We start from the raw sequence: 57,671 nt of genomic DNA, 5'->3' as shown, positions 1-57,671 counted from the left end.
GCCCTGCACCAACAACCGCTGACAGTCCGCTGGGCCTGCCTGCTCCATGACCTGGGCAAAGGCCTGACCCCCCAACACGAATGGCCGCGACACATCGCCCATGAGCACACAGGGTTGAAGCTGATCAAAGCGGTCAACGAGCGCTTCAAGGCGCCCCGCGACTGCCAGGAGCTCGCGTTGCTGGTCGGCCAATACCACACCCATGGCCATCGGGCGCTGGAGCTCAAGGCGTCGACCTTGCTTGAGCTGCTGCAGAGTTTCGATGTGTACCGTCGACCTCAGCGCTTCGAGGAATTCATCGCAGCCTGCGAGATGGATGCCCGGGGGCGCAAAGGGCTTGAAGAGCGAAGTTATCCACAGGCTGATTATCTGCGAGGCGCAGCGGCAGCGGCCCGTGCAGTGGCTGTGCAGCCTTTGCTGGAGAAGGGTTTCAAGGGGCCGGAGCTGGGAGAGGCGATCAAGCGCGAGCGCCTCAGGGTGTTGAAGGCCTACAAGGAAGCGGCGAGCTGACGGGAGTTGTGTCAGTTTGCATTTTTGCTGGATGTTCCGCCGTCATCGCGAGCAAGCTCGCTCCCACAGTAGATCTCGGTTGAACACAAAATATATGCCCGCTGAGATTCTAATGTGGGAGCGAGCCTGCTCGCGATGGCGGCAGACGCTTCACAGCAGATTCGACGGCGTAAGCTGCTGGCCTCGCCACTCGAAAGCCACCGGCGCCAGCACCTGGTCGATTTGCGCTTCTTCCCACAGCGTGGCGAAGCTCTTGCCCACACCCGGATGAATTCGATCCGGCGCGATCAACGACAAAGGCCACAGGACGAAGGCGTTCTTGAGGATTTCCGCGCGCGGCAGGATCAACCCATCGAAGTTGCCGACCTGTTCGCCATACAACAACACGTCGATATCCAGCGGCAGTCCCTTGCGGTCCGGCGCATAGCGACCGTTGTCCGCCTCGATGAACTTGAGGCGACGATCCAGCTCCATCAGCGGCAGATCCGTGAAGGCCGAGACCACGAAATTGAAGAATGGCCCGCTCTTGATACCCACCGGCTGGCTCTCGAACACCGCCGAACAGCGCATGTCCACCAGGAAACCGGCCAAGGCCTCCAGACCGGCGCACAGATGGGTTTCGCGCTCGATATTGCTGCCGAGCCCGAGAAAAACCTGAGTCAGCGACATCCGCGCTCGATCTCCACGCCAACACCACTGGCCGCCGGCACGGCGCCAGGCTTGGTCACTTTCAGACGCAGCCAGGTGATCTTGAACTCATCCATGAGCGCCTGGGCCAGCCGCTCGGCAAAGGTCTCGACCAATTGGAACTGCGCCTGCTCGGCAAACGCCTGGATGCGCGACGACACGCTGGCGTAGTCGAGCGCCAGCGTCAGGTCGTCGCCCGCGGCGGCCGGGCGGTTGTCCCAGGCAAAGCTCAGGTCAAGCCGCAGGCACTGTCGGATGCCTCGCTCCCAGTCGTAGGCACCGATTACCGTGTCGACTTCCAGGCCCTCGATAAACACTCTGTCCAAGCACTCTTCTCCGCAGCACGACAAGGGCGCAATGCGCCGTTAGAATCAGGGCGTCCTCGCCCGGAATAGTTAGCATGTTTTGGTTACTGGCGATTCTCGCCTACCTGCTCGGCTCGCTGTCCTTCGCCATTCTGCTCAGCCGCCTGACCGGTCGCCCGGATCCGCGAATGAGTGGCTCGGGCAATGCCGGCGCCACCAACATGCTGCGCCTGGCCGGACGCAAACTCGCGATCCTGACCCTGCTGGGCGACCTCTGCAAAGGCCTTGTCCCGGTATTGATCGCCAGCCTTGCAGGGCTCTCGTTGCAGCAACAGGCCTGGATCGGCGTCTGCGCCGTTATCGGCCATCTATTCCCGCTGTACTTTCGCTTTCGTGGCGGCAAGGGTGTCGCCACCGCCGCCGGCATGCTGCTGGGGCTGTACCCTCCCGCCGCCCTGCTGGCTGTCTGTGCCTGGCTGCTGACGTTCTACCTGACCCGCACCAGCTCACTGGCCGCGCTGATCGCCACGCCGCTGACCCTGCCGTTGCTGGCCTGGCAGGAACCGGAGGCCTTGCTACCCATGACCGCCCTGGTTGCACTGATCGTCTGGCGTCACCGGGGCAATCTACGCGACCTGTTCGCCGGGCGCGAACGGCATTTTTAAATGACGCTTCACAGGGGCGCCAACTGCTCCATCGGCCAGCGCGCCTGCACGCTGATCGCCAGGCTTTCGTGCTGGCCGGCCTGCAAACGCTGGCAGCCGGCAAAGGCAATCATCGCGCCGTTATCTGTGCAGAACTCCGGCCGGGCGTAGTAAACGTCGCCCTTCATGTCGCCGAGCATTTTCTCCAGCGATGTCCGCAAGGCCTTGTTCGCGCTCACGCCGCCAGCAATGACCAGGCGCTTGAGCCCGGCCTGTTTGAGGGCACGCTTGCACTTGATGGTCAAAGTCTCCACCACGGCCTGCTGGAACGCCAGCGAGATGTCGCAACGGGCTTGTTCACTGTCGTCCCCGGCGCTGACACACTGCTGCCAGGTGTTCAGGGCAAAGGTCTTCAGCCCGCTGAAACTGAAATCCAGGCCGGGACGGTCACACATCGGCCGCGGGAACACGAAACGACCCTCGACCCCTTGTGTCGCAAGCCGAGAGATTTCCGGCCCACCGGGATAATTGAGACCCATCATTTTTGCAGTCTTGTCGAACGCTTCGCCGGCGGCATCGTCGAGGGTTTCGCCGAGCAGCTCGTATTGGCCGATCCCATCGACCCGAATGAGCTGCGTATGGCCGCCCGAGACCAACAAAGCGACGAACGGAAATTGCGGCGGTTGCGACTCCAGCATCGGCGCCAGCAGGTGGCCCTCCATGTGATGCACGCCCAGGGCCGGAATCCCCCAGGCAAAGGCCAGCGCCTGGGCACAAGAAGCGCCCACCAGCAACGCGCCCACCAGGCCCGGGCCGGCGGTGTAGGCGATGCCGTCGATCTCGGTCGGCACGCAGCCGGCTTCAGCCAGGACCTGACGGATCAAGGGCAGCATGCGCTTGACGTGATCGCGGGAGGCAAGCTCGGGCACCACCCCGCCGTAGGCGCGATGCAGGTCGATCTGACTGAACAGCGCGTCGGCCAGCAAGCCGCGCTCACTGTCGTAAAGTGCGACACCGGTTTCGTCGCAGGAGGTTTCTAATCCCAGTACTAGCATGGGTTTGCGCCTTGTAGAGGCTGAATTCGAAGGCGCGCATAATAGTCGCCGCGTTGTGCCCCGACCAGCGGTTTTCGATCAGAGGCTTTGCATTCCGAGCGATGAGGGGTTAACATCCGCAACCCTTAAAAACCGACGTCTTCAAGTGCTCTTTTGCCGCGAGGATGTTGACCCCGGTAATGAATGAAGGTAGCTCTGGATGCCAGCCGTCAAAGTAAAAGAGAACGAACCCTTCGACGTAGCTCTGCGTCGTTTCAAGCGCTCCTGCGAAAAAGCCGGTGTTCTGGCTGAAGTTCGTAGCCGCGAATTCTACGAGAAGCCGACTTCTGAGCGTAAGCGCAAGGCAGCAGCCGCTGTTAAGCGTCACGCCAAGAAAGTTCAGCGCGAACAGCGCCGCGCCGTACGTCTGTACTAATACACAGACGTCCGTAGCAAGCTTCTGCCAAGCCCGGCCTTCAAGCCGGGCTTATGGCATTTGCGGAATAACGCTTGATGCTTCACCGTCAAAGCCGCAGACGCGACCAAGACAACCTGCTTCACCGCGTCAGACCTGGCTCTTTTGCCAGCGGTGCACGTCTTTCCTGACGAGCCTTCCAAGGCTACCGACGAGCACACCCTGATTCCTCTAACGACGATCAGCCCAAGGCACCTGCCTGCGTGCCCGCTTCATGAGCTATCCGAGGCCTGAACGGCCGTTACCGGACTCAGCGCAACACATTCAAACAGTCGAATACTGATAGTTATTAACGTCAGTGGATTATCGGCAGATACACTTCCCGACAGCGATGATGCAGACGACCCGGTCGAGCCACCGATTTAGCGTGCCTCAAACCCAGACCCGGTTACGCCTGCCGATTTCGGGTCCATATTTCGCGCAGTGATGATGAGAACGCCATGGCCGGGCTGATTCCCCAGAGCTTTATTGACGACCTCCTGAACCGCACCGACATCGTCGATGTGGTCAGCTCTCGCCTGCAAATGAAGAAAGCCGGCAAGAACTACACGGCCTGCTGCCCGTTTCACAAAGAGAAAACGCCCTCTTTCAGCGTCAGCCCCGACAAGCAGTTCTACTATTGCTTCGGCTGCGGCGCTGGCGGCAACGCCCTCGGCTTCATCATGGACCACGACAACCTGGACTTTCCCCAGGCCGTCGAAGAACTGGCCAAAGCCGCCGGCATGGAAATACCCCGCGAGGAAAGCGGTCGCCAGCACAAGCCACGCCAACCGACCGATTCTCCGCTTTACCCACTGTTGACGGCGGCGGCGGATTTTTATCGCCAGGCCCTCAAAAGCCATCCGGCACGCAAGGCCGCGGTGGATTATCTCAAGGGCCGCGGCCTGACCGGCGAAATCGCCCGGGACTTCGGCCTCGGCTTCGCCCCGCCCGGCTGGGACAACCTGTACAAACACCTGAGCAGCGATACGCTGCAACAGCGCGCCATGATCGACGCAGGGCTACTGATTGAAAATGCCGAAACCGGCAAGCGCTACGACCGATTCCGCGACCGGGTCATGTTTCCGATCCGCGACACACGCGGGCGGATCATCGCCTTTGGTGGCCGGGTGCTGGGCGACGACAAGCCGAAATACCTGAACTCCCCGGAAACCCCGGTGTTCCATAAGGGCCAGGAACTCTACGGCCTGTACGAAGCGCGCAAGAACAACCGCAACCTCGACGAAATCATCGTCGTCGAAGGCTACATGGACGTGATCGCCCTGGCCCAGCAAGGCCTGCGCAACGCCGTGGCGACCCTGGGCACAGCCACCAGCGAAGAGCACATGAAGCGCCTGTTTCGCGTCGTGCCCAACGTGCTGTTCTGCTTCGACGGCGACCAGGCTGGCCGCAATGCCGCCTGGCGCGCACTGGAGGCCACCTTGCCGTGCCTGCAGGACGGACGCCGGGCACGCTTTCTGTTCCTGCCCGAGGGCGAGGACCCGGACACCCTGGTGCGCTCCGAGGGCACTGACGCGTTCCGCGCGCGGATCAATCAGCACGCACAACCGTTGGCCGATTATTTTTTCCAGCAGTTGACCGAAGAAGCCGACCCACGCTCCCTCGAAGGCAAGGCCCACATGGCCACCCTCGCGGCACCGCTGATCGACAAGGTGCCCGGCGCCAACCTGCGCACACTCATGCGCCAGCGCCTGACCGAGATCACCGGCCTGAACAGCGAAGCGGTCAATCAACTGGTGCACAGCGCCCCCCAGGAGGCGCCGCCGGCTTATGATCCGGGCATCGATTACGACGCGATGCCGGATTTCGCCGACTATCATCAACCCCAGCAGGATTACGCCCCCCAGCAGGAATGGACACCGAAAAAACCCGGCAGTGGCGGCAAGAAATGGGACAAGAAACCCTGGGACAAGAACGGCAAGCGTGGCGATCGCGACCAGCCACGTGCCCCGCGCGTGCCGGCCGCCGTCGAACCACCAACACTGGCCGCCTTGCGCACCTTGCTGCATCACCCGCAACTGGCGGAAAAAGTCGAGGACGCCGGGCACTTCGCCGCCGAGGACCACAGCAATACGCAATTGCTGGTTGCACTCCTTGAAGCCGTGCAGAAGAACCCCAAGTTAAACTCTTTCCAGTTGATCGCACGGTGGCACGGGACCGAGCAGGGGCGCCTGTTGAAGGCCCTGGCCGAGAAGGAATGGCTGATTGAAGGAGACAACCTTGAACAACAGTTTTTCGACACCATTACTAGCTTGTCCGCCCGCCAACGCGAGCGAAACCTGGAACAACTTCTGCGAAAAGCTCGCCAGAGCGAGTTGACCAGCGAAGAGAAAAACCAATTGCGCGACTTACTCAGCCGCAATGTTTGCGCATCAAACCCGACCTCAACTGGCGCGTGAGGTCACAGCTCAGGTATAATCCTCGGCTTGTTTTTTGCCCGCCAAGACCTTCAGTGGATAGGGTGTTATGTCCGGAAAAGCGCAACAGCAGTCTCGTATCAAAGAGTTGATCCTATTGGGTCGTGAGCAGGGCTACCTGACTTACGCGGAGGTCAACGACCACCTGCCGGAGGATATTTCAGATCCGGAACAGGTGGAAGACATCATCCGCATGATCAACGACATGGGGATCAACGTATTCGAGGTTGCTCCAGATAAGGATGCCCTTATGCTGGCCGACGCCGATACCGACGAGGCGGCCGCTGAAGAAGCGGCCGCAGCGTTGGCAGCGGTCGAGACCGACATTGGTCGCACCACCGACCCCGTGCGCATGTACATGCGTGAAATGGGTACGGTAGAGCTCCTCACACGTGAAGGCGAAATCGAAATCGCCAAGCGTATTGAAGAAGGCATCCGTGAAGTGATGGGCGCAATCGCGCACTTCCCTGGCACGGTTGACCATATTCTCTCCGAGTACACCCGCGTCACCACCGAAGGTGGTCGCCTGTCCGACGTCTTGAGCGGCTATATCGATCCGGACGACGGCATCGCGCCGCCTGCCGCCGAAGTGCCGCCGCCGATCGATCCGAAAGCCGTCAAGGCCGACGACGACACCGATGACGACGACGCCGAAGCGAGCGACGACGAGGAAGAAGCCGAAAGCGGTCCGGATCCGGTCATCGCAGCACAGCGTTTCGGCGCTGTGGCCGACCAGATGGAAATCACCCGCAAGGCGCTGAAAAAGCACGGCCGCAACAACAAGCAGGCGATTGCCGAGCTGTTGGCACTGGCCGAGCTGTTCATGCCGATCAAACTGGTGCCGAAGCAATTCGAAGGCCTGGTCGAGCGTGTTCGCAGTGCCCTGGATCGCCTGCGCCAGCAAGAGCGCGCGATCATGCAGCTTTGCGTACGTGATGCCCGCATGCCGCGCGCCGACTTCCTGCGCCAGTTCCCGGGCAACGAAGTCGACGAAAGCTGGACCGATGCTCTGGCCAAGGGCAAGAGCAAATACGCCGAAGCCATTGGTCGCCTGCAACCGGACATCATTCGTTGCCAGCAGAAGCTGACCGCGCTGGAAACCGAAACCGGTTTGACGATCGCCGAAATCAAGGACATCAACCGTCGCATGTCGATCGGCGAGGCCAAGGCCCGTCGCGCGAAGAAAGAGATGGTCGAAGCGAACTTGCGTCTGGTGATCTCCATCGCCAAGAAGTACACCAACCGCGGCCTGCAATTCCTCGATCTGATCCAGGAAGGCAACATCGGCCTGATGAAGGCGGTGGACAAGTTCGAATACCGTCGCGGCTATAAGTTCTCGACTTATGCCACCTGGTGGATCCGTCAGGCGATCACTCGCTCGATCGCCGACCAGGCCCGCACCATTCGTATCCCGGTGCACATGATCGAGACGATCAACAAGCTCAACCGTATTTCCCGGCAGATGCTGCAGGAAATGGGTCGCGAACCGACGCCGGAAGAGCTGGGCGAACGCATGGAAATGCCTGAGGACAAGATCCGCAAGGTATTGAAGATCGCCAAAGAGCCGATCTCCATGGAAACCCCGATCGGCGATGACGAAGACTCCCATCTGGGTGACTTCATCGAAGACTCCACCATGCAGTCTCCGATTGATGTCGCCACTGTCGAGAGTCTCAAGGAAGCGACTCGCGAAGTACTCTCCGGCCTCACTGCCCGTGAAGCCAAGGTACTGCGCATGCGCTTCGGCATCGACATGAATACCGACCACACCCTTGAGGAAGTCGGTAAGCAGTTCGATGTAACCCGTGAGCGGATTCGTCAGATCGAAGCCAAGGCATTGCGCAAACTGCGCCACCCGACGCGAAGCGAGCATCTACGCTCCTTCCTCGACGAGTGATCCTTCAAAACCCCCGGCCCTGCCGGGGGTTTTGTTATGCACAGATAAAATCCCCCTCGTTACACTCCACCACCCTGTTGCCCGTCTACACTCGAATCATCCTCCCCAAGCCATGACGAGACAGTGATGCCCAGACTGACGGCCGCGCTTTTGCTGTCATTGATGACCTGGACCGCAACAGCTGGCGCGTTGACGCTCACCGACGAGGAGCTCCGCTGGCTCAAGGACCACCCCGACCTGCGCCTGGGTGTCGACGCCTCATGGCCGCCGTTTGAGTTTCGCGATGACCAGGGCCGCTATCAGGGCCTGGCCGCCGACTACGTCGACATCATTCGTGAACGGCTGGCCATCAAGCTCACGCCCATCGAGCCGGTCAGCTGGACCGCCGTGCTCGAGCAGGTCGCACAGGGCAAAATCGACCTTTTGCCGGGCATCATGTCCACACCGGAGCGGCAGAATTACCTGGCGTTTACCCGGCCTTACCTGGATTTCCCCATTGTCATCCTGGCCCATCGCGGTGGCGCCCAGCCTCACAGCCTCAATGAGCTGTACGGACTGAAAATCGCCGTGGTGGAGAACTATGCCCCCCATGAATTGCTGCGCAACCACCATCCCGACCTGAACCTGGTGGCGCTGCCCAACGTCAGTTCAGCCCTGCAAGCACTGGCAACCGATGAAGTGGACGCGGTGGTGGGCGATCTGGCTTCCAGCGTCTGGAGCCTGCGCCAACTCAAGCTCGAAGGCCTTTATGTCAGCGGGGAAACGCCTTATCGCTATCAGTTGGCAATGGCCGTCCCTCGAGACAACAAGATATTGGTGGGCATCCTCGACAAAGTCCTGGCAGACATGAGCCCAGCCGAGGTCGCCGAAATCCAGCAGAAGTGGGTCGGCAATGTGCACGACTATCGCCAGCTCTGGTCAGATTTACTGTTTTACGGCCTGCCTGCGCTGCTGCTGATGGTCGGCATACTGGCGGTGGTGATTCGCATCAACCGCCGACTCAGCTCGGAAATCGCCCGACGGGTCGAGCTTGAGCAGGAGCTGCGCAGCAGCGAGTACCATTACCGTGGGCTGGTGGAGAGCCTGTCGGCCATTGCCTGGGAGGCAAGGGTCAGCGATTTCACCTACAGCTACGTGTCGCCCCACGCCGAAGACCTGTTGGGCTATCCCCTCTCCCATTGGCTGGTCCCAGGTTTCTGGCGCAACATCATTCATCCGGCCGACCTGATCCGCGCCCAGACCTACTGCGATCATGAAGTGCTGGCAGGTCGCGACCACTGCGTCGATTATCGCGTGATCACCGCCGATGGCCGCTGCCTGTGGGTGCGCGATATTGTCAGCCTGATCGAGCACGGGCACGAACCGGTGATGCGCGGGCTGATGATCGATATCAGTGAAGCCAAGCGCACCGAGGAAGCACTGCGCCTTTCGGAGCAGAAATTTGCCTCGGTATTCCGCCAGTGCCCGGACATCCTGGTGATTGCACGGTTATTGGACGGTTGCCTGCTGGAGGTCAACAAGGCCTTCGAAGAACAGATCGGTTTGAGTGCCGCCGAGGTGGTGGGACACAGCGCAACCGAACTGAATATCTGGGGCATCCAGGGCGTGGGGCCGGGCCTGTTGCAGCGCTTGCAGGCCGGCAGCATCCGCAACCTGGAAATGCCCTTTCGCCGTAGCAATGGCCAGCTGTTCACCGGGCTGATCTCCGCCGAGCCCTTCGATCTCGACACGACGCCAGCCCTGGTCGTGGTGGTGCGGGACATCAGCCAGCTCAAAGAAACCCAGCAGCAATTGCAGACCTCCGAAGAAAAGTTCGCCAAGGCGTTCCACGCCTCGCCCGATGGCCTGCTGCTGTCCCGGCAAAGCGACGGCTTGCTGATCGAAGTCAACGAAGGCTTCAGCCGCATTACCGGCTTCAACAGCGCCCTGTCGGTGGACCGCTCCACCTTGGACCTGGGCATCTGGGTCAACCTCAACGAGCGAAAGCAGATGCTCAACCTGCTGAAGCGGGACGGCTTCGTCAGGGATTTCAGCTGCCATATCCGTCGCAACGACGGGCAGATCCGGCTGTGCGAAGTCTCCAGCCGCCCGCTGCCCATCGGCAACGAAGACTGCATGCTGACCATCGCCCGGGACATCACCGAACGCCACCTCATGCAGGAGAAACTGCAACAGGCCGCCACCGTGTTCGAAAGCACTGCCGAAGGCGTGCTGATCACCGATACGCAACAGCACATCAGCGCAGTGAACCGAGCTTTCACCGAAATCACTGGCTACAGCGAAACCGAAGCCTTGGGCCATACGCCTCGGCTGTTGGCTTCCGGCCTGCATGACAGCGCGTTTTACGCCGCGATGTGGCACCAGTTGACGGCGGAGGGCCACTGGCAGGGAGAGATCTCCAATCGGCGCAAGAACGGCGAGCTATACCCCAGCTGGCTGACCATCAGCGCGGTGCGCAATCGGGATCAACAGATCACCCATTTCGTCGCGGTCTTCGCCGATATCTCCAGCCTCAAACACGCCCAGGCCCGGCTCGATTACCAAGCTCACCACGACCCACTGACCGGCCTGCCGAATCGCACACTGTTCGAAAACCGCTTGCTGACAGCCCTCAACAGCCAGCAGGAAAACGGCGGCCAGGGGGCTGTGCTGTTCCTGGACCTGGACCGCTTCAAGCACATCAATGACAGCCTCGGGCACCCGGTCGGCGACCTGCTGCTCAAAGGCATTGCCGTGCGCCTGCGCGAGCAGTTGCGCGACATCGACACCGTGGCACGCCTGGGCGGCGACGAGTTCATTATCCTGCTGCCTGGCTTGCAGCAGCCCAGCGATGCCGAGCACATCGCCCAGAAACTGCTGAACTGCTTTGCCGCGCCGTTCCAGGCCGGCGAGCACGAGTTCTTCATCAGCGCCAGCATCGGCACCAGCCTCTACCCACAGGATGGCTGCGACGTCGCCACGCTGGTCAAGAATGCCGACGCGGCGATGTACCGCTCCAAGGCCAAGGGCCGCAACCGGGTGGAGAAATACACCTGTGACCTCACCGCCCAGGCCAGCGAGCGCGTGGCCTTGGAACACGAGCTGCGACGAGCGATCGAGCGCAACGAACTGTCACTGTCCTTCCAACCGAAAATCAGCCTCGCCGATAACCGCCTGGTGGGCGCCGAGGCGCTGATTCGCTGGTATCACCCGACATTTGGTGACGTCCCGCCCGAACACTTCATCCCGTTGGCGGAAGAAAACGGCATGATCCTGCAAATAGGCGACTGGGTACTGGAACGCGCCTGCCGGCAACTGTGCGAATGGAACAGCACCTACGAAAGCCTCGGCCCCCTCTCGGTCAACCTGGCCGGTGCCCAACTGCGCCAACCCAACCTGCTGGGGCGTATCGAGCAACTGCTGCGCGAACACCAGCTCCAGCCCGACTTATTGCAACTGGAAATTACCGAAAACTTCATCATGAGCCAGGCCGAAGAGGCCCTGACGGTGCTGCACCAGTTGAAAAACCTCGGTGTGCAACTGGCCATCGACGACTTCGGCACGGGCTATTCCTCCCTGAGTTACCTCAAGCGCCTGCCGCTGGATATCCTCAAGATCGACCAATCCTTCGTCCGCGGCCTCCCCGACGACCCCCACGACGTGGCCATCGTGCGGGCAATCATCGCGCTGGGCCGCAGCATGCAATTCACCATCATCGCCGAGGGCGTCGAAACCCTGGCCCAGCAGCAATTCCTGACCGAAGAAGGTTGCGAACAGATCCAGGGCTACATCGTCAGCCTGCCCCTGGGCGCCGACGAATTTGCCGCAACGTTTCTTCGTGTGACCGTATCGGATTTTTCGGATAGCACAGCCGAGAAACCGTCGCTATAATCCGCGGCCTACTGAGGGCCTATAGCTCAGTTGGTTAGAGCAGAGGACTCATAATCCTTTGGTCCACGGTTCGAGTCCGTGTGGGCCCACCATACAAAAAGCCGCGCATTGCGCGGCTTTCGCGTTTTTGAGACTGTGGACTTTGCGCTAGGCGAAGGTTTTCATGAACGGCTCTGCAAACAGGTAGTCCCCAACGAGCCTTCCACTGTCGCCTTCAGGCGTTGCAACCCGCAGCACAAACACTGCGCACCCCAAGTCCCTTGAAGGCAGCGACCCGATTGAACATCGACACACGCATCAAATTCCGTCATCTGGTGTGTTTTCTCGAAGTGGCGCGCCAGGGAAGCCTGGCCCGTGCGGCAGACAAACTGGCAATCAGCCAACCAGCGCTTTCCAAGACGTTGAAGGAGTTGGAAACGTTGCTGGCCGCCGTGTTGTTCGAACGAAGCAAGAGGGGGGCGACGCTGACGGAAGCCGGCGCAGCTTTTCTGCGATATGCGGGGCCGAGCGTGCAAGCGCTGCGCGAGGGGGTCAACAGCCTGCGCGCAGGTATCCACGAGCCCGTTGCCATTAGCGTTGGCGTGCTGTCCACGGTTGAAAGCCTGTTGGTCCCTGAGGTTGTCTGTCGATTGCATGCTCGACATCCGGCGCTGGTAATCAGCGTGGTGACCGGCCCCAGTGCGCATTTGCTATCGCAACTGCGCGTCGGTGAACTGGACCTGGTGGTTGGCCGAATGACCGATAGCCCATTGATTCATGGGCTGGCGTTCGAACACCTCTACAGCGAGTCCATGACCCTGGTGGTGTGTAACGACCATCCTGTGCTCGCGAATCCACAGGGGCATAGGAATCTCGAGGACTATCCCTGGGTGCTTCCATTGGCGGGGACGACCATCCGTAAATTCGCCGACGCCCTGTTTGTTCAGCACGGCATTACCCCATCACGCCAACGCCTGGAAACCCTATCGGTCGCGTTGAGTCGGCGCTACGTACAATGCAGCCACGCCATCTGGGTTGCACCTTTCGACGCGGTCCGGCAGGACTTGAAACAAGGCGTTTTGGTGGAGCTGGAACTAGGGGCACGCGAACCAGGCGGCTCAGTGGGGCTGTGCACCAATCCCGCGTTGCCGGTGACACCCCAGGCGCAGTGGTGCATGGAGGCACTTCGCGAAGTCGGACAGGAATACCTTGAAGGAAAATATCCATAACCATTTGGACATGGATCAAGACGGTTTTTTCAATTTTGGGTTGGGGCTCGCGAGAGGAAACTGGGCTAGCCGTCGCTGCTAATGCAGCGCTTGCCTCTGCCGAACCATAACAATAGGAAAAATCGACATGTCTGATGCGCATGACAGCCGCTTCGTCATTCGTGACCGTAATTGGCACCCCAAAGCCCTGACACCTGACTACAAGACTTCGATCCTGCGATCACCGCGCCAGGCCCTGGTGAGTATTCCCCAGTCGCTGTCGGAAACCAGCGGGCCGGATTTTTCCCATCTGAAAATGGGCCAGCACGATAACGATCTGCTGCTCAATTTCAATTACGGCGGCTTGCCCATCGGCGAACGCATCATCGTCGCGGGCCGGGTCTGCGACCAATTCGGCAAACCGATTCCCCATACGTTGGTGGAAATGTGGCAAGCCAATGCGGGTGGGCGTTACCGGCATAAGAAAGACAGTTATCTGGCGCCGCTTGATCCCAATTTCGGTGGGGTCGGCCGCGCGCTGACTGACCGTGACGGCAACTACAGTTTCCGCACGGTCAAACCGGGTCCCTACCCATGGCGCAACGGCCCCAATGACTGGCGGCCGGCACACATCCATGTCTCCATCAGTGGTCCGTCCATTTCCACGCGCTTGATAACTCAACTGTATTTCGAAGGTGATCCGCTCATTCCCATGTGTCCGATCGTCAAGACGATCGCGAATCAGGAGGCGGTGCAAAGCTTGATCGCCAAGCTTGATATGAGCATGGCCAATCCTATGGATTGCCTGGCTTACCGCTTTGATATTGTTCTGCGCGGACAGCGCAAGACCCACTTCGAAAACCGCTGAGGAGGCATGCGCATGTCCATTCAACTTCTACCTGAAACCCCTTCGCAAACTGCCGGCCCTTATGTGCATATCGGCTTGGCGCTGGAGGCGGCTGGTAATCCGCCGCGAGAACAGGAAATCTGGAATGAAATGGCCAAGCCTGGCGCGCCAGGTGAGCACATCGTACTGATGGGCCACGTTCATGACGGCAACGGCCATTTGATTCGTGACGCGTTTCTGGAGTTCTGGCAGGCGAATCCGCAAGGCGTCTACGACAGCGCATACGATCTGGAAAAGCCCTTCAACTGTTTTGGCCGTACTGCCACCGCCGAAGACGGAACGTGGATCATCAAGACCGTAAAACCCGGCACCGTGAAAAACGCCGCAGGTTTTCCCATGGCCCCTCATATCAACGTTTCCCTGTTTGCTCGCGGGATCAACATTCACTTGCAGACCCGCCTGTATTTCGACGATAAATCCGAGGCGAACGCCGTGGACCCCATCCTGGGTCTGATCGAGCAGTCGCCACGTCGCGAATCCCTGATTGCCAAGCGCTCCACGCTCGATGGCAAGTTGGTTTATCGGTTCGACATTCATGTGCAAGGTGAATCAGAAACGGTGTTCTTCGATTTTTAATCGCCACTTGCACAGTGCCGGGGCGTGAGCACTCGGGTTGTTTAGATGCCGCCCGCCCCTAAAACCAGACCCATCAGGGTCTGGTTTTTTGTCGAATCCAGCTTTGAAGGCTGACGGTTTTTTGATCGCCATAACAACTCTGGCAGCCAACCGCTCCCCGCCCTTGCCCCTGTACTCACCTGTAGTAATACTCTGTGACGTTCACCCTCCCCACGCCTAAGCCCTTGCAGCTTCCTCACTGAGACGCCCATCATCGCCAGCCCCAGCCTCTCTCGACTGTTTCTTGAACTGTTCTGGCAACTCGGCATCCTGCTGGCGCCAGCCTTTTTCGTCACCTTGCTGCCGCCCCCATTGGCTTTGCTGGCGGTGGTATGCCTCGGACTGCTGATGGGGCTTGCCGCCCGCCTGGGCTTTTTGGCGATGGGCCGAGGCATCGCCCGGCTGACGGTCGGCGCTGTGTTTGGCCTGGGTTTCAGCCTGGGCCGGGCGTTGCCTGAGTGGTGGGGTATCTTGGTAGCGCTCGTCGGCATCATGGTCGGGCTCGCCTGCGTCAGTAGCTGGGAGAGGCGCCTTGGGTTGACACCCATTTCCAGCAAAGGGCCGAGTGCCTGGGGCGGAAACGAACCGCTGCTGACCCCTGAAGGCGAGCCGATCCGAGCGTTCAACCACGGCGAAATCGCCATGGGCGGCCCGACTTATTGCGACTATCTGTTCCCCGACGGCGTGCTCCTGCAAGGCCTGGGCTCTTCGGCCGTGTTCTCCAGCGACGGGCGCTATTTCGCGGCACCGGTACCGTCCCGGCAGGCATGGGGATTGGTGGTGCTCGACCGTCAGCAACGCCAGTTGTACCGCTGCGCCGACAGCGAACTCTGGGAGTTGGACGCTTTTGACCTCGACCTGTTAAGCGGACGCCATAGCCCACTGGTGGATAACAGCGTTCGCGAAACCCGGCTCGATGAGCTGTTGCAAACGGCCAGCGTCACCCCCCTGTTGCCTGTCGGCGATCTGTGGCTGGAGTCCGATTGTCATCCTGAGCAAACCTTCGAACGACGCTCCGTTGATGGCCGGCAATGCCTGCAGGGCAATATTTTTTTGCCCTCGACCTTTCGTGACCTGGCCCAGCCACTGGATCCCCTGCTTTCGCCACGCTATACCGTCAGCGTCAACGGACAAACCTCCAACCTGCTGATGGCGGCAGACGCACCGTTGGTGTGGAGCATCGATCAATGCGCCCTGGTGTGCCTGGCCCAGGCGCGTAATCCTCAAGCAGATGGCGACCAGTATTGGTTGTGGCAGCTCGACAAAGGCTGGCGCGCCTTGCCGTTGCCGTGGGTGAAAAGTGCGACTGAACCGTCCTTCTACTGGCATGAGTTGCTGAGCCTCGACGCGCACCATGTGCATATCGGCGCGTACCTCGACTATCCGCGACCGGGTTCCGGCCGGTATGGCTACCGCCTGGACAGCATCCACAGTGATACCGAAACCCAGGCCGGTCATGACGCCCAGGGTCGCGTACAGGTTGCTGAGTTCAAACTGACCCGCATGGCCATCGCGATGCCGCTGGACAGTCCGGGAGTGCGAGGTGACTCGTACATCGAGACGCAGCCGCTGCTGGGTGGCGCATACGCTCAGCTTATCTGGCTTTGCGACAATCGCGAGGGGCTTGGCGGTTATCGCTGCCAGATTGGTGATTGGCACTTGCCAGGCAGTTGGCTGCTGGATCATCGCATCTCTGACTGCGGGCGTTACCTGGCACTGCTGCCCTTTGCAGACTCAACGACAGTGGCCACCCATGCGGTCATTGCAGATGTGAAGGATCGACGCCTGCTGGAAGGGCCCGCCATGTGGGTGGAACGAATACTCGATTTTCTGGATGGCCGCTTGAGTCTGGCCGTGGTGGCCGGTCGTCTTGACCACGACCTGGACAGCAGCGCGCTGCAACGCTTCAACATCCCGGCGCCGCCGATCGGCAGCGATCCTTCGTTCTTTCATCCCAGCGAGCAATCCCGGCTGTTCTACAACACCGTGGACCTGCAGGTGACAAACTCACAACTGCACTGCGTCGCCCCCTGGCGCCTGGTGGATCGTCCGCAAGTGGCCAACGCCGACGGTGACTTCATCCAGCCCGCCCCCGACCATCAGGATGCCGCCTGGCTGTTCGGCAGCGAAACGGAATATGCCGACAGTTGGGTGCGTGCGCAGACGCCCCGGCTCGGAGGCCACCTGCTGACAGCCTCAGGCTGCGCGTTGGTCGACCTGGCACCGTCGATGATCTGGTCGACGGATAGCCGCTACCTGGCCCTGACCTGCATGGCGACCGATGTGACAGAACAGTGTGGAAGCTATCGAGGCTGGCAATTGCTGCTCCTGGATGTCCAGGAACACACATTGCGGGTGCATCCGCAGTGGCTGGGCAACCGGCCGCTGTTTGAAAGCTTCGACGCCGAACAGTTGCATGTACGCTGCTTTGAGCGCGATTGGGAAGCACAAGACGATGACGACCCAGGCTCAGTGCAGTCGTTCTCACTGGATTTCTTGTTGCAGTTGCCCACCGAACAGCTGGTTCGCCAGGACGGTTTCTGGTTCAGGACTTCACAGGTACACCTGGCCCCCGCCTGGCGCGCACTGGCTTTGCCTGCCATTGGCTATTTCGCACGTGAGAGCCTGTAACATGCTCGCCATCGAATGCCTGCGCCGGAGCCCACTTTGACTGACACCCGCCCTCCCGTCCTCGACGAAATCGACCGGCAACTGATCGCGGCGCTGCAAATCAACGCCCGGGAAAGCGTCGCCATGCTCGCCCGGCAACTGGGTATCGCCCGCACGACCGTGACCTCGCGGCTGGCGCGCCTGGAAAAGACCAAGGTGATTACCGGATATGGCGTGCGCCTGGGCCAGCGGGTGATTGACGGTGGCTTGCAGGCTTACGTCGGCATCAAGGTCCAACCGCGCTCCGGCAAGGACGTGCTGCGGCGCTTGAGCGCCATGGCCCAGGTCCAGCAGCTGTGCGCGGTCAGCGGTGAGTTCGACTATGTCGCCTGGTTGCGCACGGACTCGCCGGAACAGCTGGACCAGTTGCTGGACCAGATCGGCAGCGTGGACGGCGTGGAGAAGACCACCACCTCGATCATCCTCAGCAGCAAGATCGATCGAGGCCAGCCAGTCTGAGCCCTGCGTCACTTAACCTGTGGAGCGAGCTTGCTCGCGATGGCGGTCTGTCAGTCCATGAAAGTGCTGACTGAACCGACGCTATCGCGAGCAAGCTCGCTCCCACAGGGAACAACGCAAGTTACGGTGTTGGATGGGAGAAATTTTCGATCCTGACCTGCCCCTCCGGAAAGGTCGCGATAATCTCCAATTCCCCCCCCATGGCCCGGATGTAGTTGCGCAATGTGCTGATGTACATGTCCGTACGGCGCTCCATTTTCGAGACTGCCGCCTGGTTGATATGCAGTGCCTTGGCCAAGGCCTCCTGGCTCAACTCCTGCGCCTGACGCAACTCGTGCAGCGGCATTTCCGCACGCAACTGCTGATACAGAGCCTGTGCACGAGCCTGGGAGTCAGGCGAACGACGCGCCATCAAATCGGAAAATTTCTTAGCCATGGTCAAAGCCCTCTCTCTTCAATACTTCCAAATGCTCGTCATAGAGGCGTTCGGCCAAAGGCACATATTGCTGATACCAACGGTCCTGGCCGGTTTTGTCTCCCCCGATCAGCAGGATGGCGCAGCGTCGTGGATCAAACGCATAGAGCACACGATAAGGCCTACCTGCATGTTGCACCCGTAACTCACGAAGGTTGCCATGACGCGAACCTTTGATATCACTGGTGTGAGGAAAGCCCAGATACGGCCCAGTATCGCCGAGTAGCATCACCGAGACTTGTACCGAGTCTTGCTCCGACTCACTGAGACGGTCCCACCACAACTCAAATTCGTCAGTGTATTCAACGTCCCATTTCATACAAATATGCCACCCAGGATATATAACCTCAAGGGAATAACCGTAGAAGCATCGGCGGCTACCTGCCCCTCCTGATCGCACAGACAATTGTTAAGGAGAGTTTCTGTGGGAGCGGGCTTGCTCGCGAAAGCGTTGTATCAATCGCCACAAGTGTTGAATGTGCCACCGTATTCGCGAGCAAGCTCGCTCCCACAGTGCCATGTTTCGTCATTACGATTCGCGAACACAACAAAGTGACTTAAAACTGCTCAAAACGACGACATATTGTGTCTTATTAACGTGTCCTACCCTCCCTAGAATGGCTGGCATCTTTCCTATACTCAGACGCGAACACTGCGTCGAGTCGCCCACCAAGGTCAGCCATGAACAAGAACAATCGCCACCCAGCAGACGGTAAGAAGCCCATCACCATTTTCGGGCCGGACTTTCCTTTCGCCTTTGACGACTGGATCGAGCATCCGGCCGGCCTGGGCAGTATTCCCGCCCACAACCACGGTGCGGAAGTGGCGATTGTCGGGGCCGGGATCGCCGGCCTAGTGGCGGCGTACGAGCTGATGAAGCTGGGTCTCAAGCCCGTGGTCTACGAAGCGTCGAAGATGGGTGGGCGCCTGCGCTCACAGGCGTTCAACGGCGCCGAAGGGGTGATTGCCGAGCTGGGCGGCATGCGTTTTCCGGTGTCCTCCACCGCGTTCTACCATTACGTCGACAAGCTGGGCCTGGAGACCAAACCGTTCCCCAACCCGCTGACCCCGGCGTCCGGCAGCACGGTCATCGACCTGGAAGGCCAGACCTACTACGCACAGAAACTGGCGGACCTTCCCGCACTGTTCCAGGAAGTCGCCGACGCCTGGGCCGATGCGCTGGAGGATGGCTCGCGCTTCGGCGACATCCAGCAGGCGATCCGCGACCGCGACGTGCCACGCCTCAAGGAGCTGTGGAACACCCTGGTGCCACTGTGGGACGACCGCACCTTCTACGACTTCGTCGCCACTTCCAAGGCCTTCGCCAAGCTCTCTTTCCAGCACCGCGAAGTGTTCGGCCAGGTCGGTTTCGGCACCGGCGGCTGGGATTCGGACTTCCCCAATTCGATGCTGGAAATCTTCCGTGTCGTGATGACCAACTGCGACGACCACCAGCACCTGGTGGTCGGCGGCGTCGAGCAGGTGCCCCACGGCATCTGGAACCACGTGCCGGAACGCTGCGTGCACTGGCCGCAAGGGACCAGCCTGAATTCGTTGCACCTGGGTGCCCCACGCAGCGGCGTGAAGCGCATTGCCCGCGCAGCCGATGGCCGATTCAGCGTGACCGACGTCTGGGACAACACCCGCGAATACGCCGCAGTGCTGGTCACCTGCCAGAGCTGGCTGCTGACCACCCAGATCGAATGTGAAGAAGCGCTGTTCTCGCAAAAAATGTGGATGGCCCTGGACCGCACCCGCTACATGCAATCGTCGAAGACCTTCGTGATGGTCGACCGGCCATTCTGGAAGGACAAGGACCCGGAAACCGGCCGCGACCTGATGAGCATGACCCTGACCGATCGCCTGACCCGTGGCACCTACCTGTTCGACAACGGGGACGACAAGCCAGGGGTGATTTGCCTGTCGTACTCCTGGATGAGCGACGCCCTGAAAATGCTCCCGCACCCGGTGGAAAAACGCGTGAAGCTGGCCCTCGATGCCCTGAAGAAAATCTATCCCAAGGTGGACATCGCCGCCCGGATCATCGGCGATCCGATCACCGTGTCCTGGGAAGCCGACCCGCATTTCCTCGGCGCATTCAAGGGCGCCCTGCCCGGCCACTATCGCTACAACCAGCGCATGTATGCGCATTTCATGCAGGACGACATGCCAGTCGAACAACGCGGGATCTTTATCGCCGGCGATGACGTCTCATGGACACCGGCCTGGGTCGAAGGCGCGGTACAGACCTCACTCAATGCCGTGTGGGGAATCATGAAGCACTTCGGCGGTGAAACTCACGCCGAGAACCCGGGTCCAGGTGATGTGTTCCATGAGATCGGTCCGATCGCCCTGCCCGAATAAAAGGAGTTATTGATGCGTGTAGCCCTCTACCAATGCCCGCCGCTGCCACTGGACCCGGCCGGCAACCTGCAACGCCTGCACCAGGTGGCGCTGGAAGCCAGGGGCGCCGATGTGCTGGTGCTGCCGGAGATGTTCATGACCGGCTACAACATCGGCGTCGACGCGGTGAATGTATTGGCCGAGGTCTACAACGGCGAGTGGGCGCAACAGATCGCCCGCATTGCCAAGGCCGCAGGCCTGGCGATTGTCTATGGCTACCCTGAGCGCGGCGAAGACGGGCAGATCTACAACGCCGTACAGCTGATCGACGCCCAGGGTGAGCGCCTGGCCAACTACCGCAAGAGCCACCTGTTCGGTGACCTCGATCACGCCATGTTCAGCGCCGGCGACGCCGCATTGCCCATCGTGGAGCTCAATGGCTGGAAGCTCGGCCTCCTGATCTGCTACGACCTGGAGTTTCCGGAAAATGCCCGACGCCTGGCCCTGGCCGGCGCCGAGCTGATCCTGGTGCCAACCGCCAACATGCAACCCTACGACTTCATCGCCGACGTCACCGTGCGTGCCCGGGCGATCGAGAACCAGTGTTTCGTGGCGTACGCCAACTACTGCGGCCACGAAGGTGAATTGCAGTATTGTGGCCAAAGCAGCATCGCCGCACCGAACGGCAGCCGCCCGGCCCTTGCAGGGCTGGATGAGGCCTTGATCGTCGGTGAACTGGATCGACAACTGATGGAAGACTCCCGCGCTGCCTACAACTACCTGCACGATCGCCGCCCCGAGCTTTACGACGACCTGCACAAACACTGATTGAGGATTGAGAACGCGGCCTAATCCGCTAGCATGAGCGCATCTTTGTTCTGGAAGCGCTCATGCCGGCCCCCGACTCCCTCCGCCCCCACACTGAAACCCTGGCCAACGGCTTGCGGGTGACATTGCGTCACGTCCCAGGCCTCAAGCGCAGCGCTGCAGTGCTGCGAGTCGCGGCTGGCAGCCATGACGCGCCCCTGGCCTGGCCGGGATTGGCGCACCTGCTCGAACATCTGTTCTTCCTCGGCACCGAGCGTTTCCCCGCCGGGGAGAACCTGATGGCCTACGTGCAGCGCCACGGCGGCCAGGTCAATGCGCGCACCAGCGAACGCACCACGGATTTTTTCTTCGAATTGCCACCCGCAACTTTCTCCGACGGACTCGAACGGCTGTGGGACATGCTTGCCCACCCTCGCCTGGATGAAGCCGATCAATTGCGCGAACGGGAAGTGCTGCACGCCGAGTTCATCGCCTGGTCCCAGGATGCTGCAGCCCAGCGACAGCTTGCCTTGCATGACGGCCTGTCGGCGCCCCATCCACTGCGGGGTTTTCATGCTGGCAATCGCGATAGCCTGGCAGTGACGCAAGCCGAATTCCAAAGCGCATTGCACGACTTCTATCGCCGCTTTTACCGGAGCGGCCAGATGACCCTGAGCCTGGCCGGCCCGCAAAGCATCGACACCTTGAAAACGCTGGCTGAACAGTTCGACAGCCACATACCTGCCGGCGAAGCGCTTGCCAGGCCGGCACCACCAAGTTTGATGGCATCGTCCCAGTCAAGTTATCAACAGGCCCGCGAGGGTTGCCTTGATCTGCTGTTCGCCTTCGAAGACTTGCCCGCCGCCTCGCCTCAAGCCCTGGATTTTCTGTGTACGTGGCTGAACTCCAGCAAACCGGGCGGCGTGCTCGCCACGTTGCGTCAGCGCGGCCTGGCTGACAGCCTCAAGGCCAACGCGCCGTATGAGTTTGCCGGGCAGGCGCTGCTGCACATCGAACTCAGGCACGCCAACGCTCCGGCAGCGGCGCAAATCCAAGCGTTGCTGCACGACTGGCTGGGGTTCTTTGCCGCTCAGGACGACTGGGCGCCGTTGCGCCAGGAGTTCACCGCACTGTTGCAGCGCCGGCAGGAGACAGGATCGGCCTTGCAGGTGGCCCGCTGGGACGGTGAAGGACGCGACGGGCCGCTGCTGGCAAACGACCTCGTCAGGCTCAGGGAAATCCTCAGGCAACTGCACCCTGCCGATAACGTCGCGGGACAATGGCAACTGCCCGCGCCCAACCCTTTCTTACAAACACCTAGCGAAGCGCCTCGCGCCGGGCTGATACGCGGGCAGACCAGCGCCCACCGCGGCTTGCGAACCTTCGCCCAGGACCGCTCCCGGGGTCGCCGGGAACGCTCGCCCATGCAGTTCAGCCAGGCGCTGCCAGACAACGGTCGTGAAGGCGCGGTGTACCTGCGCTGGCAACTGACGACCCAGGCACCGCTGGACTTTCAATCCAGGCTCGACCGGCACCTGCGGGATGTGCAAGAGGATGCTCGCCAGGCCGGCGTGGACGTCAGCTTCGAGTCCTGCGCTGATCAATGGCTGCTGAAACTGGTCGGCTTGCAGGCGCCGATACCGCTGGTACTTGAACACCTTCTGACGAAGCTTGCGCAACCGCTGCCAATGGCCCAAGCCGGTCACGAACCCCCGCCGATGCCGATTCGGCATCTGTTGAAGGCGCTGCCGAACCACTGCCGCCACAACCGGCAAGCGCCAGTGTTACCAGTGCCCGCCAGCGACCAAAGTGTATGGGCAACGGCCCGCTGGGACGGGCTGTCCATCGGCCTGTCGACGGCCACCCAAGGGGCGCTGGGCCCTGCGCTGGCCCGGGTGCCGGGGATCGCCGGCGATGAAGCCAGCCTGGCGCCGGCGCCTCGCGGGCAACGCCTCTGGCATACGCTCCAGACTCCCGGCGAAGAACCGGCCGTGTTGCTGTTTTGCCCGACAGCCACCCCGACGCTGGCCGACGAAGCCGCCTGGCGGTTGCTGGCACAGCTGTGTCAGACGCCGTTCTACCAGCGCCTGCGCGTGGAGTTGCAGTTGGGTTATGCGGTGTTCAGTGGATTGAAGCAGATCGACGGGCAAACCGGGGTGTTGTTCGGCGTCCAATCGCCCAGCCTCTCGGTGACGCAACTGAGCGCCCACATCGAGCAATTCCTGGCTGGGTTACCGACGCTGATCGAGCAGCTCGATGACTCATCCCTGACCGGCCAGCAGCAGGCGCTAGCCGCCCAACTCCAGGGCACCGCCCTGCCCTGCGCCCAGGCCGCCGAACTGCTCTGGCAGGGCAAGCTGGCCGGCCACCCGTCGGATTATCTCGAGCAACTGTCCGCTGCCATCGTGTGCCTGGATCGCACCCAGCTACAAATGGCCGCCCAACGTCTGATCAAGGCTGAAGGAGGATGGTATTGCCTGAGCAACGGAGCCTGCCCGCAAGAGCGTTGGCAAGCGCCGCAGTGATCGTTGCAGGGGCTGTAATGAGCTTTCTTCGAGAATCGCGGCGAACGAATATGTCAGATTTAGTAACATAGGCGCCTAAGCATCTGAACATCTCCGAACGGAGGTGGACTATATGTATAGGTCTCAACCGTTCTATCTAACGAAAGCATCCCAACCAAAGGAGTATTCCCATGTCCTGGTCCAAACCCGCATATATCGACCTGCGTATCGGTTTCGAAGTCACCATGTACTTCGCCAGCCGTTGAATGCTGCAGGCGGTTAAGCACGCAGCACTACGCCTCGGCCAGCCGAGGCGTTTTTATTTCGGTTTGCAGATGGAGCAGCCATGTTCGTCCAGATTCTAGGTTCTGCCGCCGGTGGCGGTTTCCCCCAGTGGAACTGCAACTGCGCCAATTGCGCAGGTTTTCGCAACGGCAGCCTGCGGGCCCAGGCGCGCACCCAATCGTCCATCGCCCTGTCCGATGACGGTGTGAACTGGGTGCTGTGCAACGCCTCTCCGGACATTCGCGCCCAGCTCCAGGCGTTCGCCCCGATGCAGCCGGGCCGGGCCCTGCGCGACACCGGCATTGGCGCGATCATCCTGATGGACAGCCAGATCGACCACACCACCGGCCTGCTCAGCCTGCGCGAAGGTTGCCCGCATCAAGTCTGGTGCACCGACATGGTCCATGAAGACCTGAGCACGGGCTTTGCGCTGTTCAACATGCTGACCCACTGGAACGGCGGGTTGAGCTGGAATCGCATCGAACTCGACCAGAGCTTCACCATCGAGGCCTGCCCGAACCTGCGCTTCACCCCACTGCCCCTGCGCAGCGCCGCACCGCCCTATTCACCGCATCGCTTCGACCCGCACCCGGGCGACAACATCGGGTTGATCGTCGAAGACCTGCGCACGGGTGGCAAGCTGTTCTATGCCCCGGGGTTGGGCAAGGTCGACGAGTCATTGTTGGAGATCATGGCCGGCAGCGATTGTCTGCTGGTGGACGGTACGATGTGGGACGACGATGAAATGCAGCGCCGTGGCGTCGGCACCCGCACTGGCCGGGAAATGGGTCACCTGGCCCAGAATGGCCCCGGCGGTATGCTGGAAGTGCTGGAACAAGTGCCTGGGCCGCGCAAGGTCCTTATCCATATCAACAACACCAACCCGATCCTGGACGAAGACTCGCCCGAGCGGGCTGAACTTGTACGTCGAAAGATTGAAGTGGCCTACGACGGAATGAGTATTGAGTTGTAAGAAGGGCGGAACGATGGTGGGGGTGAATGTGTGGTGTGTCAGCCAGGGGTGATTCAGCTGGACTGGCCCCATCGCGAGCAAGCTCGCTCCCACAGTAGTTCGAGTTGCATTGGATATCTGATTCACAGCACAACCCGTGTGGGAGCGAGCTTGCTCGCGATGAGGCCAGCCCTGACGCCACAGAACCCACGGGCACTTCCCGGAGAACCGAAATGACTGACACCCCCCTGTCCCCCGCCGAGTTCGAAGCCGCCCTGCGTGCCAAGGGCGCGTATTACCACATCCATCACCCGTATCACGTGGCGATGTATGAAGGCCGCGCGACTCGCGAGCAGATCCAGGGCTGGGTCGCGAACCGTTTTTACTACCAGGTGAATATCCCGCTCAAGGATGCCGCGATCCTGGCCAACTGCCCGGACCGGGAGATCCGCCGCGAGTGGATTCAGCGCCTGCTCGACCATGACGGTGCTCCCGGCGAAGACGGCGGCATCGAAGCCTGGTTGCGGCTGGGCCAGGCGGTGGGCCTGGACCCCGATCAACTGCGCTCCCAGGAGCTGGTGCTGCCCGGTGTGCGTTTCGCCGTGGATGCCTATGTCAACTTCGCCCGCCGGGCCTGCTGGCAGGAAGCCGCCAGCAGCTCGCTGACCGAACTGTTCGCCCCGCAGATCCACCAGTCGCGCCTGGACAGTTGGCCGCAGCACTACCCATGGATCGACCCGACCGGCTATGAGTACTTCCGCACCCGCCTGGGCCAGGCCCGACGTGACGTGGAACATGGCCTGGCGATCACCTTGCAGCACTACACCACCCGCGCAGGGCAGGAACGCATGCTGGAGATTCTCCAGTTCAAACTGGACATCCTCTGGAGCATGCTCGACGCCATGAGCATGGCCTATGAATTGAACCGCCCGCCCTACCACAGCGTGACCGGGCAACGGGTGTGGCACAAAGGGATCACCTTATGAGTTTCGACCGCAGCAAAACCCCGCGCTGGCGCCCCGGCTATCGCTTCCAGTACGAACCGGCCCAGAAAGGCCACGTGCTGCTCTATCCTGAAGGCATGATCAAGCTGAACGACAGCGCTTCTTTGATCGGCGGCCTGATCGACGGTGAACGGGATGTCGCGGCCATCATCGGTGAGTTGGCGAAGCAGTTTCCCGGCGTGCCGGAACTCGGCGACGACATCGAGCAATTCATGGAGGTCGCCCGTGCACAGCACTGGATCGAACTTGCCTGAGAACACGGGTCTGCCGCCCAAGCCTGAAGTCGGCTTGCCGCTGTGGTTGCTGGCGGAGCTGACCTATCGTTGCCCGCTGCAATGCCCGTACTGCTCCAACCCTCTGGACTTTGCCGAGCAAGGCAAGGAGCTGAGCACCGAGCAATGGTTCAAGGTCTTTCGCGAAGCCCGCGAGATGGGCGCCGCGCAGCTGGGCTTTTCCGGCGGCGAGCCGTTGGTGCGCCAGGACCTGGCCGAGTTGATCGGCGAGGCACGCAGGCTGGGTTTCTATACCAACCTGATCACCTCCGGCATTGGCTTGACCGAGCAGAAAATCAGCGACTTCAAGAAGGCCGGCCTCGACCATATCCAGATCAGTTTCCAGGCCAGCGATGAGCAGGTGAACAACCTCCTGGCCGGCTCGAAGAAAGCCTTCGCGCAAAAACTGGAAATGGCCCGGGCGGTAAAGGCCCACGGTTATCCGATGGTGCTGAACTTCGTGACCCATCGGCACAACATCGACAAGATCGATCGCATCATCGAGCTGTGCATCGCCCTGGAAGCCGACTTCGTCGAACTCGCCACGTGCCAGTTCTACGGCTGGGCGCAGCTCAACCGCGTCGGCCTGCTGCCCACCCGGGAGCAACTGGTACGCGCCGAGCGTGTCACCAACGAATACCGTGCCAAGCTGGAAGCGCAAGGCAACCCGTGCAAGCTGATCTTCGTCACGCCGGACTACTACGAAGAACGCCCCAAGGGCTGCATGAATGGCTGGGGCAGCATTTTCCTCACCGTCACACCGGACGGCACGGCATTGCCCTGTCACGGTGCCCGCCAGCTGCCGGTGCAATTTCCCAACGTGCGCGACCACAGCATGCAGCACATCTGGTACGACTCGTTCGGCTTCAACCGCTTTCGCGGTTATGACTGGATGCCCGAGCCGTGCCGTTCCTGCGATGAAAAGGAGAAGGACTTCGGCGGCTGTCGCTGCCAGGCATTCATGCTCACAGGCGACGCCAGCAACGCCGACCCGGTGTGCAGCAAGTCCGAACATCACGGAGTGATTCTCAAGGCTCGCGAAGACGCCGAGCACGCCACGCAAACCATTGAACAATTGGCCTTTCGCAATGAACGAAACTCGCGCCTCATCGCCAAAGGCTGAGCCTTTCAGCGCCGCCCAGGCCGTTGCCGCCGGCACCGACTTCGCCGAACTGCAGCTCGGGCCTTTGGGCCTGTTCTGGAATGAATACCGCCCCGCAGACGGCGCCTGCCGGATCTGGCACTGGCAAGACGCCATGCCCCGCTGCCTGACACCGGACGGGTTCAGCGCGCGCAGCCGGGTCTATGAATACGGCGGTGGATCATTTTGCCTGAGCCGTGACGGCGTGCTGTTCGTCAATGAGGCCGACCAGCAGCTGTACCACCAACCCCTGAACGACGAACGCCCCGTGGCGCTGACCTCGGGTGACTGCCGTTATGGAGATCTGAGCTTCGTCGACGGCCAGGTTTTGGCGGTGGAAGAACAGGCCAACCGGCATCGCCTGGTGTCGATCGGGCTGGTGGATCATCAGCGGCATCTGCTGGCCGAAGGTGCAGATTTCTACGCGTCCCCCACCGTGAGCCCGGACGGCCAGCGGCTCGCCTGGATTGAGTGGAGCCGCCCACATCAACCCTGGACCGCAACGCGCTTGATGCTGGCCGAGCGCAACGCTGCGGGTTGGGGGGCGCCGCGCTGTATCGCGGGCGACGGTGAAGAAGAGTCCATCCAGCAACCGCGCTTCGATGCGACCAGTCGTCTTTACTGCCTGACTGATCGCGGTGGTTATTGGCAGCCTTGGATGGAGTCGGCCCAGGGCCTGAAACCGCTGCCTGCCGCCCAAGCCGATCACGCCCCAGCGCCGTGGCAACTGGGTGGCTGCACCTGGCTGCCGCTGGGCGAACACACGTACCTGGCCAGTTGGACCGAAGCGGGTTTCGGGCGTCTGGGCCTGTGTCACGGAGACGATGCCGATGAGGACTTCACCGGCACCTACACCCGCTTTCGCAGCCTGGCGCTGGATGAGCGGTTCATCTACGCCGTTGCAGCCTCGCCGATCCGCCCATCGGCGATCATTGCCATTGAGCGGCATAGCCACGAAGTGGCCGTGCTGGCCGGCGGCGTCACACCATTGCCCGTCGAACAGATCAGCCGTCCTCGCACCCTGCGCTATCCATCCGGGTCAGGTGAGGCCCACGGGTTCTTTTACCCGGCCATGAATAAGCAAGCGAAGCCGCCCTTGGTGGTGTTCATTCACGGCGGCCCCACCTCGGCCTGTTATCCCCTGTTCGATCCGCGTATCCAGTATTGGACCCAGCGTGGCTTTGCCGTCGCCGATCTCAATTACCGCGGAAGCAGTGGCTATGGCCGGGCGTATCGGCAAGCGTTGCATTTGAACTGGGGGCTGGTGGATGTCGAGGACGCCTGCGCGGTGGTCGCCTACCTGGATGAACAAGGCCTGATTGACGGCCGACGTGCGTTCATTCGGGGTGGCAGTGCCGGTGGCTACACGACCCTCTGCGCCCTGGCGTTCCATGATGTATTCCGCGCCGGCGCCAGCCTCTATGGCGTGAGCGATCCTGTCGCCCTCGGCCGGGCCACGCACAAGTTCGAAGGTGATTACCTGGACTGGCTGATCGGCGATCCGCAACAGGACGTCGAACGCTATCAAGCCCGCACCCCGCTGCTGCACGCCGGGAACATTCGCGTGCCGGTGATCTTTTTCCAGGGTGAATTGGACGCCGTGGTGGTACCGCAGCAAACCCGCGACATGGTCAGTGCTTTACAGGCCAACGGCGTGGCGGTCGAGGCGCACTACTACCCCGATGAGCGCCATGGCTTTCGCAAGGCCGCGAACCAGGCCCATGCGCTGGAGCATGAGTGGTTGTTCTATCGCAAGGTGATGGATGGCGACCTGTAGGATGCCAAAAAACTGTGGGAGCGAGCTTGCTCGCGATAGCAGTAGTCCAGTCGACATTTCCGTGGACTGACACACCGCTATCGCGAGCAAGCTCGCTCCCACAGGGGGTTCTATAACCGATGAGTTCAGCGCTTGGCGATGATGTACACCGCATGGACGATGCCAGGGATATAACCCAGCAGCGTCAGCAGGATATTCAGCCAGAAAGCCCCGCCGAAGCCGACCTGCAGGAACACCCCCAGTGGCGGCAGCAGGATGGCGATAATGATGCGAATGAAATCCATGGATGACTCCCTGATCGACGATGGCCAAATTGCCCTATAGCTCATTGACCTCAGGCCGCTCGTCAGGGTTCAGTGAAACGCAACCAGAAGCAGCATCGATGGCGGGCGCCTGCCAGGAACAAAAAACGCAGGCAAAAGAAAACCCCGCCGAAGCGGGGCTTTGCAGACTGTTTCCCTGACATCCATTTCACTCCGCCGTCCTGGCAGAATCCTACGTGTCCGTGTTGTTACTTTGCGCGTCCTGCGCTACATCCATGGAAGCTAGATTAGCCCTGGATCCAATCCGCCGATAGAGGGAAAACGCCAGCACGATGTGTAAGAGAATGCTTACACATCGTCATGATTTCAGAACTGGCCGGCTTCCAGCAGGAACAGCGACTCGCTGCCCGCCTTGACCGAAGCGCTCAAGGAATGAATACGCGGCAGCAGGCGGGCGAAATAGAATCGCGCCGTGCCCAGTTTGCTCGCGTAGAAATCATCCTGGCTTTCTTTGCCCAAGGCCGCCCTGGCCATCAGCGCCCACATGTAGGCATACGCGGTGTAGCCAAACGCCTGGAGATACTCCACAGACGCCGCGCCGATTTCGTTCGGGTTGCTTTTCGCCCGGTCCAACAGCCAGTCGGTCAACTCGTCCAGCGTGTCGACAGCGCTGTTCAACGGCTTGATGAATTCCGCCAGATCGCTGCTCGCGGTGGCCGTGAAGTGACGGATTTCATCGGCAAACAACTTGTAGAACGCACCGCCGCTGCCGACGATCTTGCGCCCCACCAGGTCCAGCGCCTGGATACCGTTGGTGCCTTCGTAGATCTGGGTGATACGCACATCGCGCACCAGTTGCTCCTGGCCCCATTCACGAATGTAACCGTGGCCGCCGAACACCTGTTGACCATGGACGGTGGTTTCCAGGCCCAGATCAGTCAGGAAGGCCTTGGCCACCGGTGTCAGCAACGCCACCAGGTCTTCGGCGCGCTTGCGGGTGACTGGGTCTTCGCTGAACTTGGCGGTATCCAGTTGCATCGCCACGTAGGTGGAAAAGGCCCGGCCGCCTTCGTTCGAGGCTTTCATGGTCAGCAGCATCCGACGCACGTCGGGGTGGACGATGATCGGGTCAGCGACCTTGTCCTTGTTCTGCGCACCGGTTGGCGAACGACTTTGCAGGCGGTCACGGGCATATTCGATGGCGTTCTGGTAGGAACGCTCACCGGAGGCCAGGCCCTGGATACCAACCCCCAGGCGCTCGTAGTTCATCATGGTGAACATCGCCGCCAGGCCCTTGTTCGGCTCGCCTACCAGATAACCCACGGCTTCGTCGAAGTTCATCACGCAGGTGGCGGACGCCTGGATGCCCATCTTGTGTTCGATCGATCCGCAGTTGGCCGCGTTGCGCGCGCCCAGGCTGCCGTCGGCATTGACCATGAACTTGGGCACCAGGAACAGCGAAATGCCCTTGGGGCCTGCCGGCGCGTCCGGCAGTTTCGCCAGTACCAAGTGAATGATGTTCTCGGTGAGGTCGTGTTCGCCGCCAGTGATGAAAATCTTCGTGCCACTGACCTTGTAGGAACCGTCGGCCTGGGGTTCGGCCTTGGTGCGGATGATCCCCAGGTCCGTACCGGCATGAGGCTCGGTCAGGCACATGGAACCGGCCCAGACGCCGGCGTACATGTTCGGCAGGTACGCCGCTTTCAGTTCTTCGCTGGCGTGGGCATTGATCGACAGGCAGGCGCCGGCGGTCAGCATCGGGTACAGGCCGAAGGACAGACTGGCGGAGTTGACCATTTCCTCGACCTGGGCCGAAACGGCCTTGGGCATGCCCATGCCGCCGTACACCGGGTCTCCGCCGACACCGACCCAACCGCCTTCAGCGTAAGTCTTGTAGGCCTGTGGGAAACCTGCCGGCGTGGTGACGGCGCCGTCGGCCCAGTGGCAACCTTCTTCGTCAGCGGCGCGGCTGAGGGGCGCGATGCTTTTGCTGGTGACTTTGCCGGCTTCTTCAAGGATCGCTTCGACCGTTTCGGCATCCACGGTGTCGGCCAGCGCCGGCAATTGGGCCCAGAGTTTGGCGACCTCGAACACTTCATTGAGGACGAAGCGCATATCGCGCAGGGGCGCTTTGTAGTCAGCCATGGCAAACCTCGCAGGATCTAAACAGTTGGTTCGTAAAAGACGGTTTTCGCAATGACCTGAGTGTACCTCAACAACTTTTGCGACACATAGGGTCAACCCATGACCGTTTTGTTATTTTTAGTCACCAGGAAGACTTGGATGTTTATCGTGGCGAGGGAGCTTGCTCCCGCTTGACCGGGCTGGCGCTCCAGTGCGCAGCGCTCACAAAGAGGGTCTGCTGCGCAGCCCAGCGGGAGCAAGCTCCCTCGCCACAGAGAAATGTTTCAGCCCATCAGAGTGCAAACAACTCCGCAGGCAATTGCATCAGGCAATCACTCCCCGCCTCAATGGCGGCCCGATGGGCGGCTGTACGCGGCAGCAGGCGCTTGAAGTAAAACTCGCACGTCGCCAATTTGGCCCGGCAAAAATCCTCGTCTCCAGTGCCACTGTCGAGTTGCGCCTGGGCCACCAAGGCCATGCGCAGCCACAGGTAGGCCAGGATGATGTAGCCGCTGTACATCAGGTAATCCACGGAGGCAGCACCCACTTCATCGGGATTTTTCATGGCGGCCATGCCGACCCGGGTGGTCAGTTCGCCCCATTGCTGGTTGAGCCCGTCGAGTTGCGCGACGTAATCGTCAAGCTGCGGATGTTCAGCGTTGGCAGCGCAAAATTTATGGACGATTTTGGTGAAGCCACGCAGCAACCTGCCTTGGCTACCCAGCACCTTGCGCCCCAGCAGATCCAGGGCCTGGATGCCATTGGTGCCCTCGTAGATCGGCGCAATGCGGCAGTCGCGCACCAACTGCTCCATGCCCCACTCACGAATGAAGCCGTGACCGCCGAACACTTGCATGCCGTGGTTGGTCACCTCCAGCCCGGTGTCGGTCATGAAGGCCTTGCAGATCGGGGTGAGGAACGCCAGCAGGTCCTCGGCCTCCTGGCGGGCGGTTTCGTCCGCGCTCAGGTGCGCGGTATCAAGCAATTGCGCGGTGAAATACGTCAGCGCCCGGTTGCCTTCGTTGAAGGCTTTCATAGTCAGCAACATCCTGCGCACATCGGGATGGACGATGATCGGGTCGGCGACCTTTTCCGGCGCCTTGGGGCCGGTCAGCGCGCGCATCTGCAACCGGTCGTTGGCGTATTTGATCGCGCCCTGGAAGCTCGCCTCGCCCAGGCACAGGCCCTGCATACCGGTACCGAGCCGGGCGTGGTTCATCATGGTGAACATGCAATTGAGGCCCTTGTTCGGCTCGCCGATCAGGAAACCCTTGGCCCCATCGAAATTCAGCACGCAGGTGGCCGAGGCCTTGATGCCCATCTTGTGTTCGATCGAACCACAGGACACGCCATTGCGCGGCTCGGCCTCACCCGTGGTGTCGGGCAGGAACTTGGGCACGATGAACAACGAGATGCCTTTGGTTCCGGCGGGGGCGTCCGGCAACTTGGCCAGCACCAGGTGGATGATGTTATCGCTCATGTCGTGTTCGCCGGCGGAAATGAAGATCTTGCTGCCGGAGATCGCGTAGCTGCCGTCGGCCTGGGGCACGGCGCGGGTCTTGATGATGCCCAGGTCGGTGCCGCAGTGGGCTTCGGTCAGGCACATGGTGCCGGTCCACTGGCCGGCGGTGAGTTTGCTCAGGTAGGTCTGTTTCTGTTCTGCCGTGCCGTGGGCGTGAATCGCCGACATGGCGCCGTGAGTCAGGCCCGGGTACATGCCCCAGGAGGTGTTGCTGGAGCCGATCATCTCGCTGATGACCAGGCCCAGGGAGCTGGGCAAGCCCTGGCCACCATACGCCGGGTCCGCCGCCAGCCCATGCCAGCCGCCCTCCACGTACTGTGCGAAAGCCTGCTTGAAGCCTGTCGGCGTGGTGACTACACCGTTGTCGAAATGGCAACCTTCTTCGTCACCGGAGCGATTGAGCGGCGCCAGCACGTTCTCGCAGAACCTGGCGCCTTCCTCGAGGATCGCGCTGACCATGTCCGGGCTGGCATCGCTGGCGCCCAGCTCGGCATAGCGGCCATGGAAATCGAAGACGTGATCGATCAGAAAGCGCATGTCGCGCAGCGGGGCTTTGTACTCGGGCATGGTGGTTTTCTCCGGTAGCAGATCGTTTCAACCTACTGCCGGCCACCCAGGCCCACAATCACAGTCCAGACGCTGAATGCGCCGTCATCACTCAACCCGCGGCAGTCTCCATGCGCACCGCACCGCGGCGGTTCTGCCCGAAGGCAATCACACAGTTGCGCCCCGCGCCCTTGGCGTTATACAGCGCCTGGTCGGCGGACTTGAGCACTTCTTCAGGCGTGCGTTGCTCGAGGCGTTCCGCGACGCCGATGCTGACCGTCACCGAGACGCTGGATGCGCCGGCGCCAGAACGACGCTGGCGACCTTGTTGATCGTCCTGGGGACGGCTGTCGGAATTACGCAGCTGGATCGCGTACGTCTCGATGGACTGGCGGATGACCTCCAAATGGGGCATGCACTCATCGATGGTCTTGCCTGCGAACACCAGGGCAAATTCCTCACCGCCGTAGCGATACGCCCTACCGCCACCGCCGATTTTCGACAATTTGCTGGCCACCAGGCGCAGCACCTGGTCACCCACATCGTGGCCGTGGGTGTCGTTGAATTTCTTGAAGTGGTCCACGTCGCTCATCGCCAGCACATAATTGCGCCCCAGGCGCTGCATGCGCTCGTTCAGCGCCCGACGACCCGGCAGGCCGGTCAGCTCGTCACGGAAGGCCATTTGATAGGCCTCGTGGGCAACCGCCGCAGCGATCATCAGCATCACCTGGCTGCACATGATGTTCAGGGTGAACGGCAGGATAAAAGTCTTCGGCAGCATCCAGAACAACCCGAGCAACCCCACCAGTTGCGCCGCATGCAGTGGCCGGGGGTTGCGCCAATATTGCCAGGCCAGCAGCAGGAATGCGGCGGCGAACATCGGGTAGGACAATTGGATCAGGCTCATCCAGGCGCCGTGCAACGCGGGCCAGCGGATCTCCGAAAGCCACAACAGCAAGGCTTGGGGGAAACTCTGCTCCAGGGCCAGCGCCACGCTGCCAAAGGCCAGCAACACCGCGAACCGCGCCACCATGTCCTGGAACAAGTGGGTGCGCTCCTGCCACGCCGCGAACAGCCCGAACAACAGCGGCAGCAACAGGCAAACGAGATGGAACACCACCGCCGCGTCTTCGCGCACCTTGCCGTTATCGCGGTAGAAGTCGGTCTGGGTGTCCAGGAGGAAGTAGGCGATGTACACCGTGACCATCAGAAACAGTTCACGTTGACGTCGGTAGACCGCGCAATACGCCCCGCCCAGCAACAACACCAGCGTCGGGAGCACGTTGAACAGCGAGGTGAAGAAAACGTTGAGATCCTTGACGTAGGCAGCCGCAAGCCCCGCCAGCAACAGCAGCAATGACGGGAGGAAATGGCTCAGACGTACAGCGGAAGAACGCGGCAAGGGTAAAGCTCCGACCCGGCTGATCAAAGATGGCATTGTGCCTGCAACTGGAGCAGTAAGGCACGCGAGATGTGACAGATGTCACACTGCCATCGCTGTAACGGCAGAGGGGACGGTTTTCTTAGGGTCGAGTTGGATGAATATTGTTTCAGGATCCTAGTTGCCCCTGTGGGAGCGAGCTTGCTCGCGATAGCGGTGTGTCAGCCATGAAGGTACTGACTGAACAAACGCCATCGCGAGCAAGCTCGCTCCCACAAGGGCCTGCGTTGGATACAAATTTTGTGGCAGACATGAAAAAGCCGCTGCTCCCGAAGAAGCAGCGGCTTTTGGAAGCACCGCGTGAGGCTTAGTAGCCCAGCGCGAAGTCCTCTTCCTTCATGTCCATCAGGTTGTTGGCGCCCGACAGCATGGTTGCCATGTGGGTACGGGTACGCGGCAGGATGCGCTGGAAGTAGAAGCGCGCGGTCTGCAGCTTGGCGGTGTAGAAGGCTTCTTCAGTGGTGCCGGCTGCGAGTTTTTCCGCCGCCAGGCGCGCCATGTCGGCCCAGAAATAGGCCAGGCAGGCGTAACCGGAGTACATCAGGTAGTCCACCGACGCGGCGCCGACTTCTTCGCGATCCTTCATGGCCGCCATACCGACCTTCATGGTCAGCTCGCCCCATTCCTTGTTCAGCGCAGCCAGGGGTTCTACGAATTCCTTGACCGCTTCGTTGCCTTCGTTGCCCTGGCAGAACTTGTGGACGATCTTGGTGAAGCCCTTGAGTGCCTCGCCCTGGGTCATCAGCACTTTACGGCCCAGCAGATCGAGGGCCTGGATGCCAGTGGTGCCTTCGTACAGCATCGAGATACGGCTGTCGCGAACGTTCTGCTCCATGCCCCACTCGGCAATGAAGCCGTGGCCACCGTAGATCTGCACGCCGTGGTTGGCCGATTCGAAGCCGACTTCGGTCATGAAGGCCTTGGCGATCGGCGTCATGAACGCCAGCAGCGCATCGGCTTTTTTCTTCTCTTCTTCATCTACGCCGTACTTGACGATGTCGACCTGCTTGGCGGTGAAGTAGACCATCGCCCGGTTACCTTCGGCGAAGGCCTTCATGGTCAGCAGCATGCGACGCACGTCAGGGTGGACGATGATCGGGTCAGCAGCCTTTTCTGGCGCTTTCGGGCCAGTCAGGGAACGCATTTGCAGGCGATCGCGGGCATATTTCAGGCCGCCCTGGAAGCCGATCTCGGCGTGGGCCAAGCCTTGCAGTGCGGTGCCCAGGCGTGCGGTGTTCATGAAGGTGAACATGCAGTTCAGGCCTTTGTTCGCCGGGCCGATCAGGTATCCGGTGGCCGCGTCGAAGTTCATCACGCAGGTGGCGTTGCCGTGGATGCCCATCTTGTGTTCCAGGGAACCGCAGCTCACCGCGTTGCGCTGGCCAATGGAGCCGTCGGCGTTAGGCAGGAACTTGGGAACGATGAACAGCGAAATGCCCTTGGTGCCAGCCGGTGCGTCCGGCAGGCGTGCCAGCACGATGTGGACGATGTTGTCGGCCATGTCGTGTTCGCCGGCCGAAATGAAGATCTTCGTACCGGAAACCTTGTAGGAACCGTCGGCCTGAGGCTCGGCCTTGGTGCGCAGCATGCCCAGGTCGGTGCCGCAGTGCGGTTCGGTCAGGCACATGGTGCCGGTCCATTCGCCGGAAACCAGCTTGGTCAGGTAAGCCTCTTGCTGTTCAGGCGTACCGTGCTCGGAAATCGTGTTCATCGCGCCATGGGACAGGCCCGGGTACATGCCCCACGACCAGTTGGCTTCACCGACCATCTCGCTGACCGCCAGGCCCAGGGACTCCGGCAAGCCCTGACCACCGTGCTCGACGTCGTGGGCCAGGCTTGGCCAGCCACCTTCGACGAATTGCTTGTAGGCTTCCTTGAAGCCAGTCGGGGTTTTCACGCCGGACTCGCTCCAGGTGCAACCTTCGATGTCGCCCACGCGGTTCAGCGGCGCCAGCACCTGCTCACAAAACTTGGCGCCTTCTTCGAGAATGGCGTCAACCATGTCCGGAGTTGCGTCCTGGCAAGCCGGAAGGCTCTGATAATGCGCTTCGTAACCGAGCAGTTCGTCACGAACGAAGCGAATATCACGCAAGGGGGCCTTGTAGTCAGGCATAGCGATAAACCTCTGCTGATGTAACCGGGAATGAACGACCGCGTGGATTTGTTGTAGCGGTCAAACAGCTGTTTGAAACATACGTTTACGCCCAAATCTTGTCAAGCGCCGATCTTTTGCCGTTCGTCATCAGCCGAGAAAAAAGTCGGACACGGGAAATCCATCGCGCTGAAGAATCCGCGATGCGCGTAGGAAAAGATTAGTTGAGCAATAAGACGTTAGAGACAAGAACGCCGCGAATAATCGCGGCGTTTTCGTAAATCTGAAGAGCAGGATCAGGCGAAGGTATCGATCAACGTACCGAGCATTTCGTCGGACGCCTTGGCCACGTTCACGCCCAGTTGCACTTGAAACTTGCCTTGGGACATTTCGACCATGTTAGCGGCCTGGTCCGACTGTTGGCTGCGATCCACCGAACGCAGGCGATCAACCTGCACTTCGGACGACTGGCTGGTGACCGAACGCTCGATCGTGGTGTTGGCAATCTGGCCGGCCGCCTGATCGACACGATTCTGCCCTGTCTGAATTGTGCTCAGACCGGCATAGAACGCGGTGTTTCCTGAGATTTCCATGGCAGAGCTCGTCTTCTTGAAGGGTCGACAGTGGCCATTGAATCAGAAGCCCCGGGAAAAGACCCGACAAAAACACTAATGGCACAGTGCCGCGTCATAGGCAAAACCTTGTTGAGGTCTCAGTCCAGCAAATCCAACTGCAGGTGTTCGGCCACGGCTTCGGCCGTCACGCTCTGGATCCGCGCCACTCTGCCCAGACAGGGCGCTGGAAGTCGCTCGGCCAGGGTTGCCAGGTTTTCTTCCAGGCGCGAGGTGGCCGGGTCAATAATGTTCGCTACCCAACCGGCAAGCTGCAAACCGTCACGGGCAATCGCCTCGGCGGTCAACAATGCATGGCTGATGCAGCCCAGGCGCACGCCCACCACCAGGATCACCGGCAAGCCCAGCGCTATCGCCAGGTCGGAAAGATTGTCCTGGCCGGCCAGCGGCACGCGCCAACCGCCCGCACCTTCGATCAAGGTGAAGTCGGCGCCCAGCGCCAACACTTCGCGCATCGGGCCTAGCAACGACTGCACCGTCAACGCGACGCCCGCCTCCCGGGCGGCCAGGTGCGGCGCTATTGCCGGCTCGAACGCTACCGGATTGACCTGTGCATAAGTCAACGGTATCGAGCATTCGGCCAGCAGTGCCAAGGCATCGGCGTTGCGCAGGCCCTTGGGCGTCACGTCGCAGCCAGAGGCCACGGGTTTTCCAGCAGCCGTGCTCATGCCAGCCTGTCGCGCAGCATGCAGCAGGCCTGCCGCGACGGTGGTCTTGCCCACGTCGGTGTCAGTGCCGGTAATGAAATAGGCCTGGCTCATAGCGGTTTCTCCAAAACGGCGTAGACCACCTGGTAAGTCGCCGGCAGCCCCTGCGCCTGACGAAACTGCTCATAGGCTTCAACCAGCGCCAGGATCCGCGCCCTGCCGGTCAAGCCGCCGGGGCGACCGGGGTTCAGATTGTGGGCGCCCAAGGCTTTCAATTCGTGAGTCAGACTGCGCACATCGGAGTAATGCAACACATGGGGACGGTTTTCAAGACTGACGATACTCAGTCCACTGTCCGCGCAAAGGTGTTGATACGTCTCGAACCCACGGAAACGGTTGACGTGCACCAAGCCATCCACCTGACGCCAACTGTCGCGTAATTCGTACAAAGTGCCTACGCAGAGGCTGGTGAAGGCAAACACCCCACCCGGTTTCAACACACGATGGGCCTCGCTCAGCACCGAGGCAAAATCGGCACACCACTGCACCGCCAGGCTGGAGAACACCAGGTCACAGCTCGCCGCTTGCAAAGGCAGTCGCTCAGCGTCACCAGCGACGAAATACAAGGCGCCACCTTGGGGACGCGCATGGTTGAGCATGCCTTCGGCGATATCCAGTGCCAATCCGTTTGTCTCACCGAAACGCGCGCCCAGCGCCCGAGTGAAATAACCGGTGCCGCAGCCCAGGTCCAACCAACGTTGCGGCATGAATGAGGACGGCAAACGACCGAGCAATTGCTGGCCCACGTCGCGTTGCAGTTCGGCCACGCTGTCGTAACTGGTCGCTGCACGGGAAAACGAAGCCGCTACCTGGCGCTTGTCAGGCAAGGCACCGGGCAATGGGGGAAGAGACAAATCAGTCATCACCGGACTCATGCAAAAAAGCTTGGATCGCCGCCGCTACACCGTGCGGGTCTTCCAGAAGGAATCCGTGGCCGGCCTGTTCGATCAGACCGATTTCGACATCCGGCAGCAAGACCAGCAAATCACCCGCGGCCTCGGCCGGTACCAGGGCGTCGAGGCCGGCAAACAGATGCAGTTGCGGACCGCGAAAGCGCTGCAACGCGGCGCGTGTATCCAGTTGCGCCAGTACTTCAAGCCCAGCCATCAAGACCTCCGGCGATGTACTCGGTGCTCCGGCCAACAACAACCGCGACAACCCGCGCGGATCGCTGCAGCCCTGGGCACACAGCAAGCTGAAGCGCTTGAGGGTCTGGCGCGGGTCGGCCGCACAACCGGCGAGAAAACCATCGAAGGTTTCGCCGTCCATCGCGCTCGGCCATTGCTCATGGGCGACAAAGGACGGATTGCTCGCCAGGGTCAGCAGGCCGCAACAGCGCTCACCCCGACGCGCCGCCAGCGCCGAGGCCAGCATGCCGCCCAGGGACCAACCGCCCAGCCAGGCGTCCTGGGGCACGGTGGCGTCCAGTTCTTCGAGCCATTCATCGGGGTCGTTCGATAGCAGCGCCGGCAACGGTTCGATTTCCACGCGCAGGTGTTCGTCGAGCCCTTGCAACGCCGCCGCCAGCGGTTCCAGCGGTGAAACGCCCAAGCCCCAGCCTGGCAGCAATATCAGTCGATCACGCATCGCTTGGCTCCGGTCCCAACAGGGCAAAACACTCGGCCAGTGCATTCAACAATAGCTGCACCTGGGCCTCGCTGTGGGCGGCGGTCAGGGTCACGCGCAAACGGGCGCTGCCGGCAGGTACGGTGGGTGGGCGGATCGCGGTAACCATCAGCCCGCGCTCACGCAGCATTTGCGACAAACGCATGGCCCGTCCCGCATCGCCAATCAGGATCGGCTGGATCGGCGTGAAGCTGTCCATCAATTGCAGGCCGATCTGCTCGGCGCCCTGGCGGAACTGACGAATCAGCACCTGCAAGTGCTCGCGTCGCCAATGCTCGCTGCGCAGCAGCTCAAGGCTCTTGAGCGTGGCGCAAGCCAGGGCCGGCGGTTGGCTGGTGGTGTAGATGTAGGGGCGAGCGAACTGGATCAGGCTTTCGATCAGCTCTTCACTGCCGGCGACAAAAGCCCCGGCGGTACCAAAGGCCTTGCCCAGGGTGCCCACCAGCACTGGCACGTCATCCTGGCTCAAGCCAAAATGCTCGACGATACCGCCGCCATTGGCCCCGAGCGGGCCGAAGCCATGGGCATCGTCGACCATCAGCCAGGCGCCCTTGACCTTGGCTTCACGGGCCAGGGCCGGCAGGTCGGCAATGTCGCCGTCCATGCTGAATACGCCGTCGGTGACCACCAGGGTATTGCCGGTGGCTTTCTCCAGGCGGCTGGCCAAACTCTGGGCATCGTTGTGCAGGTAACGGTTGAAACGCGCACCGGACAACAGCCCGGCGTCGAGCAGCGAGGCATGATTGAGACGGTCTTCCAGCACCGTATCGCCCTGCCCCACCAGCGCCGTGACCGCGCCGAGGTTGGCCATGTAGCCGGTGGTGAACAGCAACGCCCGCGGGCGGCCGGTCAGGTCGGCCAAGGCTTCTTCCAAGGCGTGATGAGGGCTGCTGTGGCCGATCACCAAATGGGAGGCGCCACCCCCGACACCCCAACGGAGCGCCCCGGCGCGCCAGGCTTCGATCACTTGCGGGTGATTGGCCAGGCCCAGGTAATCGTTGTTGCAGAACGCCAGCAACGGCTGGCCATCCACCACCACTTCCGGGCCCTGCGGGCTTTCGAGCAGCGGGCGCTGGCGATAGAGGTTGTCGGCACGACGGGCAGCCAGGCGTGCGGCGAGATCGAAGGGCATGCTGGCCTCAACTGTTTAAAGACTGGCCAAAGCCTCTTGTGGGAGCGAGCTTGCTCGCGATAGCGGTGTGCCAGTCGACATAAATGTTGAATGTTCTATCGCCATCGCGAGCAAGCTCGCTCCCACAGGGTCTTGCATTCCAATCAGGGAATCGGTGAGTGATCAAACAGCGGCGTTGTAGAACTGCTCGCTGCTCTTCTGCTCCACCAGCGCCTGTTCAATCGCCGCCTGGTGCACTTCGTCGGCATGTTCTTCGCGGGCTTCAGGCTGGATACCCAGGCGTGCGAACAATTGCATGTCCTTGTCGGCTTGCGGGTTGGCGGTGGTCAACAGCTTGTCGCCGTAGAAAATCGAGTTGGCACCGGCAAAAAATGCCAGGGCCTGCATCTGCTCGTTCATCGCTTCACGGCCGGCGGACAGGCGCACATGGGACTGGGGCATCATGATCCGCGCCACGGCGAGCATGCGGATGAAATCGAACGGATCGATGTCTTCGGCATTCTCCAGCGGTGTGCCGGCGACTTTGACCAGCATGTTGATCGGCACCGATTCCGGGTGCTCCGGCAGGTTCGCCAGTTGGATCAGCAGGTTGGCGCGATCGTCCAGGGACTCGCCCATGCCGAGGATGCCGCCGGAGCAGATCTTCATTCCCGAATCACGCACGTAGGCCAGGGTTTGCAGGCGCTCGCTGTAGGTGCGGGTGGTGATGATGCTGCCGTAGAACTCCGGCGAGGTGTCGAGGTTGTGGTTGTAGTAGTCCAGGCCCGCCTGGGCCAGCGCTTCGGTCTGCTCCTGGTCGAGGCGGCCCAGGGTCATGCAGGTTTCCAGGCCCATGGCCTTCACGCCTTTGACCATTTCCAGCACGTAAGGCATGTCCTTGGCCGACGGATGCTTCCAGGCCGCGCCCATGCAGAAACGGGTCGAACCGATGGCCTTGGCCCGTGCCGCCTCTTCGAGGACCTTCTGCACTTCGAGCAATTTCTCTTTATCCAGGCCGGTGTTGTAGTGACCGGACTGCGGACAATATTTGCAATCTTCCGGGCAAGCGCCGGTCTTGATCGACAGCAGCGTGGAAACCTGGACGCGATTGGCGTCGAAGTGCGCGCGGTGCACGGTCTGCGCCTGGAACAGCAGGTCATTGAATGGCTGGACGAAGAGTGCTTTGACTTCGGCCAAAGACCAGTCATGACGCAGGTTGGCAGTGGTGCTGGCGCTCATGGGCATTTCCTTGATTTATGCTTGGCTGGCGCCTGGGGCATGGAATACCCACAGGCGCGACACGGATGTTCGGCATATTTAAGGAAGAGTCATGCGCTGTCAACCACGATACAACGGACCGGTTTACATCTGGTTAAAAAACAAACAATTCTGCCTGTTGTGCGGCGAAAGCACCGACACCCCGCAGCCTATCTGCACCCCCTGTGAAAGCGAGCTGCCCTGGCTCGGTGATCAATGCAGCGTCTGCGCCCTGCCGCTGCCCATGGCTGGACTGCGTTGCGGAGCATGCGCCTCGCGACCGCCGGCCTTCGAACGGGTCCTGGCGCCCTGGGCCTACGACTTCCCGGTGGACAGCCTGATCACCCGTTTCAAGCATCAGGCGAAATGGCCCCTGGGCCGGCTGATGGGCGAACTGCTGGCGCAGTCGCTGCAACACCATTTCGACGAAGGGCTGGAGCGGCCCGACGCACTGGTACCGGTGCCACTGGCGACCCGCCGTTTGCGCCAGCGCGGTTTCAACCAGGCAGCGCTGCTGGCCCGCTGGCTCAGCGGGCCGTTGGCGATCCCTTGCGAAGAGCACCTGCTGCGACGTACCCAGGACACCCCCGCCCAACAGGCTCTCGACGCCAAGTCCCGACGGCGAAACCTGCGCCAGGCCTTTGCCCTGGCGCCCCAGGCTGCGTTGCGCAACCGTCACTTGGCGTTGGTCGACGACGTGCTCACCACAGGCGCCACCGCCCAGGCACTGGCCACCCTGCTGCTCGACGCCGGCGCTGCGCGGGTCGATGTGTACTGCCTGGCTCGCACGCCAAAACCCGGAGAGTCGGCTTGACGGGCCGCGCCCAAGGCGCCAACGTCCGCTCATCGACCTTTGCACGCAGTTTTCCGTCATGTCCTTGCCCACGCTTCTGACCCAACACATCGCTCGGCGACCACAACGCATCGCCCTGTTGCAGCACATCGCCGAACAGGGCTCGATCACCCGCGCCGCCAAGAGCGCGGGCCTGAGCTACAAGGCGGCGTGGGATGCCATCGATGAGTTGAACAATCTGGCGGACCAACCGTTGGTGGAGCGCAGTGTTGGCGGCAAGGGCGGTGGCGGCGCCAAGCTGTCGGAGGAAGGCCAGCGCGTGCTGCGCCTGTATCTGCGCCTGCAAGCGCTGCAGACGCAACTGCTGGAAGCGAGCGAAGACGCTGGCGACCTGGGCCTGCTCAGTCGCCTGATGCTGCGCACCAGCGCCCGCAATCAATTGCATGGCAAGGTCCTGGGCATCGAGGCCCAGGGGCACAACGACCGGGTACGCCTGGAGCTGGCCCGGGGTCTGGTCATCGAAGCCCAGATCACCCACGACAGCACGCTGCGCCTGGAGCTGGATGTCGGTACCGACGTGGTGGCGCTGATCAAGGCCGGCTGGCTGGAGTTGCACCCTGTCGAGCAAGCGCAAAAACCAGGGGTCAATACACTACGCGGCATGATCGAGCAGGTCGACGTCGCCGAAGACGGTCCCAGCGAAGTGCGCATCAGCCTGCCCAACGGCCAGACGCTGTGCGCCCTGGCCGACCCGCTTGAGCTACAAAAGCAGCATCTGGAAGCCGGCTCACCGGTGCAAGTGACGTTTTCTGCGACAAATGTGCTGCTCGGCACTCCGTTGTAGCGTGTTGCAACAATAGTTTCATCGACCCGCTTTAAGGTGACTGCCAAAACCAGCAGGGAGCCTGATGATGAGCCTATTAGAAGAAAACCAATCCACCGACCTGGAAAAGATCGTCGGCCTGAGCCGTCGCAGCTTTATCAGCGCCGGCGCCCTGTGCGGCGCGGCGATGTTCCTGGGCGGCAACCTGCTGAGCCGCAGCGTCCTGGCCGCCGCCGTGAGCGAAGGCAACAGCCGGCTGCTGGGCTTCAAAAGCATCGCCGCCGCCACAGCTGACACCATCACGTTGCCGCCAGGCTACAAATCCTCGGTGCTGATCAGTTGGGGCCAGCCGCTGCAGAAAAATGCACCGGCCTTCGACCCCAGTGGTAACGGTACCGCCCGTGCACAGGAAGTGCAGTTCGGCGACAACAACGACGGCATGAGCCTGTTCCCGTTCCCCGGCGACAATAACCGGGCGCTGATGGCGATCAACAACGAGTACACCAACTACCAATACCTGTTCCCTCACGGCGGCCAGCCGCAGTCGGCCGAGGACGTGCGCAAGGCCCAGGCCAGCGAAGGGGTGTCGGTGATCGAGATCCAGCGTCGTCGCGGACAATGGCAGTTCGTCCAGGAGTCGCGCTACAACCGCAGAATCCACGGCAACACACCGATTCGCCTGCGTGGCCCAGCCGCCGGGCACGACCTGCTGAAAACCAGCGCCGACAAGAGTGGCAAGAAAGTGCTGGGTACTTTCCAGAACTGCGCCAACGGCATGACGCCTTGGGGTACTTACCTGACCTGTGAAGAGAACTTCACTGACTGCTTCGGCAGCAGCAAGTCAGACCTGCAGTTCGACGCGGCACAGAAACGCTATGGCGCCACCGTCGCCAGCAGTGAAATCAACTGGCACTTGCACGACCCGCGCTTTGACCTGGCGAAAAACCCCAACGAACTCAATCGCCACGGTTGGGTAGTGGAAATAGACCCGTTCGATCCGCAATCCATTCCGGTAAAACGCACCGCCCTGGGCCGCTTCAAACACGAAAACGCCGCCCTGGCGCAGACCAATGACGGTCGCGCCGTGGTGTACATGGGCGATGATGAACGTGGCGAATTCATCTACAAGTTCGTCAGCCGCGAGCGCATCAATCACCGCAATGCCAAGGCCAATCGCAACCTGCTGGACCATGGCACCTTGTACGTGGCGCGCTTCGATGCCGGCGACGGCAACCCGGACCATCCGAAAGGCCAGGGCCAGTGGATCGAGCTGACCCATGGCAAGAACGGTCTCGACGCAAGCAGCGGGTTTGCCGACCAGGCCGAAGTACTCATCCATGCACGCCTGGCCGCCAGCGCCGTTGGCGCTACGCGCATGGACCGCCCGGAGTGGATCGTGGTCAGCCCCAAGGATGGGCAGGTCTATTGCACCCTGACCAACAACTCCAAGCGCGGCGATGCCGGCCAACCGGTGGAGGGGCCTAACCCTCGGGCCAAGAACGTCTATGGGCAGATCCTGCGCTGGAAAACCGACCGCGACGATCACGCCTCCAAGACCTTCGCCTGGGACCTGTTCGTGGTCGCCGGCAACCCGACGGTACACGCCGGCACGCCGAAAGCCGGATCGTCCAACATCAACCCGCAGAACATGTTCAACAGTCCCGATGGCCTGGGCTTCGACAAAGGCGGGCGGCTGTGGATACAGACCGACGGCGACTCGAGCAACGCCGGTGACTTTGCCGGCATGGGCAACAACCAGATGCTCTGCGCCGACCCCAACAGCGGTGAAATCCGCCGTTTCATGGTCGGGCCGGTGGGCTGCGAAGTGACCGGAATCAGCTTCTCGCCGGACTACAAGGCTATGTTCGTCGGGATCCAGCATCCCAGCGGTGGCTCGACCTTCCCCGAACACCTGCCCAACGGCAAGCCGCGGTCTTCGGTGATGGTGATTACCCGTGAGGATGGCGGGGTCATCGGCGCCTGACACTTTGTGGCGAGGGAGCTTGCTCCCGCTGGGTTGCGCAGCGACCCCATTATTTGTGGGCGCTTCGCACCCAAGCGGGAGCAAGCTCCCTCGCCACGAAGAGCGATTCAAGTCTCACCAATCAATCCCGACTGCTTTGCGCTACCATGCTGGGCCGGACGCGGCAGCCCTGCCGCTGCGCAGGAGTCAGCATGTCCCATCCGTTTGAAACCCTCACGCCCGACCTGGTGCTCGATGCCGTTGAAAGCATCGGCTTTCTCAGCGACGCCCGCGTGTTGGCCCTCAACAGCTACGAGAACCGCGTCTACCAGGTGGGCATCGAGGACTCCGAGCCGCTGATCGCCAAGTTCTATCGCCCCCAGCGCTGGACCAACGAAGCGATCCTGGAAGAGCACAGTTTTACCTTCGAACTGGCCGAATACGAAGTGCCCGTGGTCGCGCCGCTGATCCACAACGGCACCAGCCTGCACGAACACGCCGGGTTTCGTTTCACCCTGTTTCCCCGTCGCGGCGGCCGTGCACCGGAGCCGGGCAACCTCGATCAGCTCTATCGCCTGGGACAATTGCTCGGGCGCCTGCATGCAGTCGGCGCGACCCGTCCGTTCGAACATCGTGAAGCCCTGGGCGTGAAGAACTTCGGCCACGATTCGCTGGCCACCGTGCTGGCAAGCGGCTTCGTCCCCCGCAGCCTGCTGCCGGCCTACGAGTCGGTCGCCCGGGACCTGCTCAAGCGCGTCGAAGAGGTTTACGCCGCCACGCCCCACCAGAACATCCGCATGCACGGCGATTGCCACCCGGGCAACATGATGTGCCGCGACGAGGTGTTCCACATCGTCGACCTGGACGACTGTCGCATGGGCCCGGCGGTGCAGGACCTGTGGATGATGCTCGCCGGCGACCGCCAGGAATGCCTGGGGCAATTGTCGGAATTGATGGACGGCTACCGTGAGTTCCACGACTTCGACCCGCGGGAATTGGCGCTGATCGAGCCGCTGCGGGCCCTGCGCCTGATGCACTACAGCGCCTGGCTGGCGCGACGCTGGGACGACCCGGCGTTCCCCCGCAGCTTCCCGTGGTTCGGCAGCGAGCGCTACTGGGGCGACCAGGTGCTGGCGTTGCGCGAGCAATTGGCGGCGCTCAATGAAGAACCGCTGAAACTGTTCTGACCCTACTGCTGGTCCCCCCTGTGGGAGCGAGCTTGCTCGCGATGGCGATCGAACATTCGACACCTCTGTCGACTGACACACCGCTATCGCGAGCAAGCCCGCTCCCACAGGGGATCTGCGGTGATTGTGCACAATACTCACAGCACAACCAGACAAATCTCCTTACAATCACTCCTTTGTTAGCTGCCTAAGCAAGGATTCTGCATGCAAGCCGCCAACCCGCGTCGCGGGTACATCCTGGGCCTGAGCGCCTACATCATCTGGGGCCTGTTCCCGATCTACTTCAAGGCCATCGCCAGCGTGCCGTCGGTGGAGATCATCATCCACCGGGTATTGTGGTCGGCCCTGTTCGGCGCGGCGTTGCTGATGGTCTGGAAACACCCCGGCTGGTGGCGCGAACTGCGGGACAACCCACAGCGCCTGGCGATCCTCGCCCTGAGCGGGACGCTGATCGCAGCCAACTGGCTGACCTACGTCTGGGCGGTGAACAACGAGCGCATGCTCGAAGCCAGCCTGGGTTACTACATCAACCCGCTGGTGAACGTATTGCTGGGCATGTTGATCCTCGGCGAGCGCCTGCGCCGCATGCAATGGCTGGCGGTGGGGTTGGCGGCGGTCGGTGTGGCGCAGCAGGTCTGGCAAGTGGGCAGCCTGCCGTGGGTGTCGCTGATGCTGGCGCTGACCTTCGGTTTCTATGGGTTGATCCGCAAGCAGGCACCGGTCAAGGCGTTGCCGGGGCTGGTGGTGGAAACCTGGATGCTGGTGCCGATCGCCATCGCCTGGTTGCTGTTCAATCCCACGGCCACCAGTGCCCAGGCGGCCTTCTGGACCACCTCCGAAGCCTGGTGGCTGGTAGCGGCCGGCCCCGTGACGCTGGTGCCGTTGGTGTGTTTCAACGCCGCAACACGGCATTTGCCCTACACCACCATCGGTTTTCTCCAGTACATCGCGCCGACGCTGGTGCTGCTGCTCGCTGTGATGCTGTTCGGTGAGCACCTGTCGTCCAGCACACTGGTGGCGTTCCTGTTTATCTGGGCCGGGCTGGCGGTGTACAGCGTCGATGCCGTGATCAGCATGCGTCGGCGCAGCTGATCAAAAAACGTACAAACCTCTACAGGCCACGTCTGGCGTGGCCTGCGCTTATCCTTCCCAAGGTTATCCACAGCGTGATCCCCGTCGTTTGTGCACAAGCCCTTGAAAACTGGTGATTTTTTGATCATCGACCGCTAAGCCCCGGCGAGCCTGGGCTGGAGCCGGGTCTCTACAGGTTATCCACAGGCAGGCGCAGTTTTTCCTTGGATAACCTTCGTCACGCTTCGTCGCTGAGCTTGAGCTCCACCATCAACTCATCGGCCAGGGTCTCCAGGCGTTCCTGCAACGTCTCCAGCGACAGGGTCAACGGCACTCCCAGGATCGCTTCGGCATGAAACAGCAACTCGCTGCTCATCGGCGCCGGCCGAACATCGGTCACCAAGCGCTCAACGTTCACTCCCTGCTCACTCAACAACCGGGTGATGTCACGCACGATGCCGGGACGATCATTGCCCACCAGTTCCATGGCGATGGGTTTCCAGGTGCAGGCTTCTTCAAGGCCGCCCTCAGCGATCAACACACGAATGCCATGGGCCGAAAGCCCCTGCAAGGCTTCGATCAGTGCCTCATGGGCCTCGGCCGGGGCGCTGATTCGCAGGATCCCGGCAAACTGCCCAGCCAGGTGCGACATGCGGCTTTCCAGCCAGTTACCGCCATGCTCGGCGATGCAATCGGCAATGCGCTCAACCTGCCCAGGCTTGTCCGGGGCGAAAACAGTAATGACGAGGTGGTCCATGGCGCAGTCCTCTTGTTGTGGAAGGGACAGTATAGGCAGGTGATCGCGAGCAGACTGGGGCCTAAAGATTTATACCTTCCCCCTGTGGGAGCAAAGCTTGCTCGCGATGAAAACAACCCGGTCCTTCTGAAACCACGGCACCTGTATCGCGAGCAAGCTTTGCTCCCACAAGATGACACCAGAGATATCGTGTACAAACCTCAAGATTTATCTGGAACAATCTATCTGTTTTTTGAGAACATCCCGTGTCTCGACGTGACCGTAACACTTTAGTCGGTCGCGTAACGACGCAATTAGTCTAATTTTCACAACTGCAATTGATCATGTAGTATGCCGCAGCGCGCACTACATAATCGCGATACCCCTGTTGTACCGATGCCTGCTTAAGGCCAGTCGCATCCCTGAAAAGCCCCGACAGCAAGGCTTGAGCACCCAGCCGCCAGCGATGGCATGTACTGGTTCCGGGGTTTGTGGTTTAAATGTCCAAAGGCTTCATTGTCAAAATCGAAGAGCTGAAAAGCGAAATAGCTGAGCAGAGTGAGGCAAGCAATGACTGAACACGTTCAAGTCGGTGGCCTGCAGGTCGCCAAAGTCCTGTTCGACTTCGTGAATAACGAAGCCATTCCCGGAACCGGCCTCACCGCCGACGCGTTCTGGGCCGGTGCCGACAAGGTCATCCACGACCTGGCGCCGAAGAACAAAGCCCTACTCGCCAAACGCGATGATTTCCAGGCGCGGATCGATGCCTGGCACCAGGCCCGTGCCGGCCAGGCCCACGACGCCGTGGCTTACAAAGCCTTCCTGCAAGACATTGGATACCTGCTGCCAGAAGCGGCGGATTTCCAGGCTACGACCCAAAACGTCGACGATGAAATCGCCCGCATGGCCGGCCCGCAGCTGGTGGTGCCGGTGATGAACGCCCGCTTCGCCCTCAACGCATCGAACGCCCGCTGGGGTTCGCTGTACGACGCGCTGTACGGCACCGACGCCATCAGCGAAGCCGATGGCGCGGAAAAAGGCAAAGGCTACAACAAGGTCCGCGGCGACAAGGTCATCGCCTTCGCCCGTGCCTTCCTCGACGAAGCCGCGCCCCTGGCGGCCGGCTCCCATGTCGACTCCACCGCTTACAAAATCGTCGACGGCAAACTGGTGGTCACCCTCAAGGGCGGCAGCAACAGCGGCCTGCGTGACGATGCCCAGTTGATCGGCTTCCAGGGCGACGCCTCGGCACCGACCACCGTGCTGTTGAAACACAACGGCCTGCACTTCGAAATCCAGATCGATGCCAGCACTCCGGTCGGCCAGACCGACGCAGCCGGCGTCAAAGACATCCTGATGGAAGCAGCGCTGACCACCATCATGGACTGCGAAGACTCGGTCGCCGCTGTCGATGCCGATGACAAAGTGGTGATCTACCGCAACTGGCTCGGCCTGATGAAGGGCGATCTGGCTGAAGAAGTCGCCAAAGGCGGCCAGACGTTTACCCGCACCATGAACCCCGACCGTGTCTATACCGCCGTCGACGGTTCGAGCGTGACCCTGCACGGCCGCTCGCTGCTGTTCGTGCGTAACGTCGGCCACCTGATGACCATCGACGCGATCCTGGACCAGCACGGCAACGAAGTGCCAGAAGGCATTCTCGACGGCCTGATCACCAGCCTGGCAGCAATCCACAGCCTCAACGGCAACACCTCGCGCCGCAACAGCCGCACCGGCTCGGTGTACATCGTCAAGCCGAAGATGCACGGCCCGGAAGAAGCCGCGTTCACCAACGAGCTGTTCGGTCGCGTCGAGGACGTGCTGAACCTGCCGCGCAACACCCTCAAGGTCGGGATCATGGACGAGGAGCGCCGTACCACGGTCAACCTCAAGGCCTGCATCAAGGCCGCCAGCGAGCGCGTGGTGTTCATCAACACCGGCTTCCTCGACCGTACGGGCGATGAAATCCACACCTCCATGGAAGCCGGCCCGATGGTGCGCAAGGCCGACATGAAAGCCGAGAAGTGGATCGGCGCGTATGAAAACTGGAACGTCGACATCGGCTTGAGCACCGGCCTGCAAGGCCGTGCACAAATCGGCAAGGGCATGTGGGCGATGCCGGACCTGATGGCGGCGATGCTCGAACAGAAAATCGCCCATCCAATGGCCGGCGCCAACACCGCGTGGGTTCCCTCGCCGACCGCCGCCGCCCTGCACGCGCTGCATTACCACAAGGTCGACGTGTTCGCCCGCCAGGCCGAACTGGCCAAGCGCGCCCGCGCTTCGGTGGACGACATCCTGACCATCCCGCTGGCCGTCAACCCGAACTGGACACCGGAGCAGATCAAGAACGAACTGGACAACAACGCCCAGGGCATCCTCGGCTACGTGGTGCGCTGGATCGACCAGGGCGTGGGCTGCTCCAAGGTGCCGGACATCAACGACATCGGCCTGATGGAAGACCGTGCGACGCTGCGTATCTCCAGCCAGCACATCGCCAACTGGCTGCGCCACGGCATCGTCACGCAAGACCAGGTGATGGAAAGCCTCAAGCGCATGGCCCCGGTGGTCGACCGCCAGAACGCCAGCGACCCGCTGTACCGGCCGCTGGCTCCGGACTTCGACCGCAACATCGCCTTCCAGGCGGCGGTCGAGCTGGTGATCGAAGGCACGAAGCAGCCCAACGGCTACACCGAACCGGTACTGCACCGTCGTCGTCGCGAGTTCAAGGCAGCCAATGGGTTGTGATTGAGCGGTAGACAGCGGCACAAAAAAAGCCCTGGTCGAAAGATCAGGGCTTTTTCATTGCAAAATCACCAAGCCCTGGCTGATGCTTGAGTCATTGCGGCAAGGGATTTATCTGTGGGAGCAAGGCTTGCCCGCGATGAAGACAGCGCGGTCATTGGTGAACCGAGGCGCCTGCATCGCGGGCAAGCCTTGCTCCCACAGACGATCTTAGAGATCCATCCCCAACTCATGCTTGACCAACCCCAGCAGCTTGTCGGTATCGATCGGCTTGAGCAAAAAGTCCACCACGCTCAGGTGCATGGCTTCAATGGCATCCTTCACGTCGGCATCGCCCGACACGATGATGATCGGCAGCGCCGCCCGCGGAGACTCGCGCACCAGGCGGATCAGCTCCAGGCCATCGACATTGCCCATGCGCAGGTCGGTGATCAACAGGCCGATCGATGGCTTGGTCTCCAGCATCTTGAGTGCCGTTTCGCCACTGGCGGCGGTCATGCAGTGAATCCCGTCCAACGCCAGAATCTCCGACAGCAGCTCACGAGCGTCCTTGTCGTCATCGACGATCAAGACGCGCTGCGGCGGCAAGTCAGGTTCCAGCATGACGGCACTCAGCGCCTCGCGCTCGGCGTCACTCAAAATATCGTGGTCGGACATGGTGCTCTCTACGTTCTTTAAATCGATCCCCTGGCACAGTGGTCAGACATCGTTCTGCGGCGCTTCAATGTGCACTTCGTCGGATTTTTTTCCAAGAACATTTAATGACGATTTTTCTGACACCTAGCGTAGGATTTTTCCGTAAGCCCTCCCCTGTGCAGCGACCTAGACTTACGTCCAATGGGCACCCCGCGCTGAGGGGCCGACCATGAGAGAACGGATCCGACCACAACAATCAAAAAAAGACTGCGTAATGGTTATGAAAAAAGCGGACGCCTTCATCCAGGCAGGGAAAACCGCGGTGTTGCAAAACATCCAGGGGACGCTGCAGTTTCTCCAGCGCTTCCCCCCGTTCAACCAGATGGAAAACGCCCACCTGGCCTATCTGGTTGAGCAATGCCTGCTGCGTTTTTATGCGCCGGGCGACACCATCATCAAGCCGGCCGACGGCCCGGTGGAACACTTCTACATCGTCAAGCAAGGCCGGGTGATAGGCGAACGTCCGCATTCGGCCAAGGGCGGCACCGAAACCACCTTCGAAATCACCACCGGCGAATGTTTCCCCCTCGCCGCGCTACTGGGCGAACGGGCCACGCGCACCGAGCACCGGGCCGGCGAAGACACGTTCTGCCTGCAACTGAACAAACAGGCCTTCATCAAGCTGTTCGCCCTGTCCGGCCCGTTTCGCGACTTCGCCCTGCGTGGGGTCAGCAGCTTGCTCGACCAGGTCAATCAGCAGGTCCAGCAGAAGTCCGCGCAAACCCTGGGCACCCAGTACTCCCTCAACACCCGGCTGGGCGAACTGGCGATGCGCCACCCGGTCAGTTGCAGCCCGGACACACCGCTGCGCGAAGCCGTGAAGCTGATGCACGAACAGCAGGTCGGCAGCATCGTGGTGGTGAATGAGCAGAAAGCCCCGGTGGGAATTTTCACTTTGCGCGACCTGCGGCACGTGGTGGCCGATGGGGACGGGGATTTTTCCCAGGCCATCGTCGGACATATGACCCAGGCCCCGTTTTTTCTCTCGCCGGACCACAGCGCCTTCGACGCGGCCATCGCCATGACCGAACGGCACATCGCCCATGTCTGCCTGGTCAAGGACCATCGCCTGTGTGGCGTGGTGTCGGAACGCGATCTGTTTTCCCTGCAACGGGTCGACCTGGTGCACCTGGCCCGGACCATTCGCAGCGCCCCCAAGGTGGAAAACCTGGTGGCCCTGCGTGGCGAGATCGGCCAACTGGTGGAGCGCATGCTGGCCCACGGCGCGTCGTCGACCCAGATTACCCACATCATCACCCTGCTCAACGACCACACCGTGAGCCGTGTCATCGAACTGACCCTGGCCGACAAGGGCGACCCGGGGGTGCCGTTCAGTTGGTTGTGTTTCGGCAGTGAAGGCCGGCGCGAGCAAACCCTGCACACCGACCAGGACAACGGCATTTTGTTCGAAGCCCGGGACGCCGCCCACGCCGCGCAGATCCGTGGCCTGCTGCTGCCCATCGCCCAACAGATCAACCAGAGCCTGGCCTTGTGCGGCTTCACCTTGTGCAAAGGCAATATCATGGCCGGCAACCCCGAGCTGTGCCTGTCTCGTGCTGAATGGGCCCGGCGTTTTTCGGCATTCATTCGCGAAGCAACCCCGGAAAACCTGCTGGGCTCGAGCATCTATTTCGACCTACGGGTGGTCTGGGGCGATGAGCAAGGCTGCGAGCAGCTGCGCCGGCAGATCCTCGACCAAGTGGCCGACAACCGTTTGTTCCAGCGCATGATGGCCGAAAACGCGCTGCGTCATCGCCCACCCGTGGGACGTTTCAGGGACTTCGTGCTCAGCCGCAAGAATGGCGAAAAGGCGACCTTGGACTTGAAAGTGCAGGGCCTGACACCCTTCGTCGACGGCGCCCGTCTGCTGGCGCTGGCCAATGGCATCGAAACCAACAACACCCTGGAACGCTTGCGGCAATTGGTCGTCAAGGAAGTGATCGAACCGCTCGATGGCGCCGCCTATGAAGAGGCCTATCACTTCATCCAGCAGACCCGCATGCAGCAGCACCAACTGCAAACCCGCGAGAACCTGCCCTACTCCAACCGCGTCGATCCTGACAGCCTCAACCATCTGGACCGACGCATCCTGCGCGAAGCCCTGCGCCAGGCCCAACGTCTGCAAAGCAGCCTGACGCTGAGGTATCAGTTGTGAGCATTTTTTCCTGGTTGCGCCCAGCCCAACCCATGTTGTCCGAAGAAATACAAAGGCGCCTGGAACACCTTCCAGCGGCGTCAGCCTTGAGTGAATGCGAGCTGCGGGAACAACGCTGGGTCGTGCTGGACCTGGAAACCACCGGCTTGAACCTGAACAAGGACCAGGTGCTGTCCATCGGCGCGGTGGTCATCGAAGACGGCGCCATCGACTTCAGCCAGCAGTTCGAACGCACCCTGCAATGCGATAAGCAAAAACTCGGGCCAAGTGTGTTGATCCATGGCCTGGCACCCAGCGCCATTGCCGCCGGCAGCGACCCGGCCGAGGCGCTGCTGGCGTTCATGGAATTCGTCGGCGACAGCCCGCTGCTGGCCTTTCACGCACCGTTCGATTCGCACATGCTCGGGCGCGCCTTGAAGGACTATCTGGGCTATCGCCTGCAGCATCCGTTCCTCGATGTAGCAGACATGGCCCCGATGCTTTGCCCGCAAGCCCATCTACGCAAGTCAGGCCTGGACGAGTGGATCGACTGGTTCAAGCTGCAAGTCTTCGACCGCCACAACGCCAGCGCCGACGCCCTGGCCACGGCGGAACTGGCGCTGATCCTGTTCAGCCGCGCCCGCCAGCAACAGATCCACAGCCCGCTTGACCTGCAACAGCGCCTGAGCCACTGGAAACGGCGGCAGCAGGCGCCTTCGCTCTAAATCCTCTGCTCCGAGGGTGGTTTACCTGTGGGAGCAAGGCTTGCCCGCGATGGCATCGCCTGGTTTGACAGCCAAACCGAGTCGCCTGCATCGCGGGCAAGCCTTGCTCCCACAGACCTACTGGGTCCACAGACTTATTTGGGCCCACAGACCGGGTCCCGACCAGCGCCAATTGCTTTCCCGCCTCCGCCTCTGCCACAATCGCGAACAATTCTCGTTACTTAAAACGTCGGTGATGCTTCGTGTCGTCAGTCCCCAGTCCTCATAGTGATTTGGTTGGTGCGTTGTACCGTGACCATCGCGGTTGGCTATTGGCCTGGCTGCGACGCAACGTGGCGTGTTCGCAACGGGCCGAGGACCTGAGCCAGGACACCTTTGTGCGCTTGCTGGGTCGCGAGGAACTGAAGGCGCCCCGCGAGCCACGGGCATTTCTGGTGGCCATCGCCAAGGGCCTGCTGTTCGATTATTTCCGTCGAGCGGCATTGGAGCAGGCCTACCTCACCGAACTGATGCTGATTCCCGAGGCCGAGCAGCCCTCGGTGGAAGAACAGCAAATCATCCTCGAAGACCTCAAGGCCATCGATCGCCTGCTCGGCAAACTGTCGAGCAAGGCCCGCGCAGCCTTCCTCTATAACCGCCTCGACGGCCTCGGCCACGCCGAAATCGCCGAGCGCCTGGGGGTTTCGGTGCCACGGGTACGGCAATACCTGGCCCAAGGCATCCGACAGTGCTACATCGCACTTTATGGTGAGCCGACATGAGCCAGGCCCATGCCAAACCGGTCTCGGCCAGCGTGCTGGATGCCGCCATTGCCTGGCAGTTGTCCCTGGACTCAAGCAGCGCCCTGGAGCGTGAAGCGTTCGCCCGATGGCATGCCGCCGACGAAGAACACGCCCGGGCCTGGCGACAGCTGGGCATGCTTGACCAGCGTTTCAGTGTGGCCAACGGGCCGGCGCGGGCGGCGTTGCTGCAATCGCGGGTCAGCATTCGCCGGCGGATACGCAAGGTGGGCAGCGGCCTGGCCAGTGTTGTCGCGGTCATCGGCCTGGCGTTGTTTGCCGGGGATCGTTACCTGCCGCTGGATTACTGGCTGGCCGATCAGCGCACCGCGACAGGCGAGCAGCGCACTCTGCGCCTGGCCGACGGTACGCTGATCAACCTCAACACCCACAGTGCCCTGGACGTGCGTTTCGATGACAAGCAGCGCCGCATCGTCCTGCAGGAAGGCGAGATCCTGGTAGAAACCGGCCACGACGACCCGCGTCCGTTCATCGTCGAAACCCGCGAAGGCAGCCTGCGCGCCTTGGGCACACGGTTCCTGGTCAAGCGTGAAGACCAAGGCACGCGCCTGAGCGTGTTGAAATCCGCTGTGGCCGCGCATCCGCAGGCCACGGACAAGGAACTGATCCTGCGCGAAGGCCAACAAGTGCTGATGCGCCGCGACGGCCTCGGGCAGACCATCGCCCTGAACCCCGGCGCCGATGCCTGGACCCGCGGCATGCTGGTGGTGGACAACGCGCGCCTTGAAGACCTGGTCCACGAATTGGGACGTTACCGGCGCGGCTACCTGGGCGTCGAGCCACAAGTGGCAGACCTGCGCATCACCGGCAGTTTCCCGCTGCACGACACCGACCTGGCCTTGACGGCCCTGCTGCCGAGCTTGCCGGTGCAGATCGAGCATCACACGCGGTGGTGGGTGGTGGTGGGGCCCCGGGTTGAAGCCAAACCCTGAGTGGCTTTGTGTCAGGTATGGCCTCATCGCGAGCAAGCTCGCTCCCACAGGATAATTCGCGGGCGACCCGGTCAATGTGGGAGCGAGCTTGCTCGCGATGAGGCCATTAGCCCCACTACAAAGCCACCGCTCGAAAACAGAATCTAAATTATTTTCATCCAGCCCTATCACTTTTCGATTTTCATCCGGCACCCAGGCAATTGAGAAATATTTCCATTCAGGAGCCGCCGTATGTCCCGCCCGCTAGACACCCTGTTGCGCCCCAGCCTGTTGGCCATCGCCATTGCCTTTGCCGTCCCGTTGACCAGCGCCCCGCTGCTGGCCGCCGAACAGGCCACGAGCGTGCGCACCTACAACCTGCCCGCCGCGCCGCTGGCCAGCACCCTGAACCAGATCGCCAGCCAGGCCGGCCTCGCGCTGAGCCTGAATCCGTCCCTGGCCTCGGGCAAGACCTCGGCCCCGGTCCAGGGCCAGTTCGATGCCACCGGTGCATTACGCGAGGCCTTGC

Annotated in this window: 49 protein-coding genes and 1 tRNA gene (2 of these 50 only partly in view); 32 read left to right on the top strand and 18 right to left on the bottom strand. The window is 61.4% G+C overall.

What is annotated here, in order from left to right:
• A protein-coding gene (locus Q7F16_RS11895; RefSeq protein WP_409555828.1) for a multifunctional CCA addition/repair protein crosses the window boundary here: on the top strand, positions 1–510 show its 3' portion. The gene continues 717 nt to the left of window position 1, outside the view; the window shows 510 of its 1,227 coding nt (coding positions 718–1,227); its start codon lies beyond the left edge, outside the window; the stop codon is at positions 508–510.
• Between the two features lie 150 nt (positions 511–660).
• Here Q7F16_RS11895 and folK read toward each other — a convergent pair whose 3' ends face one another.
• Positions 661–1,179, bottom strand: coding sequence for a 2-amino-4-hydroxy-6-hydroxymethyldihydropteridine diphosphokinase (folK, locus tag Q7F16_RS11890; RefSeq protein WP_046064551.1), 519 nt, complete (start codon positions 1,177–1,179; stop codon positions 661–663).
• Positions 1,170–1,523: a dihydroneopterin aldolase gene (folB, locus tag Q7F16_RS11885; RefSeq protein ID WP_018607238.1), complete on the bottom strand. Its 354-nt coding sequence runs from the start codon at positions 1,521–1,523 to the stop codon at positions 1,170–1,172. The genes folK and folB overlap by 10 nt, the downstream gene beginning before the upstream one ends.
• Before the next feature lie 74 nt (positions 1,524–1,597).
• On the opposite strand from folB, the gene plsY reads away from it, so the two are divergent.
• Complete coding sequence (gene plsY / locus Q7F16_RS11880) at positions 1,598–2,167, top strand: glycerol-3-phosphate 1-O-acyltransferase PlsY (protein WP_046064550.1); 570 nt, start codon at positions 1,598–1,600, stop codon at positions 2,165–2,167.
• An 8-nt stretch (positions 2,168–2,175) separates the two neighbouring features.
• Here the strand turns inward: plsY and tsaD are convergent, their stop codons facing one another.
• Entirely contained in the window at positions 2,176–3,201 is a 1,026-nt protein-coding gene (gene tsaD / locus Q7F16_RS11875; protein WP_014340523.1) for a tRNA (adenosine(37)-N6)-threonylcarbamoyltransferase complex transferase subunit TsaD, read from the bottom strand.
• Positions 3,202–3,400: 199 nt separating this feature from the next.
• Between tsaD and rpsU the strand changes: the two genes are divergently transcribed.
• From rpsU to Q7F16_RS11825, 10 genes are all read left to right on the top strand, one after another.
• Positions 3,401–3,616, top strand: a complete 216-nt coding sequence (rpsU, locus tag Q7F16_RS11870) for a 30S ribosomal protein S21 (RefSeq protein WP_002551877.1) — start codon at positions 3,401–3,403, stop codon at positions 3,614–3,616.
• A 479-nt stretch (positions 3,617–4,095) separates the two neighbouring features.
• On the top strand, positions 4,096–6,054 hold the full coding sequence (gene dnaG / locus Q7F16_RS11865) for a DNA primase (RefSeq protein ID WP_024616738.1): 1,959 nt from the start codon (positions 4,096–4,098) through the stop codon (positions 6,052–6,054).
• Positions 6,055–6,121: 67 nt separating this feature from the next.
• Complete coding sequence (rpoD, locus tag Q7F16_RS11860) at positions 6,122–7,969, top strand: RNA polymerase sigma factor RpoD (protein WP_046064549.1); 1,848 nt, start codon at positions 6,122–6,124, stop codon at positions 7,967–7,969.
• 126 nt (positions 7,970–8,095) lie between these two features.
• Positions 8,096–11,839, top strand: coding sequence for a bifunctional diguanylate cyclase/phosphodiesterase (locus Q7F16_RS11855; RefSeq protein WP_409555827.1), 3,744 nt, complete (start codon positions 8,096–8,098; stop codon positions 11,837–11,839).
• Positions 11,840–11,854: 15 nt separating this feature from the next.
• A tRNA-Ile gene (locus tag Q7F16_RS11850) sits at positions 11,855–11,931 on the top strand.
• Positions 11,932–12,117: 186 nt separating this feature from the next.
• Entirely contained in the window at positions 12,118–13,047 is a 930-nt protein-coding gene (gene pcaQ / locus Q7F16_RS11845) for a pca operon transcription factor PcaQ (protein ID WP_046064547.1), read from the top strand.
• A 127-nt stretch (positions 13,048–13,174) separates the two neighbouring features.
• On the top strand, positions 13,175–13,894 hold the full coding sequence (gene pcaH, locus Q7F16_RS11840; protein WP_409555826.1) for a protocatechuate 3,4-dioxygenase subunit beta: 720 nt from the start codon (positions 13,175–13,177) through the stop codon (positions 13,892–13,894).
• Between the two features lie 12 nt (positions 13,895–13,906).
• Positions 13,907–14,509 (top strand): protocatechuate 3,4-dioxygenase subunit alpha, encoded by a 603-nt coding sequence (gene pcaG / locus Q7F16_RS11835; RefSeq protein ID WP_409555825.1) that lies wholly within the window; start codon positions 13,907–13,909, stop codon positions 14,507–14,509.
• A gap of 387 nt (positions 14,510–14,896) precedes the next feature.
• The gene (locus Q7F16_RS11830) at positions 14,897–17,179 is read left to right on the top strand and encodes a hypothetical protein (protein WP_409555824.1); all 2,283 of its coding nucleotides are present in this window, start codon (positions 14,897–14,899) and stop codon (positions 17,177–17,179) included.
• Between the two features lie 36 nt (positions 17,180–17,215).
• Positions 17,216–17,677 carry an Lrp/AsnC family transcriptional regulator gene (locus Q7F16_RS11825; protein ID WP_018607342.1) on the top strand — a complete coding sequence of 154 codons (462 nt, stop codon included), beginning with the start codon at positions 17,216–17,218 and terminating at the stop codon, positions 17,675–17,677.
• 121 nt (positions 17,678–17,798) lie between these two features.
• Here the strand turns inward: Q7F16_RS11825 and Q7F16_RS11820 are convergent, their stop codons facing one another.
• Positions 17,799–18,113, bottom strand: a complete 315-nt coding sequence (locus tag Q7F16_RS11820; protein WP_024616743.1) for an XRE family transcriptional regulator — start codon at positions 18,111–18,113, stop codon at positions 17,799–17,801.
• Positions 18,106–18,471: a type II toxin-antitoxin system RelE/ParE family toxin gene (locus Q7F16_RS11815; RefSeq protein ID WP_024616744.1), complete on the bottom strand. Its 366-nt coding sequence runs from the start codon at positions 18,469–18,471 to the stop codon at positions 18,106–18,108. The genes Q7F16_RS11820 and Q7F16_RS11815 overlap by 8 nt, the downstream gene beginning before the upstream one ends.
• Before the next feature lie 362 nt (positions 18,472–18,833).
• On the opposite strand from Q7F16_RS11815, the gene Q7F16_RS11810 reads away from it, so the two are divergent.
• The 9 genes from Q7F16_RS11810 to Q7F16_RS11770 all read left to right on the top strand — a co-directional run bounded on the left by Q7F16_RS11810 (position 18,834) and on the right by Q7F16_RS11770 (position 29,237).
• The gene (locus Q7F16_RS11810) at positions 18,834–20,516 is read left to right on the top strand and encodes a flavin monoamine oxidase family protein (protein ID WP_409555823.1); all 1,683 of its coding nucleotides are present in this window, start codon (positions 18,834–18,836) and stop codon (positions 20,514–20,516) included.
• Between the two features lie 12 nt (positions 20,517–20,528).
• Positions 20,529–21,323, top strand: coding sequence for a carbon-nitrogen hydrolase family protein (locus Q7F16_RS11805; protein WP_079302823.1), 795 nt, complete (start codon positions 20,529–20,531; stop codon positions 21,321–21,323).
• Positions 21,324–21,385: 62 nt separating this feature from the next.
• Complete coding sequence (pqqF, locus tag Q7F16_RS11800; RefSeq protein ID WP_409555822.1) at positions 21,386–23,827, top strand: pyrroloquinoline quinone biosynthesis protein PqqF; 2,442 nt, start codon at positions 21,386–21,388, stop codon at positions 23,825–23,827.
• Between the two features lie 170 nt (positions 23,828–23,997).
• Positions 23,998–24,072: a pyrroloquinoline quinone precursor peptide PqqA gene (pqqA, locus tag Q7F16_RS11795; protein WP_003177660.1), complete on the top strand. Its 75-nt coding sequence runs from the start codon at positions 23,998–24,000 to the stop codon at positions 24,070–24,072.
• 80 nt (positions 24,073–24,152) lie between these two features.
• A complete protein-coding gene (pqqB, locus tag Q7F16_RS11790) occupies positions 24,153–25,064 on the top strand; it encodes a pyrroloquinoline quinone biosynthesis protein PqqB (protein ID WP_046064541.1) in 912 nt (303 codons plus the stop codon).
• Between the two features lie 212 nt (positions 25,065–25,276).
• A complete protein-coding gene (pqqC, locus tag Q7F16_RS11785; protein WP_014340538.1) occupies positions 25,277–26,029 on the top strand; it encodes a pyrroloquinoline-quinone synthase PqqC in 753 nt (250 codons plus the stop codon).
• The gene (gene pqqD / locus Q7F16_RS11780; RefSeq protein WP_223473169.1) at positions 26,026–26,301 is read left to right on the top strand and encodes a pyrroloquinoline quinone biosynthesis peptide chaperone PqqD; all 276 of its coding nucleotides are present in this window, start codon (positions 26,026–26,028) and stop codon (positions 26,299–26,301) included. Before pqqC ends, pqqD begins: the two co-directional genes overlap by 4 nt.
• The gene (pqqE, locus tag Q7F16_RS11775) at positions 26,273–27,442 is read left to right on the top strand and encodes a pyrroloquinoline quinone biosynthesis protein PqqE (RefSeq protein WP_095974299.1); all 1,170 of its coding nucleotides are present in this window, start codon (positions 26,273–26,275) and stop codon (positions 27,440–27,442) included. The genes pqqD and pqqE overlap by 29 nt, the downstream gene beginning before the upstream one ends.
• Positions 27,408–29,237: a S9 family peptidase gene (locus Q7F16_RS11770; RefSeq protein ID WP_409555821.1), complete on the top strand. Its 1,830-nt coding sequence runs from the start codon at positions 27,408–27,410 to the stop codon at positions 29,235–29,237. Before pqqE ends, Q7F16_RS11770 begins: the two co-directional genes overlap by 35 nt.
• 125 nt (positions 29,238–29,362) lie before the next feature.
• Here Q7F16_RS11770 and Q7F16_RS11765 read toward each other — a convergent pair whose 3' ends face one another.
• From Q7F16_RS11765 to bioB, 11 genes are all read right to left on the bottom strand, one after another.
• Positions 29,363–29,521, bottom strand: a complete 159-nt coding sequence (locus Q7F16_RS11765; protein WP_003177654.1) for a YqaE/Pmp3 family membrane protein — start codon at positions 29,519–29,521, stop codon at positions 29,363–29,365.
• A gap of 345 nt (positions 29,522–29,866) precedes the next feature.
• Positions 29,867–31,645, bottom strand: coding sequence for an acyl-CoA dehydrogenase C-terminal domain-containing protein (locus tag Q7F16_RS11760; protein WP_409555820.1), 1,779 nt, complete (start codon positions 31,643–31,645; stop codon positions 29,867–29,869).
• A gap of 271 nt (positions 31,646–31,916) precedes the next feature.
• On the bottom strand, positions 31,917–33,713 hold the full coding sequence (locus tag Q7F16_RS11755) for an acyl-CoA dehydrogenase C-terminal domain-containing protein (RefSeq protein ID WP_409555819.1): 1,797 nt from the start codon (positions 33,711–33,713) through the stop codon (positions 31,917–31,919).
• A gap of 91 nt (positions 33,714–33,804) precedes the next feature.
• Positions 33,805–35,094 (bottom strand): GGDEF domain-containing protein, encoded by a 1,290-nt coding sequence (locus tag Q7F16_RS11750; protein WP_046064535.1) that lies wholly within the window; start codon positions 35,092–35,094, stop codon positions 33,805–33,807.
• Positions 35,095–35,440: 346 nt separating this feature from the next.
• The gene (locus Q7F16_RS11745) at positions 35,441–37,246 is read right to left on the bottom strand and encodes a phenylacyl-CoA dehydrogenase (RefSeq protein WP_409555818.1); all 1,806 of its coding nucleotides are present in this window, start codon (positions 37,244–37,246) and stop codon (positions 35,441–35,443) included.
• A 275-nt stretch (positions 37,247–37,521) separates the two neighbouring features.
• Positions 37,522–37,818, bottom strand: a complete 297-nt coding sequence (locus Q7F16_RS11740) for a hypothetical protein (RefSeq protein WP_046064533.1) — start codon at positions 37,816–37,818, stop codon at positions 37,522–37,524.
• 119 nt (positions 37,819–37,937) lie between these two features.
• Entirely contained in the window at positions 37,938–38,618 is a 681-nt protein-coding gene (bioD, locus tag Q7F16_RS11735) for a dethiobiotin synthase (protein WP_014340546.1), read from the bottom strand.
• Entirely contained in the window at positions 38,615–39,427 is an 813-nt protein-coding gene (bioC, locus tag Q7F16_RS11730) for a malonyl-ACP O-methyltransferase BioC (protein ID WP_409555817.1), read from the bottom strand. The genes bioD and bioC overlap by 4 nt, the downstream gene beginning before the upstream one ends.
• Complete coding sequence (locus Q7F16_RS11725) at positions 39,420–40,151, bottom strand: alpha/beta fold hydrolase (protein ID WP_014340548.1); 732 nt, start codon at positions 40,149–40,151, stop codon at positions 39,420–39,422. The genes bioC and Q7F16_RS11725 overlap by 8 nt, the downstream gene beginning before the upstream one ends.
• A complete protein-coding gene (gene bioF / locus Q7F16_RS11720) occupies positions 40,144–41,322 on the bottom strand; it encodes an 8-amino-7-oxononanoate synthase (RefSeq protein ID WP_046064530.1) in 1,179 nt (392 codons plus the stop codon). The genes Q7F16_RS11725 and bioF overlap by 8 nt, the downstream gene beginning before the upstream one ends.
• 162 nt (positions 41,323–41,484) lie before the next feature.
• Positions 41,485–42,540: a biotin synthase BioB gene (bioB, locus tag Q7F16_RS11715; protein ID WP_014340550.1), complete on the bottom strand. Its 1,056-nt coding sequence runs from the start codon at positions 42,538–42,540 to the stop codon at positions 41,485–41,487.
• 91 nt (positions 42,541–42,631) lie between these two features.
• Here bioB and Q7F16_RS11710 point away from each other — a divergent pair, with 91 nt between their 5' ends.
• The 5 genes from Q7F16_RS11710 to rarD all read left to right on the top strand — a co-directional run bounded on the left by Q7F16_RS11710 (position 42,632) and on the right by rarD (position 48,416).
• Positions 42,632–43,372, top strand: coding sequence for a ComF family protein (locus Q7F16_RS11710; protein WP_046064528.1), 741 nt, complete (start codon positions 42,632–42,634; stop codon positions 43,370–43,372).
• A gap of 58 nt (positions 43,373–43,430) precedes the next feature.
• Positions 43,431–44,195, top strand: a complete 765-nt coding sequence (locus Q7F16_RS11705; protein ID WP_409555816.1) for a TOBE domain-containing protein — start codon at positions 43,431–43,433, stop codon at positions 44,193–44,195.
• 67 nt (positions 44,196–44,262) lie between these two features.
• Positions 44,263–46,158 carry a PhoX family protein gene (locus tag Q7F16_RS11700; protein ID WP_409555815.1) on the top strand — a complete coding sequence of 632 codons (1,896 nt, stop codon included), beginning with the start codon at positions 44,263–44,265 and terminating at the stop codon, positions 46,156–46,158.
• Positions 46,159–46,349: 191 nt separating this feature from the next.
• Complete coding sequence (locus Q7F16_RS11695; RefSeq protein ID WP_003206247.1) at positions 46,350–47,324, top strand: serine/threonine protein kinase; 975 nt, start codon at positions 46,350–46,352, stop codon at positions 47,322–47,324.
• Between the two features lie 204 nt (positions 47,325–47,528).
• Positions 47,529–48,416 (top strand): EamA family transporter RarD, encoded by an 888-nt coding sequence (gene rarD, locus Q7F16_RS11690; RefSeq protein ID WP_409555814.1) that lies wholly within the window; start codon positions 47,529–47,531, stop codon positions 48,414–48,416.
• Positions 48,417–48,633: 217 nt separating this feature from the next.
• Here rarD and Q7F16_RS11685 read toward each other — a convergent pair whose 3' ends face one another.
• On the bottom strand, positions 48,634–49,152 hold the full coding sequence (locus Q7F16_RS11685) for a glycine cleavage system protein R (protein ID WP_018607409.1): 519 nt from the start codon (positions 49,150–49,152) through the stop codon (positions 48,634–48,636).
• 549 nt (positions 49,153–49,701) lie between these two features.
• Here Q7F16_RS11685 and Q7F16_RS11680 point away from each other — a divergent pair.
• The gene (locus Q7F16_RS11680; RefSeq protein WP_095962547.1) at positions 49,702–51,879 is read left to right on the top strand and encodes a malate synthase G; all 2,178 of its coding nucleotides are present in this window, start codon (positions 49,702–49,704) and stop codon (positions 51,877–51,879) included.
• Positions 51,880–52,086: 207 nt separating this feature from the next.
• Here the strand turns inward: Q7F16_RS11680 and Q7F16_RS11675 are convergent, their stop codons facing one another.
• The gene (locus tag Q7F16_RS11675; protein ID WP_003206256.1) at positions 52,087–52,533 is read right to left on the bottom strand and encodes a response regulator; all 447 of its coding nucleotides are present in this window, start codon (positions 52,531–52,533) and stop codon (positions 52,087–52,089) included.
• Positions 52,534–52,792: 259 nt separating this feature from the next.
• Between Q7F16_RS11675 and Q7F16_RS11670 the strand changes: the two genes are divergently transcribed.
• The 5 genes from Q7F16_RS11670 to Q7F16_RS11650 all read left to right on the top strand — a co-directional run.
• Positions 52,793–54,727: a putative nucleotidyltransferase substrate binding domain-containing protein gene (locus tag Q7F16_RS11670; RefSeq protein WP_328588410.1), complete on the top strand. Its 1,935-nt coding sequence runs from the start codon at positions 52,793–52,795 to the stop codon at positions 54,725–54,727.
• Positions 54,724–55,431: a 3'-5' exonuclease gene (locus tag Q7F16_RS11665; RefSeq protein ID WP_409555813.1), complete on the top strand. Its 708-nt coding sequence runs from the start codon at positions 54,724–54,726 to the stop codon at positions 55,429–55,431. The genes Q7F16_RS11670 and Q7F16_RS11665 overlap by 4 nt, the downstream gene beginning before the upstream one ends.
• A 242-nt stretch (positions 55,432–55,673) precedes the next feature.
• Complete coding sequence (locus Q7F16_RS11660; RefSeq protein WP_046064522.1) at positions 55,674–56,192, top strand: RNA polymerase sigma factor; 519 nt, start codon at positions 55,674–55,676, stop codon at positions 56,190–56,192.
• Positions 56,189–57,163 (top strand): FecR domain-containing protein, encoded by a 975-nt coding sequence (locus Q7F16_RS11655; RefSeq protein WP_079302899.1) that lies wholly within the window; start codon positions 56,189–56,191, stop codon positions 57,161–57,163. Before Q7F16_RS11660 ends, Q7F16_RS11655 begins: the two co-directional genes overlap by 4 nt.
• A gap of 231 nt (positions 57,164–57,394) precedes the next feature.
• Positions 57,395–57,671, top strand: partial view of a TonB-dependent siderophore receptor gene (locus Q7F16_RS11650; protein WP_046064520.1) — the beginning only. It continues 2,162 nt past the right edge of the window; 277 of the gene's 2,439 nt are visible here — the first part of the coding sequence; its start codon is at positions 57,395–57,397; the stop codon falls past the right edge of the window.

Source organism: Pseudomonas sp. Lb2C2 (genome assembly GCF_052112205.1).
GTDB lineage: Bacteria > Pseudomonadota > Gammaproteobacteria > Pseudomonadales > Pseudomonadaceae > Aquipseudomonas > Aquipseudomonas kilonensis.
Note: the sequence above shows the minus strand (reverse complement) of the source record. Positions and strands in the feature narration are given on the sequence as shown.

Bases quoted from the DNA above. Each gene is read 5' to 3' on its own strand.
- Q7F16_RS11815 (WP_024616744.1), bottom strand. From the start codon at position 18,471: ATGAAATGGGACGTTGAATACACTGACGAATTTGAGTTGTGGTGGGAC.
- Q7F16_RS11740 (WP_046064533.1), bottom strand. From the start codon at position 37,818: ATGGAAATCTCAGGAAACACCGCGTTCTATGCCGGTCTGAGCACAATT.
- bioF (WP_046064530.1), bottom strand. From the start codon at position 41,322: ATGCCCTTCGATCTCGCCGCACGCCTGGCTGCCCGTCGTGCCGACAAC.
- pqqB (WP_046064541.1), top strand. From the start codon at position 24,153: ATGTTCGTCCAGATTCTAGGTTCTGCCGCCGGTGGCGGTTTCCCCCAG.
- Q7F16_RS11655 (WP_079302899.1), top strand. From the start codon at position 56,189: ATGAGCCAGGCCCATGCCAAACCGGTCTCGGCCAGCGTGCTGGATGCC.
- rpoD (WP_046064549.1), top strand. From the start codon at position 6,122: ATGTCCGGAAAAGCGCAACAGCAGTCTCGTATCAAAGAGTTGATCCTA.
- Q7F16_RS11695 (WP_003206247.1), top strand. From the start codon at position 46,350: ATGTCCCATCCGTTTGAAACCCTCACGCCCGACCTGGTGCTCGATGCC.
- pcaG (WP_409555825.1), top strand. From the start codon at position 13,907: ATGTCCATTCAACTTCTACCTGAAACCCCTTCGCAAACTGCCGGCCCT.
- Q7F16_RS11855 (WP_409555827.1), top strand. From the start codon at position 8,096: ATGCCCAGACTGACGGCCGCGCTTTTGCTGTCATTGATGACCTGGACC.
- Q7F16_RS11710 (WP_046064528.1), top strand. From the start codon at position 42,632: ATGCGCTGTCAACCACGATACAACGGACCGGTTTACATCTGGTTAAAA.
- Q7F16_RS11685 (WP_018607409.1), bottom strand. From the start codon at position 49,152: ATGGACCACCTCGTCATTACTGTTTTCGCCCCGGACAAGCCTGGGCAG.
- rpsU (WP_002551877.1), top strand. From the start codon at position 3,401: ATGCCAGCCGTCAAAGTAAAAGAGAACGAACCCTTCGACGTAGCTCTG.
- Q7F16_RS11760 (WP_409555820.1), bottom strand. From the start codon at position 31,645: ATGGCTGACTACAAAGCGCCCCTGCGCGATATGCGCTTCGTCCTCAAT.
- pqqF (WP_409555822.1), top strand. From the start codon at position 21,386: ATGCCGGCCCCCGACTCCCTCCGCCCCCACACTGAAACCCTGGCCAAC.
- Q7F16_RS11765 (WP_003177654.1), bottom strand. From the start codon at position 29,521: ATGGATTTCATTCGCATCATTATCGCCATCCTGCTGCCGCCACTGGGG.
- bioB (WP_014340550.1), bottom strand. From the start codon at position 42,540: ATGAGCGCCAGCACCACTGCCAACCTGCGTCATGACTGGTCTTTGGCC.
- rarD (WP_409555814.1), top strand. From the start codon at position 47,529: ATGCAAGCCGCCAACCCGCGTCGCGGGTACATCCTGGGCCTGAGCGCC.
- pcaH (WP_409555826.1), top strand. From the start codon at position 13,175: ATGTCTGATGCGCATGACAGCCGCTTCGTCATTCGTGACCGTAATTGG.
- Q7F16_RS11810 (WP_409555823.1), top strand. From the start codon at position 18,834: ATGAACAAGAACAATCGCCACCCAGCAGACGGTAAGAAGCCCATCACC.
- Q7F16_RS11805 (WP_079302823.1), top strand. From the start codon at position 20,529: ATGCGTGTAGCCCTCTACCAATGCCCGCCGCTGCCACTGGACCCGGCC.
- tsaD (WP_014340523.1), bottom strand. From the start codon at position 3,201: ATGCTAGTACTGGGATTAGAAACCTCCTGCGACGAAACCGGTGTCGCA.
- Q7F16_RS11770 (WP_409555821.1), top strand. From the start codon at position 27,408: ATGAACGAAACTCGCGCCTCATCGCCAAAGGCTGAGCCTTTCAGCGCC.
- Q7F16_RS11725 (WP_014340548.1), bottom strand. From the start codon at position 40,151: ATGCGTGATCGACTGATATTGCTGCCAGGCTGGGGCTTGGGCGTTTCA.
- Q7F16_RS11745 (WP_409555818.1), bottom strand. From the start codon at position 37,246: ATGCCTGACTACAAGGCCCCCTTGCGTGATATTCGCTTCGTTCGTGAC.
- Q7F16_RS11705 (WP_409555816.1), top strand. From the start codon at position 43,431: ATGTCCTTGCCCACGCTTCTGACCCAACACATCGCTCGGCGACCACAA.
- plsY (WP_046064550.1), top strand. From the start codon at position 1,598: ATGTTTTGGTTACTGGCGATTCTCGCCTACCTGCTCGGCTCGCTGTCC.
- Q7F16_RS11700 (WP_409555815.1), top strand. From the start codon at position 44,263: ATGAGCCTATTAGAAGAAAACCAATCCACCGACCTGGAAAAGATCGTC.
- bioC (WP_409555817.1), bottom strand. From the start codon at position 39,427: ATGACTGATTTGTCTCTTCCCCCATTGCCCGGTGCCTTGCCTGACAAG.
- Q7F16_RS11830 (WP_409555824.1), top strand. From the start codon at position 14,897: ATGGGGCTTGCCGCCCGCCTGGGCTTTTTGGCGATGGGCCGAGGCATC.
- dnaG (WP_024616738.1), top strand. From the start codon at position 4,096: ATGGCCGGGCTGATTCCCCAGAGCTTTATTGACGACCTCCTGAACCGC.
- Q7F16_RS11680 (WP_095962547.1), top strand. From the start codon at position 49,702: ATGACTGAACACGTTCAAGTCGGTGGCCTGCAGGTCGCCAAAGTCCTG.
- bioD (WP_014340546.1), bottom strand. From the start codon at position 38,618: ATGAGCCAGGCCTATTTCATTACCGGCACTGACACCGACGTGGGCAAG.
- Q7F16_RS11820 (WP_024616743.1), bottom strand. From the start codon at position 18,113: ATGGCTAAGAAATTTTCCGATTTGATGGCGCGTCGTTCGCCTGACTCC.
- pqqD (WP_223473169.1), top strand. From the start codon at position 26,026: ATGAGTTTCGACCGCAGCAAAACCCCGCGCTGGCGCCCCGGCTATCGC.
- pqqC (WP_014340538.1), top strand. From the start codon at position 25,277: ATGACTGACACCCCCCTGTCCCCCGCCGAGTTCGAAGCCGCCCTGCGT.
- folK (WP_046064551.1), bottom strand. From the start codon at position 1,179: ATGTCGCTGACTCAGGTTTTTCTCGGGCTCGGCAGCAATATCGAGCGC.
- Q7F16_RS11755 (WP_409555819.1), bottom strand. From the start codon at position 33,713: ATGCCCGAGTACAAAGCCCCGCTGCGCGACATGCGCTTTCTGATCGAT.
- Q7F16_RS11675 (WP_003206256.1), bottom strand. From the start codon at position 52,533: ATGTCCGACCACGATATTTTGAGTGACGCCGAGCGCGAGGCGCTGAGT.
- Q7F16_RS11670 (WP_328588410.1), top strand. From the start codon at position 52,793: ATGAAAAAAGCGGACGCCTTCATCCAGGCAGGGAAAACCGCGGTGTTG.